Here is a 54,948-nt window from a genome sequence, read left to right as displayed (position 1 = left end):
GTTCGTTTGTCATGATACAAAATTCTCAAAAGTTTTATTAAAATGAAACTATTTTTTTCAATCTGTAACTTTTTTATATTTACTTCGTCTAATAGGGAAAAATCTTAATATAAAATCGCTGGGGTCTGCAAGTGCAAATACTGATGAAGATGATGCGATTCTATATGACCATTAAAAACAAATAAACATCTACATAATATGAAAAAAGTTTGGATTATCGTTTTTGGATTAAGTTGTCTGGGTTTAAGCGCTCAGAAGAAATGGTCCTTAAAAGAATGCGTAAGCTATGCAGTGGAGCATAATCTTCAGGTTATCCAAAATCAATATAACAAACAAACACAGGATGCCAATCTTAAAATTGCTAAAAAAGGATATTTACCTTCAGTTTCTGGAAGTTTGGGAAATACTGTCAGTTTCGGACAAACGTCTTTCGGAACGGGAAGTTTAAGAAATGATAGATTCAGTAACAATGCAAGTATTGGAGCTGATATCTTGGTATATAATAATGGCAGACTGGAGAAAACGGTTAGAAAAACTGAGTTTGATCTGCAGGCCAGTCTGTATGATGTGGAAACGATTAAAAATGATATTTCATTACAGATCGCACAGCAATATTTAACTACACTACTGAATAAAGAGATTGTAAAAATTTCTGAAAGTGCTGTAGAGAATGCTAAGAAACAATATGACAGGGCAAAAATAACAACAACTGTAGGAACCACAGCACAAACCGTTTTAGCAGAAGCAGAAGCCGCATTAGCAAGGGAAAGACAAAACCTGAAAACAGCGGAAGTTAATGTAGGGAGAAGTTTATTTGCTATGGTTCAGCTTTTACAGTTGTCTGATTATAAAGAGTTTGACGTGGAAGATGTTACGGTTTCAGACCAGCTTTCTCCTGAACTTAAATCTGTAGATGAAGTTCTATCTATTGCTTATGAATCTCAGCCTCAGATTAAAGCTGCTGAAAGTAGAATAAATTCTGCAGAAGCTCAGACAGAGGTTTCAAAAACAGCTTATTGGCCTACGATAACTGCAAGTGCGGGAGTAGGGACTTTCTATAATAACCTTTTAAATACTGATAATATCGGTAATGCGCTTGTTTATATTAAGGAAAAAGGTTTTTTCCAGCAGTATAGTGATAACTTCGGACAACAGGCAAGCCTTTCTGTAAATATTCCTATTTTTAATAAAGGAATTACAAAATTGCAGGTAGAGCAGTCTAGAATTAATGAAAGTATTGCTAAAAATACCTTAGAGCAGCAGAAACAAACCGTAAGACAGAATGTGCAAAAGGCACAGTTTGATGCTGACGCCAACTATGAATCTTATATGGCAGCAGTAGAAGCTGAAAAAAGCTCCAAGCTGGCTCTTGATTTTGCTGATAAAAGCTATGCTGCTGGAAAAACAACTATTTACGACGTTAACGTTGCAAGAAATAATTATGCAAATGCACAGGGATCAGTAGCGCAGGCGAAATATAATTATCTTTTCAGCCTTAAATTATTGAATTTCTATGCTGGAATTCCACTAAGTTTGTAAAATGTCTATCCAATCGTTAGAAAAATATTTACCACAAAATACGCTTGATTATTTAAGGATTTGGTTTTCAGATTATTATATTTATATAAAAGTCACTCGAAACAGAAATTCTAAACTGGGAGATTACCGAAAACTTCCGGATAATTCTCATGAAATTACGGTAAACTCTACGCTTACCCCACAACTTTTTTTCTTTGTACTTACCCATGAGTTGGCACATCTGATTGCGTTTGAAAAATACGGAAGAAGAATTTCCCCTCATGGCAATGAATGGAAAGAAACGTTTAAAAAAATGCTGCTTGAAAGCCTTGAAATTTATGATGAAGAGCTGAAACCTATCATCGTAAAGTTTTCAAAATCGCCCAAAGCTAATTTTATGGCCAGCCCTGATCTTGTAAGATATTTTCATACTGAAAAACAGGATGATAGTCTTCATTTTATCGAACAACTTCAAAAAGGTGAATTTTTTATATATCGCAACGAAAAGTATTTATTAGAGGGTCTGATTAAAAAAAACTATCTTTGTAAGAACCTGGCTACTGGAAGGAAGTATTCTTTCAAACCGTTAGCAAGGGTACAAAAATGTAGTTAAGAATGTTAAAATCAGATAGATACTGCGTGATAATGGCTGGGGGAATCGGAAGCAGATTCTGGCCCATGAGCACACAAAAATTTCCAAAACAGTTTCAGGATATTTTAGGAACTGGGCGTACCATGATTCAACAAACTTATGATAGAATCAGTAAGGTAATTCCAAAAGAACATATATTCGTTATTACAAATAAAGAATATGTTGCGCTTTCCCATCAGCAGCTTCCGGAAATTCCTGAAGAGAATATCGTGGGCGAACCTCTGATGAAAAATACAGCAGCCTGTAATCTTTACATGGCGAACAAAATTGCTGAAATCAATCCAAATGCTACTATGATTGTTCTTCCAGCTGATCATTTAATCCTGAAAGAAGATGTATTTCTGGAAAAAGTAATGCTGGCATTTGACCTTGCTTCTAAACATGACTATCTGGTAACATTGGGAATTACCCCTACAAGACCGGATACCGGATATGGATATATTCAGTTCGTGGAAAAGAAAAATTCAGAATATTTCAAGGTAAAAACATTTACGGAAAAACCAATTCTTGAAATCGCTCAAAGCTTTTTGGAGAGTGGAGATTTTCTTTGGAATGCAGGGATCTTTATCTGGAATATGAAAAGCATTCATCATGCTTTTGAGATGTATCTTCCTGAAATGACACAGCATTTTATGGCTTGTGAATATAATTCTGAAAAAGAAAATAGCTGTATAGAAACCATTTATCCGAAAGTTCAGAAAATTTCCATCGATAATGGGATTTTAGAGAAGGCTAAAAATGTATATGTTATTCCATCTGATTTAGGTTGGAGCGACTTGGGAACATGGACTTCCATCTACGAAAATACAGAAAAGGATAAGGATGGAAATGCAATGAAACTAAAGCATTTACTTGCTTATAATTCAAAAGGAAATATTATTCGGGTAAAAAATAATAAGGCTGTTATTATCGATGGCCTTGAAAACTATATTGTGGTAGATACAGACAAGGCTCTTCTTATTTGCCCTAGAGACAACGACCAATTAATTAAAGATTATGTCCTGGATCTGAAAAGTTTCAAGAAAGGAGATAAGTTTATGTAGTATTTGGTATCTTTTATGCTTATTTTTAGGCTATGATTAAATGCACACTCCGATTCACGACTTTAGCACTTTTGCTTTTTACTATCTTGGGATATGCTCAGGAGAAGAAAAAGTTTTCGAGCATCCCTAATGTATTACAAAGAATTGAACCTGATGATAAGGTAGATTCTTGGGTGTTGGTATACAATAGCTATGGAAAAGGAGAGGAAATCAAAACTTCCGGTGGAAAGATGAGTTATACACCTCAGTTTTCCGGGTTTAATCTGTTTCCCAATGAAGATAGCTTTTATTACATAGCTTATTCTTTAGGAGGAAAAATTAATTATATTCTTGATACAGAGGCGTTAAAAACTTTTGTTGGAAAGATAGATAATGCCCAGGAAGCGGCAATAATACTGTCTGCTGATGGCTATATGGTTGATGAGGAATTCAAGGATCTGGCAGGAAATTATCATGAAGATCAAAAGAATTACTATCTGGATCTTGGGAAATTAACATCCAAAGAATGCCCTTATCAGAAAACACATTTCACATTAACGGTTAATAAAACTACCGGGCTTGTAACAAATGTAAAGGATAATGGGACCTATATTGAGCTTTACAATAAAAAATGTGCTAATAACCCAAGACTTTTAAAAGTCGAGAAAAAAGAAGAACCAAAACAAGATGAGCCTAAGAAAACATCCAAGCGCAGATAATACCTATGAAACTGAGCGTTTAATACTTCGTCCAATGTCTGCTGAAGACAGAGATTTTATTTTTGAACTTTATAACAGACCTAAATTTATTCAACATATCGGAAACCGAAATGTGAATACGATTGAAGATGCTGAAAACTATATTCTGAATAGATTTGCTCCACAGATTGAAAGATTAGGATATGGAAACTACCTTCTAGTAACCAAGGATAGTAATGAAAAAATAGGAGCCGTTGGAATCTTTGAAAGAGAAGGTCTTGATGTTGTAGATATCGGATATTCATTATTGGAAGAGTTTGAAGGAAAAGGATATGCTTTTGAAGCCGCTCAAAAGGTGAAATCCATCGGGATGGATGACTTTGGATTGTCTAAAATATCTGCCATTATTTCAAAAGATAATGGTTCTTCTCAAAAACTAATTGAAAAACTAGGGCTGAAGTTTAAAAAATATGTTACGCTTCCCGGTGAAACGGAAGAATTAAATTATTACGAAACAGAATAAAATCAAACATTACAATACAAAAAATCCACAAAGACTATTTGTGGATTTTTTCTTTTTATCAGTACTGAAAATTACCCTTCTAAGATCTGCTCAGCAGCTGTTTTGGACGTTACTTTTTCAATAACTCTGGTACACACTCCGTTTTCATCAAAAATAAATGTGGTTCTTACAATTCCCATATAAGTCTTTCCAAACGTCTTTTTCTCCTGCCAAACTCCAAATTTTTCGATAATATCACGGTTTTCATCCGCAACAAGATCATAAGGGAAGGCAAATTTGCTATGGAAGTTTTTCTGCTTCTTTACAGAATCTCCACTCACTCCCAATAGCTGATATCCTGCTTTTTCAAGTTTAGAATAATTGTCGCTTAGATTGCAGGCTTCCACAGTACATGTTGGAGTGCTGGCCTGAGGATAAAAGAAAACAACAAGTTTCTTTCCGATTAATTTTGATGAAGATATTGCTTCTCCATCCTGATTTGTTCCTTCAAATTGAGGTAATTTATCTCCAACTTTCAGCATAATGATTTATTTTTGTTCAAATTTAAGGGTAAAATGACAAAAAAGCAAAGAGCTGAGCTCGTTCAGATTGAACTGGATAAATTGTATCCTACAACACCTATTCCTCTGGATCACACGGATCCTTATACCTTAATGGTTGCTGTTGCTCTTTCTGCGCAGACAACAGATAAAAAGGTGAATGAAGTTACCCCAAACCTTTTCGAGGTAGCCGGAACTCCACAGAGAATGGCGAAGCTGGAAGAGTTTCAGATTAAGGAATTAATTAAAGAAATAGGATTATCCAATACCAAAGCCAAGAACTTGAAAAGAATGGCTGAACTATTACTGGAAAGACACAATGGTGTTGTTCCACAGACTTATGAAGAATTAGAGGCGCTTCCGGGCGTAGGACACAAGACAGCATCTGTAGTGATGAGCCAAGGGTTTGGATTTCCTGCTTTTCCTGTAGATACCCATATTCATCGTTTGATGACACAGTGGAAGCTTACTTCCGGTAAAAATGTAGTGGAAACAGAGAAAGATGCAAAGAAATTATTCCCTGAAGAAGTATGGAACAAGCTTCATCTTCAGATTATTTTCTATGGCAGAGAGTATTCTCCGGCAAGAGGAAAAGGAGAGAAGGACTTTATTACTAAAATGATGTTTGAGAAGTAAACAATTTATAGATATAAAATAAAATCATTTTCAATGGATTGCCCCCAAAAAGTTAGACACTTTTTAGGGGTATTTTATTATTTCTTCCATTCAACACTACCTCGTAGGTCAAAAAGGATCTTATATAATTTTTGAAGGCCCCGTGTTCCCATCATTCCATAATCGCTAATTTTCTTGGTTTTAAGGTTGTTATAAGTAACTTTTAAGGTTCCTGTAGCAGAGTCAGTGTATCCCACGCTGTAATTCTCATCCAAATTTTCAAAATCAATATAATTAAGAATTTCGGTTAGTTCTTTATATTGTTCTTGAGAAAGGTTAGATTTGTAAGTTCCGGAATAATCATGAAAATTAACGTGGTTATCTCTTTTTGCAAGCCATTCTATATCTCGGTTCGATACAATTTTCAACGTGAATGAAGCACATCTTCCATAACATGGGGATGCATCGAATTCTATTTCCAGAATATTATCCCTTTTGGGATTTCTGTTTTCCTCTATGAACTCACCAAACTTATAGATTAGGTAGTCGGTCTGCAAGCTGCTGAAATATCCGTTTCTGGATAGGAATTTCTCACTTTTATATTCTATTTTACCATCTTTTGCAGTCACGAAAGCACAAGGTTCATAGAGCGTTCCTCTGGTGATTTTCTTGGTGTTAAATTCATTTCCCATATCCAGAATACAGATTGTTTTAGGTCCATCTTTAGTATTTCCGGTGAGGAGAAGATCAGTTAATCCATTTTGATCAAAATCTTCTTTTATCCAAGGTCTGAAATTCAGGCTGTCGCTAATGCTTCTGCATTGGTCACTATACTGAAGCTTGTCAGAAACGGTTATAGTATAATCTATATTTTTTTCTTCAATGAATTTTTGAATGTCTTCTACCGTTTGTAATGAATCTATTCTGTTTGTTTTTTTATGATTTTGCGAAAAAACAGAGACAGATGATAAAAAGAATATGATAAGTAATACTTTTAAGATCATGAAATTCTTGTATACTTCTGGTTTAAATATCTAATAACCTTCTATGGTAGTTAATCTGTCCTAAATGATAATCCAAATGTGTAATAAGGTGAATCAGAAAATAGCCGGTTGTCATGGGTTCCTCAAAAACGATCAATGGATATTCCTTGTCCATTTCACTTTCCGGAAGCTGGCTTAAAACTGAATCTATCATAATTGTCATGGATTCAATTTTTTCAATAAGTTCAGCTCTTGGAATATTTTTTAACGAAAATTCGAGCTCTCTGTGTCTCACATATCCTGTATTTCCAAGATGAGCTCCAATGAAATGATTAAGATTTCCAATAAGGTGTAAACATAGATTTCCTGCGGAATTGGAAATGTTTTTATCTATTTTCCAAAGATTTTCTTCGTTTTGATACGCTTCGATTTCTGCTTTTAATTTGTTGAGGTCTCTATGGTAAAGAGAACGTAGAGGTGCTGTGATCATTGTGATTGAATTTAAATTAAAAAACGGGACATTTCTTAATTGTCCCATTTGTATACTATTTTTGTTTTTCTGCCCAAAGCTCCATCTTTCTGTTCAAAACATCCAATGGAAGACATCCCTGGCTTAATACCTCATCATGGAAACTTGCCAGATTAAACTTATTACCAAGCTCTTTCTGGTACTTTTCTCTCAGTTCACGAATTCTTAAAGATCCGATTTTATATCCTAAAGCCTGTCCCGGCATGGCCATATACCTTTCTACTTCAGCTACTGCAGATCCTTCATCATAAGAAATATTGCTCAGGAAGTATTTAATAGCCTCCTCTCTGCTCATTTTTCCGGTGTGCAAACCTGTATCTACTACTAGTCTTACAGCTCTCAGCATCTGATCGCTTAAATAACCCATTTTTTGGTAAGGATCTGTATAAAGACCAAACTCAGGGCCTAACGTCTCGCAATAGTGTGCCCATCCTTCTCCATAAGCACCAAACCATCCGAATCTCATGAATTTAGGAAGCTTTGTATTTTCCTGCTGAAGGGAAAACTGGTAATGATGTCCTGGAATAGCTTCGTGTAAAAATAAAGACTCCATTCCTGAAGTAACATTGAATTTGGTTGGGTCAGGAAGTGGAACGTAGAAAATTCCTGCTCTTTTTCCATCAGGAGTTCCTGGAATATATTCAGCACTTGCACTGGCTTCTCTGAATTTCTCTGTCTGTCTGATTTCAAACTTTGTTTTTGGAGCTACATTGAACATCGTCTTCAACTTTGGGGTGATCTTTGCCAGAATACTGTTGAATCCATCCAAAACCTCCTTAGAGGTCTTATAAGGCATTGCTTTAGGATCTGTTTTCACATGAGTGATAAATTCCTCCAATGTTCCTGTAAAACCAACCTGCTGTTTTACTTTCTCCATTTCTGTACGAAGCATAGCAACCTGCTGCAATCCGATTTTGTTGATCTCTTCAGGAGACTTTTTTGTTGTCGTCCAGCTTTTTACATAATAACCGTAGATTTCATTTCCGTTAGGAAGGCTGTTGTATCCATCCGTATCTCTGCCTTTTGGTAAATATTCTTTTTCAAGGAATGTTCCCATTTTAGTATAGGCAGGAATGATTTTCTTTGTGATTGCATCCTTATAAAGTGCTGCAAATTTATCTTTTTGTGCTTGTGTAAAGTTCTTTGGGAAGTTTTTAATTGGGCCGTAGAAAATATTCTTTTCCATGTCCTGAGTTGTGATTTCCTCCGCTTTCATTTGAGGAATCATTTTAACAATCAGTTTTTTAGGAAGAACCACTTTATTGGTGATTCCATCACGGAAATTGTCAACTGCTGCATCCATCCATTCCGGGAATTTTTCCATTCTTTTCAGCCAGTCGTTATAGTTTTTTTCCGTTTTGAAAGGCTGGCTCCCCTGTCCGCTTCCGTACAGAGGGAAATTCAAAGGCAAACCTCCGAACTGAGTGAACGGAATATATTCTGGGTGATAAGCATAAGCTTCAATTTTATCTTTTAAAGTATAATCCAATACATCATATACTACTTTATCTTCATCAGAAAGAGCTTTGTAATCTACATTTTCCAGCTGTTTCTGTACAGAATTGTAAAAGGCAACCTCTCCTGAGATGAAATCTTTATCAATATTGATGGGAAGTTGATCATTGTATCTTAGATCTCCCTGAGCGGTAGCATCTAAAGGATAGAGTTTAAGATACTGTTCATAATAATTGGATGCAATAGAATCCAGATTGGTAGGAGTCACCTTCGTAAGGGGTGAATCCGTCTTTTTGCACGAGGCAAGACCGATCATCAAGCCTATTCCCAGAATACTTTTCGATAAAATACTTTTCATTTTCAGAATCTTTATAAAACAAAAGTAAGTATTATTGGTAGATTCAGACCCATTGTATGAATTGATTTTAAAAAATAATATTCAAAATCCTTTTCACATTAAATCAATTTTTTATCTTTGTCTAAAACGTTTAACAATCATATTATTACAGTTCTTTTTTAAGAAAAAATGAAAGGGATTTTAAAAATTTACCATCCGGACGAAACGCTAAAATACAATATTAGAAACACTTATTGTAAAGCAGTTTACAGCAACCAGCAACATTTTTTAGAGGTTGAAATTATTACGGATGACAGTTTGGATCACGTAGATGATGATTCATTACAGTACAACTTTCCGCAGCTTTCACTTGAAGTCTTCGATTTTCCTATCGACTCTGCGGAAATAGAAGGGAAAACATTCAAAATCAATGATTCTGACGAGGACTCCTATACAGAGGTGGATCTTTTCGATGATGAAGATGCTTATGTCTATGACAATGAGCTTCTTTTCGAGAAGAATGAAGAGGATGAGCTTCAGGTGATATGGAAGGGAACCATTGATGATTTCTATACCGGATCCGATACTCCGATTCCTTTTAGACTAAAATGCGAGTTCAAACAGGATGATATAGAAGTAGACGAAGACTAAGCGCTGCTTATCATTCTTTTTAATACCAGATTTCTTTTCAAAATTTCTTTTGGAAAGAAATTTGCTGTTTATAAATCATAACAAAATTTAAGTTGTTTTTAAGCATTTTTTAAGAGAGCAATTCATAATATTCCACTACATTTGTCGTTGAAACTTTAATAAAATTCACATTTAATGCTGTTAACGGAACTTTCTCAGATTTTATTTGCACAAATCACTACCCCTGCAGTTGCCGCAGACAATTTAGAATTTTCATTCTGGAAAATCATGTTCCACGGAGGAGCCTTCGCTAAAATAGTGATGGCAATTGTATTGCTGTTGGGAATATTTTCTTTGTATCTGTTTTTTGAACGGTTTTTCTTTATTAAAAGAGTAACATCTAAAACAGACTCCAACTTCATGAATAATATTGAAGACTTTATTAAGGAAGGAAAAATAGAAGCAGCCGCAGATTATTGCAAAACACAGAACTCTCCGGAAGGAAGAATTCTTGAAAAAGGGATCTCAAGATTAGGACGCCCTGTTTCTGATATCGTAAGTGCTATGGAAGCTCAGGCGCAGGTAGAGGTTGCCAATATGGAGAAAAACCTGAACCTTCTGGCGGTGGTACCGAGTATTGCACCAATGTTAGGTCTTTTGGGAACGGTAATCGGGATGATTATTGCTTTCTTTAATCTATCGCATGCAACCGGATCTTTCTCTCCGAAAACACTTTCGGAGGGTATATATACAGCCCTGGGACAAACGGCAGTTGGTCTTGCGGTGGCAATCCCTGCCAACTTCTGTTACAATATTCTTTTGACAAGAATTGACAAGTTTGTACTGAAGGCTCAGAATATGTCTGGAGAATTTTTAGATCTTATCAATAAACCTTTATAAATCTTTCTTAAGATGAAAATTCAGAGAAGAAATAAAGCAAATCCGGAATTCAGTTTAGCAGCGATGACAGATGTTATCCTGTTGATGCTGATCTTCTTTATGATTACATCCTCTGCAGCCAATCAAAGTGCTATAGAGGTGAATCTGCCGAAAGCCGGAGCAGTTGAAGATAATATTCCCAATCCTGTTATCGTAAGTATCAAGCCGGATGGATCTTATTTTGTAGATGATAATCCTGTAAACAGAGGAGAACTGGAGCAGATCATTGCAGATAAATTAAACGGACAGACTAATAAATCTTTTACGATCAGAGCTGATGAAAATACCATGCATAAAGATGTTGTTTTTGTAATGGAAATCGCTGAAAAACACAAATTTAACATTGCTATTGCAACCGTTAAGGATAAATAAATGCTAAGAGTCATTTTTTAAGATGAGAAGCTACACCGCAAACAAAAACGAAGAAAACCGAGATCGGGTAAAGAGCGCATTGCTTTCTATCCTGATTTGGGCTGCCATTCTGCTTTTTGTTTTTTACTATAAATTAAAGCCCGAACTGGATAAAGAGCCTGAAGTAATAACCACCATGCTGGTAAACTTCGGGGATAATAGAAACGGAAACGGTGTTGAAGAGCCTGCTGAACAGCCTGGAAGTTTGGCTGCTGAAACAGAAGTGGTAACACCGGAACCCGTGGAAGTTCCTGTTCCTGAAACCAAAACAGAAATAAAGCCGGAGCCTGTAGTAAAACCTGAGCCGAAGAAAGCTGATGTGAAGGAAAAAGTTATTACTGGAAATAATTCAAAAAATACGGTTCCTAAAAAAGAGGAATCTAAAAAAGCAGAAAAAAAAGAGGCTACGAGCACAAGTACTGCTAAAAACACTAAAAAATCAGGAGCTGCTAAAGCCAATTCGAAAACCGGAAATGGTGACGGGCAAGGAAATGCAGCCATTGGTAAGTTTCTAGGAGGGAAAGGACAAAAACCAGGCGGACAGGGAGATGGAAATGGCCCCGGAAATGCTGGAGATCCATTAGGTGGAGAAGGAAACGGTGACAGTAAAGTGGGGATTGACAGAAAACTGGTAGGATATATTCCCGGCACTATGGGTAGAGGTGGGGCGCAACCGTCTCACAGCTGTACAGCCAGTGGTTCTATTACAATTGCTTATACCGTAGATAAAGCTGGAAATGTTGTTTCTGCAAGAAGATCCGGAGGTATTTCAGATCCTTGTGTATCGTCTACATCCGTTAGTTGGGTGAAGAAATATGTGAAAGCGGAGAAAGCCAATGTATCTTCCAGCGGAACTTATAAAATTACATTCTAAAAATACAAAAGCACTTTATTCAAGTGCTTTTTTTAATTCATTTATTCTATTGATGATGGGAAGAGCAAAGATTCCGCTGGTCTGTAGATACAGTTCATAGAATGTTTTTGCCTTATCCTGAAAATCTTTATTTTGTGCTTCTCTGCTTTTAAAGTAGAAAAGGTTTCCCAGCATTTCGTAATAATCTTTATGATCTCTTTCCTGTCTTTCATTAACAAGAACAATCATTTCTTCCTTGGTCATAGATGAAACTTCTGTGAAGCTCATTTTGAAGATGTCACGCATCAAAGTATCGAAATCCAGCTCTTTTTGTAATAAACTTTCTTCCGGTTTATCCAGAATCAGTTTTTCTAATGCCTGTGTCAGCTGGCGGATGAGTCTTAGTGTGAATTCTTTATCTGTAATCATAATGGGTAGTTTTGTTGCTAGTTGCTAGTTGCTAGTTGCTAGTTGCTAGTTGCTAGTTGTTTGTTGCTTGTTATTGGTTTATGTACGCCAGCTTAGCTGAACATATTTTATAAAATTATTTATTTTTCCTCCTAATAGTTTATATTGTTCAGATTTGGTTTTAAATTCTTGGCTTAATTCGGGGTAAAGTCTTGTGATTTTTGATAAGTGACATACCGTTTCATCACAACTTGCCTGAGAATAAGTGAGGAATCTGATGAAGTCTCCTTTATAGCTATTTCTTCCATAACCTTCTGCGATATTTGTAACAACTGAGTCTGCTGAGCGTCTTAATTGACTGCCAAGCTCGTATAGTTCATACTTTGGTAGTTGCAGGGACAATTGATGTGTTTCAATAAACAATTCAAAAGCAATGTTGTAAATATCAAGTTTATTATAGCTCATATATCATTTTTAGCAGTAAGAACTAGCAACCGACAAACCAGCAACTAGATTAAGCAAAGAAAAGATACGCTAAAGCAATTGAGGTGATAATACCTACTAAATCGGCCAAAAGCATGGCAATTACGGTATATCTTGTATTCTTTATAGCTACGGCACCAAAGTAGACTGCAATCACGTAAAACGTAGTATCTGAGCTTCCCTGAAGAACGGCTGCTAATTTACCCTGAAAACTGTCTGCTCCAAAAGTGGCCATCGTATCTACCATCATTCCTCTTGCTCCGGAACCGGACAAAGGCTTAATTAATGCGGTTGGAAGTCCATCTACAAATCTTGGATCCAGGTGAGCTACATTGGCTACCCATTTCATTCCATCAATAATAACATCAAAAACTCCTGAAGTTCTTAGTAAGGAAATAGCAATCAGCATTCCAACCAGGTAAGGAATAATCTTGACACAGGTTGAGAATCCTTCTTTGGCACCTTCAATAAAGGCATCAAAAACGTTAATTTTTTTATAAACGGCTCCAAGTACGATAGCAAGGAAAATAAAGAGGATAAGCCCATTACTTAATATCTTACTGAAATCATCAAGCTCATCTTTGCTCAATTGCACGAGATAAACAACCAATAACCCGATAATCGCTGAAATTCCACCCACATAAGCAATAACTACCGGGCGAAGAAGATTGATCTTCTGATATAAAGAAACGATAATCATAGCTGCCAGGGTAGCGGCGAAAGTAGCAATCATACAAGGAAGGAAGATATCAGTCGGAGTTTTGGATCCCATTGAAGCTCTGATAGCAATAATTGATACCGGAATCAGCGTCATTCCACCTGCGTGAAGACACAGGAACATAATCTGGGAATTGCTGGCGGTATCTTTATTAGGATTTAAGGTCTGGAGGCTCTCCATTGCTTTCAATCCGAATGGAGTGGCAGCATTATCTAACCCCAGAAGGTTGGCACTGAAATTCATTAGCATGTGGCCAAATGCGGGGTGGTTTTTAGGAATATCTGGAAATAGTTTAGAAAAGAATGGTTGAATCAATCTACTTAAAAGATTGATTCCGCCTGCTTTTTCTGCAATACTCATGAATCCCATAAAAAGAGTCATAATTCCAATCAATCCAATGCATATTTTTACAGCAGTTTCAGAAGTTCCGATCACTCCATCGGCTTCCTGAACACGGTAAACTTGTACATTTTGTTTTAAAGAATCTGTCTTATAGTGAATTCTGCTGTCTGCAAAATCATTTTTCTTCATCAAGCTGTCCTTTACAACAGGAGAGAGAGCACTCATGGGCTGAGCTGTGATCTTAACTGTATCGCCGCCTTTCCCAACCACCATGTCATTGAAAATGGTTTTGTAATGACTTGACGAAATGTATTTTATACTGGCAATGGCAATGGCAATGATAATGAATGCCGACCAAATTCTGCTGAGAACCATTCGATTGATTTAATTGTTTAAACTTATCAAAAATACTTTAAACTGCAAAAGTCACAAAAGAATTAAACTACTAAGTTTATAGAAAGTTTCAGTCATGTGGTTGAAAAAGCATTTAATCTTTTGAAAATCTGTGATTTCAGCCTTTTGTATGCTGATTTATTTTAACGCTTGTTCGCTAAGATTTTATTTGAAGTAAAAATTTTACGATCGCAGCGGCGTTAGCATTCAGCGGGGTGTATTGATGGAGTCCTTTGCTGAACGAAGTGCCTTTGCGGCTGAAAAATATGCATAAAGCTTTTAACTTCTTTGCGTATTCCTTGCGTTTGAAATAAAAAACTATTCTTCCAGATAAACAAGATGCCCCTCAAAGTCGTCATCTAAGCTCTTTAAGACTTTAGCATCATCCATCTTTTTTACTAATCCTTCTACAAAAAAACTTTTTTCGAAGAATTGGCGGTGGATTCCGGGTAATAATTCCATGAAATAATCCATTCCTAACTTATTGTTATGAAGGTCCATTTTGGTTTCCAACGGTTGGTTGGGAAACAATTCTTCGTGGAGATCTGTCATTCTTTTACAGAAATCCAGTGCTTTTTTAGGAGAAGAAACTTTGCTGCAATACATCATGATAAAACAGCACCAAAGAGCGTGTCTGAAAGCGTTTCCTATGCCATTGTTTGACGCTGTTTCGGGGAATTTTGCCTGAGCGATAGTAAAGGCTTTAACTGTTGCATGAAAGCTGAGTATCGCAAAAAGAGGATGGGGAAGAACAAGGGATAAGAGACGCATAATCTTCTTAAAACTCATACTCCTGATGGTGTTGAAAAATATCTTAAAAGTCCTCATAAATAAAAATCTCTCCCCAATTAGAGAGAGATTGTATTGTTTTTGTTACAGAAACTATGCTTTTGCTGCTAATAAATTAACCGTTTTAGCAACAGTATCCTGAATTTCAGTTCTTTTTACAATGAAGTCAACAAATCCTTTTTCCTGTAGGAATTCAGAGGTCTGGAATCCTTCCGGTAAATCTCTACCGATTGTTTCACGGATTACTCTTGGTCCTGCAAAACCGATTAGTGCTCCAGGTTCAGCCATGATGATGTCAGCGGTCATCGCAAAAGATGCTGTAATTCCCCCAAAAGTTGGGTCGCAAAGGTAAGCGATGTATAAAAGACCCGCTTCTGAAAGCTGAGCCAATTTAGCCTGTACCTTAGCCAATTGCATCAAAGAATAAGTCGCTTCCTGCATTCTTGCACCTCCGGACTGACAAATAATCATATACGGAAGTTTGTGTTCGATACAGTAATCTACAGCTCTTCTGATTTTTTCACCCATTACAGAACCTAAAGATCCCCCAATAAAAGCGAAATCCATACAGGAAACTACCATTTCAGTTCCTTTTACAGTTCCTACAGCGTTTCTGATAGAATCTGTAAGTTTTGTTTTTGCTTTTACTTCTTTTAAACGGTCTTTATAAGGTTTTGTATCCTTGAAGTTTAAGATATCAATACTTTCAACGTTGGCATCCAGTTCGGTAAATTTACCTCCGTCAAAAAGGATGTCAAAAAATTCCGCACTTCCTATTCTTACATGAAACCCGTCTTCAGGAGAAACATAGCTATTTCTCTTTAATTCATCATGTTCCACAACTTTTCCAGATGGAGTCTGATGCCATAGACCTTTGGGAACGTCCTTTTTCTCATCAGTAGAGGTGGTAATGTTTTTTGCTTTTCTTTTAAACCAGTCGAATGCCATTTTTAATTGTATTAATGTATAAATGTAAAATGTATCAATGTAAATACACTCTTCTATGAATGCTTTTTACATTGATACAAATGTACAGTTCTTATTTTAAAGTATTTACGTTATTTAAATCTTCAAATGCTTGTACCAATCTTGTAGAGAAAGTATCCTCACCTTTTCTTACCCAAACTCTTGGGTCATAGAATTTTTTGTTAGGTTTTTCTTCTCCTTCAGGGTTTCCGATTTGAGTTCTTAAATAATCAACATTGTTAACCATATAATCTCTAATGCCTTCTGTATATGCAAACTGAAGGTCAGTATCGATATTCATTTTGATTACTCCATAGTCAATTGCCTCTCTGATTTCTTCCAAAGTAGATCCTGAACCTCCGTGGAATACAAAGTTAATTGGCTTATCAGCGGTTCCGAATTTCTCCTGAACATATTTCTGAGAGTTGTCAAGGATTTTTGGAGTAAGAACCACGTTTCCTGGCTTGTAAACTCCATGTACGTTACCGAATGCTGCAGCAATAGTAAAGTTATCAGAAATAGCTTTTAATTTTTCATAAGTATAAGCTACATCTTCAGGTTGAGTATATAATTTAGAGTTATCAACGTCTGAGTTGTCAACACCATCTTCTTCACCACCAGTTACTCCGATTTCTACTTCAAGAGTCATCTGAAGTTTTGCCATTCTTTCGAAATATTTAGCTGAAGTTTCAAGGTTTTCTTCTAAAGATTCTTCAGAAAGGTCTAGCATGTGAGATGAGTAAAGAGATTTCCCTGTCTGCTTGAAGAATTCTTCGTTAGCGTCCATTAATCCATCAATCCAAGGTAATAATTTTTTTGCACAGTGGTCTGTATGAAGAATTACAGTTGCTCCGTAAGCTTCTGCAAGAGTGTGAATGTGTTTTGCTCCAGCAATAGCTCCTAAGATTGCAGACTTTTGTCCGTCATTGCTTAATCCTTTCCCTGCATTGAAAGCAGCTCCACCATTTGAAAACTGAATAATTACAGGAGAGTTTAATTTCGCTGCAGTTTCCATTGTAGCGTTTACGTTGCTTGATCCAATTACGTTTACTGCAGGCAATGCAAATTTGTTTTCTTTAGCATACTGAAAGATATCAGTAACTAACTGACCTGTGGCAACTCCTGCCGGAAAAATTCTGCTCATGTTTTACTTTTTATTATAAATTTATTAGGTGTTTAATTTCGTGTAAAGGTAATGATTTTTAAGCAATCACTAATTTCTTTTGTCGCGTCCCCAAAGTAGCTTCTGACGGATGGTTTCGTAAAAGCTCAAATTGTTGGGCTGTACCAGAAGAAGCTGAAAGCCTGCTTTCCTGATGATGATTTCCTTATCGGTTTCAATATGAATCAGTCTGGAGTCTAAAGACAATGAATATTGTGGTACTCTGCTTTCTACTCTGAACTTGATTTCCACTTTGTCATTTACTACTAAGGGTCTTACATTCAGATTGTGAGGAGCAATAGGAGTGATGACGAAATTTTCGTTATTCGGAGAAATGATAGGTCCGCCACAACTTAAAGAATAAGCGGTAGATCCGGTAGGAGTGGAGATAATTACCCCGTCACCCCAGAATACATTCAAAAACTCATTATTAATATAAGAGTCTACGGTAATCATGGAAGTTGTTTCCTTTCTTGAAACAGTTACATCGTTTAAGGCATAAGGAAAAAAACCTTCCAGATTGGGGGAAACCACTTCAATCACCGAACGGCGGCTTGTTTTTACATCTCCTTTTAAGATAGAATCCAGTTCTTTAAAAACTTCTTCTTTGGTGAAAAAGGCAAGAAATCCTAATCTTCCGGTATTTACACCTACTACTGGGATTTCAAGATCTTCAATGAAAGTTAGTGAATTTACAATGGTTCCGTCTCCACCGAAAGTGAAGAAAAGATCTACTTCCTTATCTAAAAGGTCCTGTTTGTTGTTGAATGTTTCGAATATTTTCGAAAACTGAAGTGCTTCAGCCATTTCATCGTACAGAACAGATTTTACACCTCTGGTTTCAAGTTCAGAGATAAACTTGCTTAAATATAAAAAAGTATCAAGATCTTTTTTCTGAGAATATATGGCTGCCTTCATGTTATATTTCTATAAATTTTTGGAAAAAACCGAATCGGTCTTTAAACAAATCGGATTTCTCATCAGAATAGTACTTTTCAACGATTCTGTAGTCGTACCGGTCAAAAGTTGAGTCTATCGAGGCTAGATTTTCATTGCTGATCTTGATGGTAATGTGAATTACCTCATCAGACATAAAGCTAATGAACCCACCATAAAATTTCGAATTATTGCTTTCTACAATATTGGCAATTTCCGTCATTGAGTATTTTCTGGCAGGGATTTCTACCGTAAGAATAGCTCCTGATTCTGAAAATAATGGATAACGGGAAAGATCCTGAAAAATATCGTCACAGGTAATATAGCCTAAATACTTTTCATTCTTATTAATCACGGGGATTACATTAGAATTGAATGTATAAAACAGACGGATACTATCCATGATATTATTATCATCCAGAATGGCAAATCGTTCGATCTGATGCTCAAGTTCCTTCAAAGTTCCAGCATCTTCTTCGTACAAAAAGTCCATGGCAAGGGCTCCGTAAAAGTGATGCGATTTTTTGATGAAAATATGAGAATATCCGAAGTCCTCCAATATATTTCTTGCCGACTCTATAGAGTCCGACAAGCTAAAACATGGGAAATCTTTTGAGATATAGTCCTTGATAAACATTGTGCTAATTTATAAAAAATTAAACGAAACTGTTTCTGAAAACACGACTTTTTTTAAGTTAAAACAAAAAAAGTGCCGTTAAAATTTGTTTGTAAAAAAAAAAAAAGTACCTTTGTCGCCTTTCATTTTTACTTTTTATTAGATTTATTTCAAACTGCACTGTCTACTAATGACATATGCAGTTTTTTTATTTTAGGGCCTTTGCAAACTCCCACATCACAATTCCGCCACATACACTTACATTAAGAGAATGCTTGGTTCCGAGCTGTGGAACTTCTAAGAATACATCAATATTAGGCAGTACCTCATCACCGATTCCTTCTACTTCGTTTCCTAAAATTAAAGCATATTTTTTTGACTTATCAATAGTGAAATCAGTAATCATTTGACTGCCAGTAGTCTGTTCAATTCCTATGATTTCATATCCTTTGCTTTTTAGCTCTGAAATAGCATTGTTGGTATCCTCTTCATGGGACCAGTCTACGCTTTCCGTTGCTCCTAATGCCGCTTTATGGATTTCACGGTGAGGCGGTTGTGGGGTAATTCCACAAAGAATTATTTTTTCAATTAAAAAGGCGTCTGCTGTTCGGAAGGCTGCACCTACATTGTGCATACTTCTGATATTATCTAAAATGATGACCAACGGAATTTTTTCAACTTTCTTAAATGTTTCTACATCTATTCTGTTTAGTTCCTCCAGTTTTAGTTTCTGTACCAATTGTATTATTTTGTTGAGATTAATTTTCTGTCTTTACGGTAATGACCTCTATTACCATTCCATTTGTTGCTGACAATTTTTTTCACACTGTAATCTGATGGATATAATACCTTGCTGTTTATCTATCTGTTTTAATAATCACAAGATAATAATAGCAGAAGGAGAAAAATTATTTCTGGCTATTTTATTTCAAAAATAGTAAAATACTTATACTTTAACTCAAAATTTTCGATTAAAAATTAATTCATTTTATTTCTCCTTATTTTTCATTTTTTGCTCATTATCTGATGAACATTCTTCTCAATATTTTGGGCTATGGTTTCCATTGGAATATCATTCTCGTCATTGTTGAAAGGATCTTCAATCTCTTCAGCAATCATTTCAAGACTCATCAGTACATAATACACGAAAACAGTAAGTGGTATCATGAAAAGTCCAATAGTAATAACATAAGCAATAGGAAGAGCAAGTACATAGAGGATAATGAACTTTTTGATAAATGAAGAATAAGAATAGGGAATAGGAGTATTTTTAATTCGTTCACATCCACCACAGACCTCCAAAAATCCTGAAAGTTGAGTATCTAAATACAACATTTCAACCTCTGAAATCTTGCCTTCTTTTTTGAGCTGATTCAGTTTATGACTTAGAAGGATGATAATTTCACTTGGACCGTGATTTTTTAAAGATTTTTCAATTTCTGAATAATCCTCGTCTAAGGCCAGACGGGTAGATTCTTTAGATAGATGTTTGGCTAAGAAGTGAGGGAAATATTTTAAATACCTTGAAATCTGTTCCGAGTCCTGGCGGTTGTCTCCAAGGATGGTATTGATTTTTATGGCGAAGTTTCGGGTGTCATTCACCAGTTTTCCCCATATTTTTCTTCCTTCCCACCATCTGTCATATGCAGTATTGGTTCTGAAAACCAATAGAAGGGAAAGTACAAATCCCAATAAGGAATGGATCATTCCCACATTGCTGATTCCTGATTTTGTGGTAAGATGAAAGTATTCCACTTCTAAATACTGAATTCCCCAGGAGTATAATCCTACCATAATCATACTTGGAAAAAGAATTTTCAGGGTATCACTTTTGTGTAAACTGAAAAGGATCTTAAGGAAATGCTTCGTGTTGTAAACTCTCATAAATTCGCTTAATACTACAAATATAATTTTTTCAGAATAAAGTAGGAAGTCTGAAGCTGGAAGAAGGACGTTATTGATGCCGAAGAGGAAGTTTAGGTTTTCCATAACAACTTTTTATAAAATGACGTATAGAAGTTTACAGACAAATAGTAACCTCCAGCCTCCCTCTTCCTGCTTCCAACTCATTCATCTTAATTTTCGCAGTTTTCAAAAAAACACTATTTTTATTTCACATTAAATACAAAATACATGATCCTCGAAAACGTAGATGTAGTCAATGATATCAGTAAGGAAGATTTTCAGAAGAATTACTTCAAAAAGCAAAAGCCTCTTTTAATCAAGAATTTTGCAAGCCGGTGGGAAGCTTTTGACAAATGGAATCTTGCCTATATCCGTGAAAAGGCGGGTGATCAGGAAGTTCCTTTGTATGATAATAAACCGGCTGATGCAGCTAAGAGCTCTGATGCACCGGTAGCCAACATGAAGATGAAGGATTATATTGATACCATAAAAAGTAAGCCTTCAGATCTTAGAATTTTCTTCTATATTATTACAGACAGGCTTCCTGAATTGCTTAAAAATTTCACTTATCCTGATTTGGGAATGAAGTTTTTCAAAAGGCTTCCTACTTTGTTCTTTGGAGGGAGTGAAGCTCATGTACTAATGCATTATGATGTGGATTTGGGTGACTTTATGCACATTCATTTCGAGGGAAAAAAGAGAATTCTGTTATTCGATCAAAAACAGTCTCCATTTTTGTACAAAGTTCCATTATCCGTTCATACCATCTATAATGTAGATTATGAGAATCCAGATTATGAAAAGTTTCCGGCATTGAAATATGCAAAAGGCTACGAAATCTTTATGGAACATGGGGATGCTCTTTTTATTCCGGGAGCTTTTTGGCACTTCAACAGATATCTAGAACCTGGGTTTTCACTATCATTGAGAACCCTTCCCAATAAACCGGATGTTTTTGCCAATATGTTGTATCATGTCTTTATTATGAGGTATACAGATAAGATTATGCGTAAGCTGTTTAAAGCTAAGTGGGTGGATTACAAACAAAAATGGGCTTATAAAAAAAGTTCAGAGGCTTTGGAGAAGCATTTGGGGAAGAGATAGACGGGAGAAGGAGACGGGAAGATGGAAGTTATTAACGTCCAAAAAGTAAGGTTGAGTCTTTTATAAAGATTACTTACCCAACATTTTATAGAATGCAGGATAGAAGTTTACAGGCCAGTAGTAACTTCCAGCTTCCTTCTTCTGGCTTCCAGTCCTTATTTATTAATCAACCCGAAAATCTTGGCATCCACGAACTTTCCTTTTTCAAAAAAGTAATCCCTAAGCGTTCCTTCTTCCTGAAAAGTTAAAGATGTCAGAAGTTTTTCGGAGGAAATATTAGCAGGATCAATAAAGGCATCCACACGATGTAATCTCATAGTCTCAAAACCAAATGTCAGGATGGGAAGAATAGCTTCTTTCATATAAGATTGTCTCCAGAAAAGAGGATTAAGTTCATATCCAATTTCAGCTTTGAAATGCTCTCTGTACCAGTTATGATAACCGCAAGTACCAATCACTTTACCATCAGATTTCAGTTGTAAAGCCCAACGGAATCCTTTTCCCTTCTCAAATTCACTGTTGAAATGCTGAATAATTTGTTGTGCGTCTTCAATCGATTGGAAGGCTTGAAGATCATAATATTCCATAACTTCTTCCAGAGAAAAATATTCAAACAGATCTTGGGTATCATTAAGGGTAAGCTGGCGCAGAATAAGTCTTTCAGTTTCTAAAACAGGAAATTTCATGAAGGTGATTTTATTGTGAAAATACAATTATTTCCTGATAGGGAAAAGTTATTCGGGGATAACCATGAAACAATTCTGTAACCCTGGATTTATTTTTTTAAATTTGGGGCTCATTTTTTACTATGGCAAAATCGAAGAAGGAAACCCCGTTAATGACTCAATATAATACCATCAAGGGAAAATACCCTGATGCGCTTTTACTTTTCAGGGTAGGGGACTTTTATGAAACTTTTGGGCAGGATGCCGTGAAGACCTCACAGATATTGGGTATTGTTCTTACGAAAAGGAATAACGGAGAAGGAAGTGTAGAATTAGCCGGATTTCCACATCATTCAATAGATTCTTATCTTCCAAAATTGGTAAGAGCCGGAATGAGGGTTGCTATCTGCGATCAGCTGGAAGACCCTAAAATGGTGAAAGGGATTGTAAAAAGAGGCGTTACAGAACTGGTGACCCCCGGGGTAACCTTTAATGATCAGGTTTTAAATTCCAAGAAAAATAACTTCCTGCTTTCTCTGCATAAGGAAAAAGAGAAATATGGAATTGCTTTAGTAGACATTTCTACCGGAGAGTTTTTGGTAAGCGAGGGTAATCTTGAAAAGTTACTGCATATTGTTAATACTTTCGATCCGAGTGAAATCATTTTCCAGAGAAGTGTACAGATTCCGGAGCAGATTAAGAATAAAAATGCCTTTAAACTTGAAGACTGGGCTTTTCAATACAATTTTGCTTACGAAAAATTAACCAGTCATTTTAAAACCAACTCTTTAAAAGGGTTTGGGGTAGAAACCCTTCCGTTAGCGATTACAGCAGCCGGCGCTATTTTTGCCTATCTGGTAGAAGATACTCATCACAACCTGCTTTCTCATATCACAAAACTTCAGATTATTCCTCAGGAAGATTATCTGATGATGGATAATTTTACCTTAAGAAATCTTGAGATTGTTTACCCAAGTAACCCACAAGGGAAATCATTGTTGGATATTATTGATAAAACCTCCACTCCAATGGGAGGTAGATTACTGAGAAGAAGAATTATTCTTCCTTTAAAATCGGTAGATGAAATTTCCAGAAGACTTTCCCTGATTGATTTCTTAAACGAAAACGATCATCTTAAATATGAAATAGGACAACTATTAAAATCAATTTCTGATCTGGACCGATTGATGGGGAAATTGGCTGCAGAGAAAATATCCCCTAAAGAATTGGGCTATCTGCGTCAGAGTCTGATTAATATTCATAAAATCAAAGCTTTATTGCATCCACATGCAGACGTGTTGGCTTGGCTAGAATCGTTATTTGATCTTGAAGAACTGATTAAATTCCTACAAAATCATCTTAATGAAGAGCTTCCCGTAAGTATTGCCAAAGGAAACGTTATTCAGAATGGAGTTTCTGAGGAATTGGACAGGTTGAGAAATCTTCAGAACAAAGGCCGTGGATTCCTGGATGAAATGTGCCAGAGAGAAATCGAAAGGACAGGTATTACGAGCCTTAAAATTGATTTTAATAACGTTTTCGGATACTATATTGAAGTCCGAAATACCCATAAAGATAAAGTTCCGGATGAATGGGTGAGAAAACAGACCCTTGTGAATGCCGAGCGATATATCACAGAAGAATTAAAGGAATATGAAAACCAAATTCTGGGCGCCGAAGAAAAGATAAGTGTTCTGGAAACTCAGCTGTACAGAAATGTATGTGCTGAAACCATGGTGTATATCGATCAGATTCAAGGGAATTCCAATATTATTGCACAGATTGATGTTGCAGCCGGGTTATCTGAACTAGCTGTTTCAGAAAGCTATACCAAACCTATTCTGAATAATGGTTATGCTATTGACCTAAAAGAAGCAAGACATCCGATCATTGAAAATGCTCTTCCACTAGGAGAAAAATATATTCCGAATGATATCTTCCTGGATAAAGACTCCCAGCAGATTATCATGGTGACAGGGCCTAACATGGCCGGTAAATCGGCAATTCTGCGTCAGACGGCTATCGTATGTCTTTTGGCTCAGATCGGAAGTTTTGTACCTGCTAAACATGCGGAGATTGGACTGTTGGACAAAATCTTTACAAGGGTAGGAGCAACGGATAATATTTCTGCAGGAGAATCTACTTTCATGGTGGAAATGAATGAAGCCGCCAATATCCTGAATAATATTTCAGAACGGAGCCTTATCCTTCTGGATGAAATTGGACGTGGTACTTCTACGTATGACGGAGTTTCTATTGCATGGGCTATTGCAGAATATCTTCATCAGCATGCTACACAGGCGAAGACTTTATTTGCCACGCATTATCATGAACTGAATGAAATGACGGTAAATTTTGAGAGAGTAAAAAACTTCCACGTTTCCATTCAGGAAAATAAAGGAAATATTATCTTCATGAGAAAACTGGTTCCTGGTGGCAGTGAGCATAGCTTCGGTATTCATGTGGCCAAACTGGCTGGTATGCCTGCTAAAGTAATTAACAGAGCCAATGAGATCCTTAAAACGCTTGAGGCAAGCAGAACTCAAGATGGAGGAACTTCGGAGAATATTAAAAGGGTAACTGAAGAAAACATGCAGCTTTCCTTTTTCCAGCTGGATGATCCGGTGCTGGAGAATATCAGGGAAGAGCTTACCAAAATAGATATCAATACCTTAACACCCATTGAAGCTTTGATGAAGCTCAACGCCATAAAAAAAATGATTGGAGGATAATCCAATCATTTTTCTTTTTCTAATTTAGAATGCTGATTAACAGCAATATCCGTCTTTACCTCTTGGGCCGATGATAAGGAAATGGCTTACCCCTCTGAGTTTACAGGTTCCTTCTGCACAGTTGGCTGCACCACCGTTGATTTCCTTAAGCTCAGCTTTTGTGAGTTTCTTTTTTTGAATGACTGCTTTTTTCATATCTTTTTAATTGGGTATCAATCTGTAATTAACAACAAGGTCCATCCTGAATTCCATAAACTCCATATAATTCTTCTCCGGTATTTCGGTCTGTACAGTTAATTACCCTCGGGCAGATAGGGCCTGCTCCGTTAATTATTTTCAGTTCACTCTTGGTGAGTTTCTTTTTCTGAATGTTTGATTTTTTCATAATAATTTAGTTTGGTTGTACTCAAATATACAAATTATTCAAATAACTCTATGAGTTGTGAAAAACTGTATCTGTGTAAGCTTATAAAAAAAAGAGAGCCTAAAGCTCTCTCATATATTTTATAAATGGTTGTATTCATACGTACGAACCTCACTGCTGGTTATATTGTTACCTGTCTTGTCATAATAAGTTCTGACATTTCTGGTAGGGTAGTCACTCGTATTATAATCGTAAGTGGATTTAAATATACCCCATCCGGCACCTCCATATACATCATTAAAATTGAGTTTTTGATTATAGTTTAAAACATTATGGACTGATCCATTTTCGTCTTCAGTATCAATAATTTTTAAATATCCTGTTATATTTTTATAAGGAGAATTTTTGGTATCATACACAATGGGTTGTAAGCTGCCTGTTGCAGCATAAAATCCAGTAGTACCAGAAATAGGAACGGATGCCGTTTCTGTCCAACTGTTTAGAGAGCCATCGGAGTTTAATATCGCATTTTTAGTTCCGGTGGTTACTGCAGAAGACATTGTAGAGCTTCTTTTGTAAGTTATTTTTACAGCAGTATTGGAAGTATAAGTATAATTAGCTTCATCTGTTGAGGTATCACCTGATGTTAAGCTATGCTGAATAGTTACTTTTTTAATCAGTCTACCGCTTCCGTCATAAGTATAATTTATTTTGAAAGTTGAACTTCCACCTGTGGCGATTTCTTCCGTAATTAAATCCCCGGTATAGGTATAAGTGGAAACTTCATTGGTATTAATGTTTTTAACCTGAGAGATTTTTGATCCGTTATAGCTAAATACGGAGGTCTCTCCATCTAGGTTTAATTTGGCGATTAAAACAGGGGTATTGGGAGTATTGTTTCCGTTGTTATTCCCATTATTATTAGGTGATGAAGTATCATCATTGCTGCTTGAGCAAGAAGCCAAAAATAAAATTGGCAGAAGCAAATAAGCTTTTTTCATGGTTTTTTTATTAAAAGTCTGTAAAAATATTAAAAAATCTATTGTAACTGAAAACAAAATCAATTTATCAATCAATAAATCTAAAAAAGATAGTTTAAAAGCCTTATTTGTTTTGTAGTAAATTGATTTACATTATTTTATTAAATTTGAATATGAAGAATCTATTAAGAATCCTAGCCATATTTCTATTCAGTATCGTGTGTAAAGCTCAGTATGCAAATGTTCCCGTTTTAAAATACGAAGACCTGGAAGAGAAAATCCAATTGGAGAAAGATAAGTTTCTGGTTGTTAATTTTTGGGCCACTATCTGCGCCCCCTGTGTGAAAGAACTTCCTCACTTTATAGAAATCAGTAATCAATATGCCGATAACTCTAAGTTTAAGATGATTCTGGTTTCATTAGACAGGCTGATGGATAAAGAAAAGGTTTTAAAATTTATTAAAAATAAAAATCTGACGGCTGAAGTTGTTCTTCTAGATGATATTAAAAGAATGAATACCTGGATTCCAAGGTTTGATAAAGAATGGGACGGAAATATTCCGGTAACGATTTTTTATAAAAACGGAGAGAAAGTACATTTCAATGATGGAGAAATGAGCAAGGAAGATTTGGAAAAGACAATTACTGAAAATTTACAATAAATTATTGATTATGAAAAATATAAAAACTTTAATAGCAGCTTTCATTGCTGGACTAGGTTTGTTAAGTTTCACGGCTATGAACCATGATAAAAATGAGCCTCAAAAAGAGACTATTTCAGCAGTAAAAGGCTATGAAGTGGGGGATGAAGCCACAGATTTTAAACTTAAAAACATTGATGGGAAAATGGTTTCTCTAAGTGATTTTAAAACAGCTAAGGGCTTCATTGTAATCTTTACCTGCAACCATTGCCCGTATGCCAAGAAATATGAAGACAGAATCATTGAGCTGGATAAAAAATATAAAAGTCAGGGATATCCGGTGATTGCCATTAATCCAAATGATTCGAATGTGCAGCCGGAAGATGGGTACCAACAGATGATAGAAAGGGCGAAACAGAAAGGGTTTACTTTCCCATATTTGGTAGATGAGGGACAAAAAATTTATCCACAGTACGGAGCGACAAAAACGCCACATGTTTTTGTGCTGCAAAAGGAAAACGGGAAGAATATTGTAAAATATATTGGAGCTATTGATAACAATTATGATAACCCGAACGATGTGTCAGAGTATTATGCTCAGGATGCCGTAAATAACTTGATAAAGGGAGAATCGGTGAAAATGACAAAAACTGTTGCGATTGGATGTACAATCAAAGTCAAGAAATAATATATTTGTCAGATTAAAAATCGGGGTTCTTTAGAATGCCGATTTTTTATGCGTAAACTTTAAAAAACATCAACATGAAATTCCAATTTAGTCTGAAATATCTGCTTGTCTCCATTTTTATTTTCCTTATTGAAGTCCTTATTGCTACGAAATTGAAGGATATTTTCTTTGTAAGAGCTTATTTAGGAGACGTTATTGTTGTTATACTTCTGTATACTTTAGTAAAAAGCTTTTTCAGGGTAAATAGTGAAAAACTTATTTTGGGAATTTTAGTTTTTTCCTGTTTTGTAGAGTTTGCCCAGTATTTCAATATTGCAGAAAAACTAGGCTTCCGTCCTGGAAGCCTGATGTATATTGTGATTGGAAACTCTTTCTCGTGGATTGATATTCTGTGCTATGCTGTAGGTTGTTTATTACTCTATCTGTTTGTAAAGATGACAAAAGATGAAAGTTTAACCTCAACATCCGCTTCCTAACCTCAGCTATCTTCCAAAACTGTCATATTTATCTTCAGCATATTTAATGAATCGGTTCAGTAGGGCTACATTATCCTTTTCCATAGGAGAAAGTTCGTGATCTACATTATTGGAAACCGGAATATACCAGTCTGTTTGCTCGAAAAAATCTCTGTATGTTTCTTTTTTAAAGGAATAACCATGTCTTGCAAATACGGAGTTTTTGATAATCTCAAGATCCAGTTTTCTCAGATTTTTAATGTCTTTTTCGTTGAGTTTTTGTTTGGAGGCATTCAGTTTAAAGACCGCATCAGAAGCAACCCGGTTCTTGGATGTTGTATAGCTTTCGGTTTTTCCATCGCTATCTGTATACTTTTCAACAAAATCTTTAGGATTGTTCCAGTCTACCAGATTTGAATCCGGATCAAGCATAAAGTTGGGGTTGTAGACAAAGTCTTTTTTGATGAGTTTAAGGGATTTCAGAGGGGCTTTTACTGCTTTTTTGTTGAAAGCATTCCATTTTCCTGTTAAACTGTCTCCATTCAGTTTAATCTCAAATCTGCCATCTGTTTTATCGTTTCCGGGTTCATCCAGAACAAAAGATTTTGAGGTTTCATTAAAAACGCCTCTTATGGGACGCTGATTTCCGTTCACAATGCTTTGTCCATAAACACTGTCTTGGGTAATTCTGTTGATTTTTATAGAGATTTTTTTGTAAACATTCTCGTCATATTCAGAGCCGTCTACGTCATCAACTATTTTTTCCATACCTGCAAAATCACCTGTGTAAACGCCATAATATTCTTTATGAACTTCAGGAATCACAACAGAATCTTTTTTTGCGGTTAGGGAATCTTTGTTGGATTCATTTATTTTTCCGTCTTTTTTACAGCTTAGCAGGGAAATTGTAAGCAGTGACATCAGTGTGTAATGTAAAGTTTTCATATCTGTTTTTTTGTAATTAAGTATTCGATGATAAGGATATTGGGAATCCAGCCCAGCCACGCAATGATTTGGTAAACGTCCATGGGATTGGGATGAAATAAATATACAATAATAACTTTCCACATTCGCAATGTGATGGCTGATAATGTAAAAGCAAAACTCCGCCACATCCATTGCTTGTGCTCTTTAAATCTTTTTTGCCTGGCCAGCTGATAAGCTTTGAAAGTGGAAAACCACCATAAAAAGCCCAGCATAACAAATGAAATCTTTGAGAGAAGCCCGCCATTGGCGAAAAATCCCATGTAAATTCCTGAAGGTGCGGCTAAAAGCAAAATGAGAAAAATATATACTTTTCCCATATTTCTGTGGAAGCTTTTCAGCCCGAAGTCTTTCCGGATAATGGCCAGAAACCCTGAAAGAAGCACAAAAATGCTGGTGTACACGTGAGTGTAGAAAAAATAAAGATATTCCGGCCTCTGTTCCACTTCAGTCTGTTTAATCATCAGGAAACTGATGTTGGGGTCCAAGGGAATATACTCCAGTGTTATTTTCAGCATCAGCCAAAAGAAATAGACAAATCCTAGAATAAGAAGGATTTTGAAAAATGTGATATTTCTTTTGGCTGAAAGCATTCTTTTTTAATCAAAATTAATAACGAAAGGGAGATTATACCAGCTTAATACAGGTGTTCCTTTGTATTCTTCCGGTTTCCATTTCTTCCGCATAGAGGTAAGAACTCTTTCTATTTCTTTATTGAAATCCTCATTATCTCCTGTTACAGAGACCTTTTCTATTTCTCCTACAACATTCACCGCAAACCTTGCGTTGGCTTTTATCTTTCCTTTTATACCTTTTATTTTATTTGTCTTTATTTTTCCAGCTGCTTCCTGCATAAATGCGCCTATTCCACCGGGATATTCTGCCGGCTTACGGGCTTCCGGGATAAAATGATCTCTGGAGTGATCCTGAGTTGGAGGAGTTTCTGTTTTATTTACTTGAGAAAAGCATAAGGTAAACCCAAATGAAAATAATAGAAATAGTAATTTTTTCATGTGTTATTGTTTTTATTCTGAATGATTTTTATAGAGTATTCAAATCCTGTGCAATCAGCCAGCCTTCACTCCAGCATGCCTGAAAATTGAAGCCTCCGGTTACTGCATCTATATTTAAAACTTCCCCTGCAATATAAAAATTAGGTAGAATTTTAGATGACATGTTTTTAAAGTTAATTTCCTTTAAATCAATGCCTCCGGCCGTTACAAACTCATCTTTAAATGTAGATTTTCCGGTCACCTGAAACTTTTTCTTACAAAGGGCTTCAAGAATTTTTTGCATTTCTTTTCCTGAAATATTAGCGACCTGTTTATTAAGATCCACTTTTGAAATATCTAAAATTTTCTGCCAGAATCTGTTCGTGATATCAAAGATTTTTGATTGCCCAATGGTCTTTTTAGGGTTGCTTTGTTTGAAATTTTGGAAAATGTCTTCTGCATCATTCATATCGATGGAAACAAAATTAACTTCAATTTCAAAATTGTATTTAAGTTTAGCAAGACTTATGGCTTCCCATGCTGAAATCTTCAGAACAGCAGGTCCGGAAAGTCCCCAGTGGGTAATTAAAAGAGGTCCGCTTTCCTCTGTTTTTAGCTTAGGAATTGAAATCCCTGCATTTTCAAAACTGGTTCCCGGAAGATCTTTTAAAAGGTCATCCTTAATATTAAAAGTAAAAAGAGAAGGAACAAGGTCTATAATCTTATGTCCCAGATTTTCAACAATTTTCAACGATTTTGGAGAACTTCCGGTAGTATACACAATATAATCTGCCTCAAAATCCCCGGAATTGGTTTTTACAAGATATTTTTCATCCTGTTTTTCAATCTCTTTTACACTGCATTTTGTTTGTACCACCACATTTTTCTTTTGAACTTCATTCAAAAAAGTATTGATGATGGTTTGTGAAGAGTTACTCTCAGGAAAAGTTCTGTTGTCATTTTCAATTTTCAATGGAACATTTCGTTGATTGAACCATTCCATAGTATCTCCCGGCTGGAATTTTGAGAATACACTGAGTAATTCCTTATTTCCGCGAGGGTAGAACTGTACCAGTTCTCTTGGATCAAAGCAGGCGTGGGTCACATTACACCGCCCACCTCCGGAAATTTTAACTTTCTGAAGGACATCCGAGTTCTGTTCTAAAATCGTAATCTTATATTTCTTTTCGTCTAGATTAGATGCGCAGAAAAAGCCTGCAGCACCACCTCCGATAATGATGATCTGTTTCATGTATATGTAATCCTATGCTGAAGATTATTTTTTCAAAAGTACAATTTTTATAAACCATCTTATTTGAGTATTTTTGAAGATTATAATTTTTTATTATACCAAAAACGATTTCAGTATGATTTTCTACCATAAATTTGAAGTGCGTTGGAGCGATCTTGATGCCAACAAGCACTTAGCCAATTCATCATATGTACAATATTGTGCGCAAGCCAGAATGGCTTTTATGACCAAGGAAAAAATGGGAGTTACCCAATTAAGCAGATGGGGAATAGGTCCTGTTATTCTGCATGAAAGATATTCTTTCTTTAAAGAGATCTACGCGGATCAGATTGTGATTGTAAGTGTAGAAATTGACGGATGTTCTGATGATTCTTCCATCTACCGTTTCGTTCACAAATTCTATACTCCGGATGGTGTACACTGTGCTACTTCTGAAGCAACAGGAGTTTGGATCGATATGATGCTAAGAAAAATGACCACTCCACCAGATGATGTAGTGGAAGCCATGAATAAATACAAAAGCCCGGAAACAGTAGTGTTATCAAAGGAAGATTTTAAAAAGCTTCCTTTCCATCCTCACAATATTGATCCGGCAGAAATTAATCTATAAATGATGAATGATAATTGATGTTCTGAGTAGCGTTAGAAATATGGTTATCAATTATCACATATCAGTTATCATTGATAAATAAAATTTTATGTTTGAAGATAAATCACAGGAGCTGACGCCCATTTCAAAATTAGGAGAATTCGGTCTTATTAAGCATTTAACAGAACATTTTCCTCTATCCAATGAATCTTCGGAGCTTGGAGTAGGAGATGATGCGGCAGTGATTAATCCTGGCAATAAAAAAGTAGTTCTTACCACAGATGTTCTGGCAGAAGGAGTACACTTTAATCTAGGCTACGTTCCTTTGAAGCATTTAGGCTATAAAGCGGTGGTCGTAAATCTAAGTGATATTGCTGCCATGAATGCTGTTCCTACTCAAATTTTGGTTTCTTTAGCAGTTTCCAACCGTTTTCCTGTAGAAGCTTTGGAAGAAATTTATTCAGGAATTCAAGCAGCATGTACAAGATATAAGATAGACCTGATTGGCGGAGATACCACAAGCTCCAACTCAGGATTAGTGATGAGTATTACTGCTGTCGGAATTGAAGCAGATGAAAATATTGTCAAAAGAAGTGGTGCAAAACCGAATGATCTTCTTGTGGTAACAGGAGACTTGGGAGGAGCATATATGGGGCTACAGATTCTGGAAAGAGAACATGCCGTTTATCTTGCTGATCCGAATATGCAGCCGGAAATGGAAGGCTACGATTATATTCTGGAAAGACAGTTGAAACCTGAAGCAAGAACAGATGTTAAAACGATTTTAGAGGAGCTGGATATTAAGCCAACTTCCATGATTGATATTTCTGATGGTCTGGCTTCTGAAATTCTTCACCTTTCCGATCAATCGAAGGTAGGGTTCAGGTTGTATGAAGAAAAGGTACCTATGGATAACCTTACCATCTCTACTGCGGATGAAATGAATTTAAACCCTGTAATGACAGCATTAAGCGGAGGTGAAGATTATGAATTACTCTTTACAATTTCACCAACCGATTTTGATAAAATTAAAAATCATCCTGACTTTACCATTATAGGACATGCCGTTGAGAAAGAAGAAGGAAACTTTATGGTAGCAAGAGGTTCTAACCAGTTAGTGGCTCTTACTGCTCAGGGATGGGACGCCTTTTTAGGAAGCCAGAACGGATAAGATTTAATTTAATTTTAAATATTGTAGAAAACCGCAGCACTTTTTTTGCTGTGGTTTTTGTTTATTGATAACCCTTTTTAAAATACAGTGATGAATATACCAGAAAAAGAAATCCCGGTTCACCATCTTACTTCTGAAAAATTTCAGATGAGTACTTTGAGTGCCGCTGGTCCGGAGAACTTCCATGATGTGCACCGGCACAATTTTTTTGAAATTATCTGGTTCAGGGAAGTGTATGAATACAGCCGCTTAGAACTGGATTTTGAAAGCTACAAACTAGAAAATAATCAAATCTGTATTATTGCACCGGGACAGGCTTTCAATATGAAAATAGAAGGCGAGGAGGGATATGCAATGGCGATAAGCCGGGAAATTTTCAACGAAGCCTGTGATATAGAATCGGTACTCACGGGAGGAGAACTTCCGTTTTTTTTAGATCCTAAAAATGAAAATACCTGCCGCACCATCCTGTCATTAATTGAGCAGGAATATAAAGCAAAGTCAAGGACTGAGCTCTTAAAGGCTTATCTGAAAGCGTTTTGTATCATTATTGGGGAACAAATTAAACCTCAGGAGCCATTACTGAATGACCGTCAACGAGTTCAGGAATTGGTGGGACTTATTGAGAAGCATTATATAGTACAGAAAGAAACAAGCTTCTACGCTGAAAAGTTAAAGATAAGTACCCATCACCTTAATGATATTGTACGTCTTTTGAGGGGAACAACGGTAAAAAAAATGATTTTACAACGTCTAATTCTGGAAGCCAAAAGAGAACTCAGCTTTGGAGCACTCACGGTAAAGGAGATTGCTTTCAAGCTCGGTTTTAACGATGCTTCATATTTTTCAAGGTTTTTCAAGAAACATACAGGGCAAAACCCTGACAATTTTAAGAATAATGAAAAAAGATAATCTTCAATATTTACAATTAAGATAGATTTAAATTGGCATTTTTTATTTATTTTCTTATTTAAATCTTCAATTTGTCCTATACTTCCTTCAGTTCTTTTATTGTAATCTGATGCTTTTTAAGGCAATTTTGCACCCTGAAAAAAATCGCCTGTGAAGGCTTACAATTTATGAAGAAGTTAAGTATTGTAGTGTTTATTTTAGCGCTCCTCAACACGTTGGAATCTCTAAGTATAGATCTTTATCTTCCTGCTTTTCCAAGCATGGCCGAAATTTTTAAAACCGATATCGGCCATATCCAGATTTCTATCTCAGTTTTCTTTGCCGGATTTGCTTTCGGACAGTTATTGTGGGGACCTTTATCAGACAAAACAGGTCGTAAACCGATGCTGTATTGCGGTCTTCTCCTTTTTATCATAGGAGCTACAGCCATCTATTTTACCTCTGATATTTATGTTTTATGGGCGATGCGTTTCTTACAGGCATTTGGAGGAAGTGCGGGGATTGTCATAGGAAGAGCCATTATTATTGATCTTTATGATAAACAAAAATCTGTAACCATTTTCGCACAGCAATCACAGATCAGTGGTATTGCGCCTATTGTAGCGCCTTTGATGGGAAGTGTATTTCTGAAATATTGGGGTTGGAACAGTTCATTTGCTTTTCTGTGTATTATGGGACTGATTACATTCTTCATGGTGTACAAATACGTTCCGGAAACCAATGCAAGAATCAGTCAGCCTGATACTATACCAATGGATGAGAAAGGATTAAAGGATCAACTGAAAATGATTATTTCCAATAAAGAATTCATCAACAGTACCATGGTTGGAAGTATTGCATTTGCCTCTTTGATTATCTACATTTCAAATGCTCCGTTCTTATTTATGGAAATTCATGGATTTTCCAGTGAGACTTTCAGTTTTATATTTGCATTCAATTCATTAGCCTTGATCACAGCGGCTTATATTACGCCGATACTAATCAAGAGAATAAGCAATTCAGCTCTTTTATTTGCTGCTACTTTAATGCTGTTGATAGTATGTACCCTTCACATTTTTATAGCAGCAGGAAACCTTTCTATGGTATTAGAAATAGGCATGCTATATCTATCATTGCTGTCTATTGGAATTCTGTTTCCTCTTACCTCCGCACATGCTTTATCTCCCTTTAAAGAGGGAAGAGGTACTGCTGCTGCACTATTAGGATTTATGCAATTAATGGTAACTTTTTTAATATCAGGACTATTAGGTTTCTTAGAAGCGGATTCTATTTTACCTATGGTGGTTACCCGTGCAGGAATGGCTTTGGTAGCTGTATGGTTTGGATATCAGATCTTTAAGAGCAGAAAACCTGTAATGCAGGAATCTGTTGCTTAAGTAGTAAAGAAGTTAGAAGCTGGAGGAGGAAAGTAATTGAAAACCGAAAAACTAATTCAGCATTTCTGATTTTTCTGGATTTTAGTATTCTATTTATAGCAACTTTCAGTAATCCAATAGACTCATAGTAACTTCAAGCTTCCCTCTTCGGACTTCCGGCTCATTGAACTTTATCCTTCCATTGTTTCTATTGGTCATACCATTCGGACACTTAATCAAGTAATTTTTGTAAAAAATAGTCAAAAGGTTCTCTTTGCATAAAATTTAGAATATGAAAAGAAACCTTTTGACGGCTTTTTGCTGTCTGTTGCCGTTAGGATATTGGGTAAACGCCCAATCAGGAATCTCTGCTGAGCTTAAAACGGAGTATATTCCGGCCTCTAATTATATCCGTCCGGAAGACAGTACAAAAACCAATTCTAAAAGTGATTTTAAAAGAGTAGACCTTACGCTGAGTATTCCATTATCTGTAAAAAAAGACAAAGAAGGTAAGGTAAAAGCATGGTCTATGCTACTGAGCGGCTCCTATGCAAAAATGTCGCACAAAAATTATGAAACTCCGTTATTCCCGGATCAGATGCTGAATGCTCAGGTTGGATTGCAGCATGTAAGACCTTTAGGGAAGAAATGGAGTATGATGATGATGGCCTCCGTTGGAGTATATACTGACATGGAAAAGGTAAGCTTTGATGATGTTCTGGGACAAGGAGGAGTTGTATTTATCAGGCATTTTAACCCTAATCTCGCTTTGGGGATCGGGCCGGTACTTACAACAGCGTTTGGAACTCCAATGGTTCTGCCATGGATCTATTTCGATTGGAAAACCAAAGGAAAGGTTAAGTTCAGAATTAATTTCCCGGAAGGTGCAGAAGCCGGATATCAGTTCTCAGATGCTTTTACTTTAAAAGCTGTGGTTAACCTTAGTGGAATGACCGTAGAAAGAAACAAGGATGGGAAATCTATCATGTTTGGTTATCAGCAGATCACAGCGGGCCTTAAGCCGGAAATAAAGATCAGTGATAAGCTGAGCGTAGGAATCACGGGAGGATCAACCCTGATGAGAAGCTTCACAGAAAGTGAGCGAAAGATCAAAAGCATTTTTAAGGAGAAAAAAATTGCAGATCCTAAGTTTTCCAGTACATTTTATGCTGCTGTATCCTTACGCTGGAATCTACCCTAAAATATGAGAAAAGAGGCCGGAATATATTTATTTGATCTATTTTTTAACTTGAATAATTCCCCCAACACCTTCCGGCTTCTTTCTTTTATTTACTAATTAACTTCTTATAAACTACCTGAGTAAGCAATTCTTCTTTTCGGGTACGGGAAATAGGGAGCTCGGTTTTATTGATAAACAGTCTTCCGCCAGAAATCATATCAATATGGATAATATTGATTAGAAATGATTTATGGATCCTGAAAAAATGCTCGGAAGGCAACGATTCTTCAATCGCTTTCATAGTCTGATGAATAACCAGCGATTTATCCTTAAAATGCAGCTTGGTATAGTTCTGCATACTTTCAATATATAAAATATCTACCCAGGAAACCTTGATGAAGGAATCGGATTGTCTTACATACAGAAAAGGATCATCCAGAGGGGTGTTTTTCTTTAATTTTTCATTGATGATAAACTGTTGTTGCGCTTTATTTACCGCCTGATAAAAACGGTTAAAAGCAATAGGTTTTAAAAGATAGTCCACAATCTGAAGACGGAACCCTTCCAGCGCATATTCAGAATAGGCGGTGGTAAAAATGCATAATGGCGGATTTTCAAGCTGTTCCAGAAAATCAATACCATTCAGGTAAGGCATATTGATATCAAGAAAAATAAGATCTATTTCGCTTTCCTTTACCTTGGTGTCAGCTTCCAGAGCAGTAGCACAGGTTCCTACCACAGATACAAAATCAATCTGATCTGCCAGTTCTTTAAGGTGGAATCTTGCCAGAGGTTCATCATCTACAATCAGGCATTTCATTTTGGGAATATTATTGCTCATTTTCAGATAGTTTTAAGGTTAAAGTTACTTTATAGACAAGATTATCAGACTCAATTTTAAGATCATAAGCATCAGGATACTGTAATTTCAGACGTTTCTTTACATTTGGAAGGCCAATTCCTCCATCTTTCTTTTTTTGGACAGCTATTTCTGAATATGAATTTTCAACATAAAAGAAGAGATTATTGTTTTCTTCCTTACAGAAAATCTTTACATATCCAGTTTGCCCGGGAAGTCTGCACACATATTTAAAAGCGTTTTCAATAAAAGGAACCAATAAAAGGGGAGCAATGAAAGCCTTTGTATTATTGATTTTTAAACTTGCATCTACATTGAGCTCATTTCCCCATCTTAGTTTTTCTACCTCAACCAGATTTTGGAGATATTCAATTTCTTTGCCAAGGGGGACGAGGTTTTGATTGCAATGATAGAGCTGGTACCGTAAAATATCTGAAAATTTCATTAATAAAAAATCAGCAAGTTCTGTATCTGTTTTCATGAGAATATGAATGTGATTCAGAATATTAAATACTACATGTGGATTAATCTGGTCCTGAAGCAGTTTGAGCTGGTTTTCCAGATGGGCCTGCTGAAGGAGGATATGATCCCGTTCTATTCTTTTATGTTCCAGATAGAACTTAATACCACAGGCAGCTCCGCTTATCATAAAAGCTGCAGGAAGAGCCATATAAAACCCCTGCCATAAAATGGGTAAATGATCGTAAACCTTGGTAGGTAAGTTAACTTTTGGGGCCACCTGAAGATAGGTGAAAATAAAAGAATAAATAATACTCAGAATTAAAACGTTCACTGTGGCCTGTATCAGGAAGGTCTTCATTCTTTTTGTCCTTAAAGCCTTGGGAAGAAGATTATGGGTGAGGTGATATGTAAAAATAACAGAACTTATTACAATGGCTACGGTCTGAAGCAGAGCAATAAACCGATCTGTATTGGCTTGAAAATTAATCCATATGGCAACAGCAAAAACACACCAGAAGATGAGAGAGAATATGTATTCTTTTAAAACAAAGGGTTTCGTCATAGGAGAAATCTCAAGAGAGTTTACAAAAAATTAGAAACTGCAGATTTACAGTTTCTAATCAGTCAAAGATAATTCAAGTTTTTAGAATAAGAAATAACCGATTCCAAGACTAAAGCTGTGAGGTTTCGATTTAAACTCCTTACTGATGTTGGATAACCCGTGTTCATACCTAAGATCTACTGTGAAGTTTTTATAATCTAATCCTATTCCTCCGGTAACTCCGATATTGGATTTATCAAACTTATTAAAACCTTCCTGCAGTGATTCGGGAATTGATAACTTGTTATTAAAAGCATAGCTGTACACGCCGCCAGCAAATGCTCTTACATTGAAATCATCGGTTTTAATGAATTTATATCCTATCACTACAGGAATATCAATTGCATTCCATGTTAGTTTTGCAGAATTCCCTCCATTGGCTTCGTAGGATGTTTTTCTTTTGTTGAATAGTGTTTCTCCTTGTACATAAAGGCTTCCAATATCCAGCCTTGCCATTACCCCTGCCTGATAGCCGAAGCCGTATTTTCCTTCCAAGGAAGAAGACTCCGTTGAGGTTTTTGTAAAATTTGCCCCCCCTTTGATTCCAAAGTGCAAAGCTGGTGTTTGCTGAGCCTGTGTCTCCATAGAGCATGTCATGCATAGTAATAATGAGCAGAATGCTAAAAATTGTTGTTTCATAAATTGATTACTGTTATAAATTTGATGCAAAGCAAAGAATCTTGAAGGATGAAGGGAATTTTATTTGATGAGTGGCAGAGATGCTTTGACGAGAATACCGTTTTGGATGAAAAAACGGAAGCCATTATGGCTTCCGATAAATTGTTTTTTGATTTAAGTTTAATAAGGCTGTTCTGTACAGTCGTTCGGAGGAATACATCCACCACCAGTACCGCCGCCACCTCCACCGCCAACAGCAATGCATTGTCCAGGACTTCCGTCTTCATACATTTCGCAGGCTTTTCCCCAGGCGCACTGGCAGTCATTCTGGCAATTATAAGAATCTCCTCCCATATGACAGTTGTCTGTTCCGTTACCAAGAATCGTTGAAAGATCCTTTCTCAAAAGTTTTTTAATTTGTTTCATAGTTTAATCTGGTATTTAATGTTATCGTTTAGGATTGTACATCCTTTGTAAATATAATAAAATAGTCTTAAATGGTTGTAAGTGAGTTATATGTGGAATATTTCTATGGGAAAAGATAAAAAATAATAACTTTAAGCCTTAAAAACAACAATATGAAAGAAAAGAAAAATTTCCTAAGTACCTTTATTGTAATAGCATTGATTATTTCAGGTTATCTAGGATTAAAAGTCTTTCAGAAATATAGTTTTAATAAGGAATATGAGTGCACATATAATGGAATTGTCACTAAACAGAAGCAAGGGTCCAGAGGATTTTATGATTTATATTTATCTAATAAGAGTGTTGTCTATTTAGCTTTCTATGATGGATGGGAGAGAGAAGGATCATTAGTAGGTGATTCATTAAGCAAGGATAAAAACTCGAGAGAGATAAGAGTATATAAAAAAGATAAAAGTGCTCAATATCAATATTATAAATCTATGGATATGATTTCTGATTGAAAGATAAGTCTACTTTTTTCACATTGAGTTTATTTTCCATAAGATCATGTTCAAGAGTTAATTTTCAGTATTGTTTGTGTTTTGTTTCTTGATTCATCCTTGAAATTCAGGAAATGAGAAAAATAAAACCCGCTATTACAGCGGGTTTATCATATTATTTTTTAAATGTTAAAACTAAAGGAACTGATACCGTGGACGATACCGGTTTTCCGTTAGCTTCTGCAGGTTTCCACTTTCCTTTTTCTCTTATCCGATAAAAAGCAGCTTCAATAAATGCATTTACATCTTCATTATTTCCTTTGGCCTGAGCATCAAGAGCATTTCCTTTAGAGTCTATTACAAAGCTTAAGGTTGCTTTATAAGAATCCGAAGCATAGTTTAAGAAAATAAGATCAACAGCATCATACAATGACTTTTGAAAAGCTGTTTTTCCAGCTTCATATTCCGCTTCTTTCGTCAATTTAGTTTTTACAGGCGGATCATTGGTTAATATTTTCTTATCGTCTTCAGAAATTTTCTCAAGCGCATTTTTATAAGATGTTATTTTGTCTTCCGTAAGAAGCCACTCTAGCTTAGTTCGCAGATCGTTAGGCTTAGGGTATTTGTTGTACAATGCCGTTTTCTTTCTTTCATATTTGGAATCAGCCTTCTGAAATGCAGATACCTGAGCACTTCCGAAAGCAAATGATGATATGAAGGCTAATGCTAAGAGTCTTTTCATCTTATTAAGCTTTTACAATATTAATAATCACTTCTGTAGCTTTTTCCATACTTTCCAGCGCTACATATTCGTAAGGGCCGTGGAAGTTGATTCCTCCGGCAAAGATATTAGGACAAGGAAGTCCCATATAAGAAAGCTGAGCACCATCTGTACCCCCTCTGATAGCTTTGATCTTAGGTTCAATACCCGCTTCAGTCATTGCTTTTGCTGCAAGATCTACGATGTGCATTTTGCCTTCAAACTGCTGCTTCATATTTCTGTATTGCTCCTTAATCTCTACTTCAGCAGTTCCTTCACCATGTTTTTGGTTAAATTCAACTACTTTTTCTTCCATGAATTTCTTTCTTGCTTCAAATTTATCAGCATCGTGATCACGGATGATGTATTGAAGTTTTGCTTCAGAAATATCAGCTGTAATGTCCATTAAATGATAGAATCCTTCAAAACCTTTGGTGGTTGCAGGAGTTTCATTAGCAGGTAAGATTTGAGCGAACTCAGCAGCCAGTAAAGCAGCGTTAATCATTTTACCATAAGCATATCCAGGGTGTACACTTAACCCGTGGATTTTTACAACAGCACCGGCAGCGTTAAAATTCTCATATTCAAGTTCTCCAACTTCTCCGCCATCCATTGTATAAGCCCATTCAGCACCGAATTTAGACACATCAAACTTGTGTGCACCTCTTCCGATTTCCTCATCAGGAGTAAATCCTACAGCAATTCTTCCGTGTTTAATTTCTGGGTGAGCCATAAGATATTCAGCAGCCGTTACAATTTCTGCACAACCTGCTTTATCATCAGCTCCAAGAAGGGTAGTTCCGTCTGTAGTAATTAGGGTCTGACCGATATATTTTTTTAAACTTTCAAATCTTGAAGGAGATAAAGTGAATCCTGTAGTCTGGTTCAATAGAAGATCATTTCCGTCATAATTTTCCCAAACCAGAGGTTTTACATTCTCTCCGCTGAAATCAGGTGATGTATCGTAGTGTGAAATGAACCCAATCGTAGGTCTGTCATCATTTTCAAGGTTAGAAGGAATATAGCCCATAATATAACCGTGTTCATCAATTGAAACATCTTCTAAACCGATTGTTTTCAGTTCTTCCGTAATATAATTGGCAATGTCCCACTGGCGCTCAGTAGAAGGAGTTGTTTCACTCTCTGCATCACTCGTTGAATATATTTTTACATAACTCAGAAAACGGTTCAGTAATTTCTCTTTCCATAAAGGATTGAATTCTATTGTACTCATCAGATTTATCATAAATTTTAACAAAGTTAGCAAATTTGATGCTCAGAATACATTATTTGCGGGTGAATATAAGATATTGAAATTATAAATGGAATATAAAACTTTGAAAATCAAAATAATGTTAGATTTGTACGTACAGTATACTAAGTAGTTTAGTTTTATTATATTTGAGAAAATCAAAAAGTAAAAATGTTTCTTACCGAATGTCCTAGAGATGCAATGCAGGGATGGGGAGAGTTTATCCCTACTGATAAAAAGATAGATTATATCAACTCCTTAATGGATGTTGGTTTTGATGTGCTGGATTGCCTGAGTTTTGTCTCTCCAAAAGCAATTCCACAAATGGCCGACTCTGATGTGGTGGCTGAGAATATCGATAAATCCCGGTCCAAGACCAGGGTTTCTGCTATTATCGGAAATTATAGAGGTGCTGAAAAAGCATTAAAACATCAGTCTGTGGACATTCTGGGATTCCCTTTCTCTCTTTCTGAAACATTTCAGCATAGAAATACCAATAAAAGCCAGGAAGAAGCTTTTAATGAGATCATTAAAATGCTTAACCTGGTAAAAAGTGAAGGAAAAAAACTGAATATTTATTTCTCCATGGCCTTTGGAAATCCGTATGGCGAAATGTGGAAGTGGGAAGATGTAGACCAATGGGCACAAAGATTTTCGGATATTGGGGTGAAAGATATTCTTCTTTCTGATACAACGGGAGTCGCAACGCCGGAAACTATTGCCCTTTTATTTGAGAAAATTCCATCAAAATATCCTGAAATTAATTTCGGAGGACATTTTCATAACCGTTATGAAGATTCCTATTCAAAACTGAAAGCAGCTTATGACAAAGGATGCAGAAGATTTGATAGCGCTATCAAAGGAATTGGTGGATGTCCTATGGCTAAAGATGATCTGGTAGGAAATATGCCTACGGAGCAGGTTATCAACTTTATGAGTGTTGAAAAAGCAGATCACAAGCTGAATCTTTTAAATTTTGAAAGCTCTTATAATAAAGCAAAGGATATTTTTCATTTTTAAAGCAAAGAAAATCATTTAAATTATATAGAATCGCTGTCCGGACTGGATGGTGATTCTTCATTTTCATAACGGGGACTTTTCAGATCATCCAGCTCTTCTTTAGTATATTGATGAAACTCTTCAAAATTTGAGGTTTTTGAAACGTACAGAATAACACTTTTACGATATTTAAATTGGACGATAAGTCCATCTTCAGGAGCTGGCTGTAGCTGCTCGGTATCCATGAAGATCTTGCTTTCCTTTTTAAACGAATTGATAACCGGAAGTTCCCCATCATATCTTTTTTTGTACAGAACATCTCCATTGCTGGAAATGATGAATAAAATAGAGCTGCTGGAGTCTTCATTTTCTACCAAAAAGGCAAGGTCTTCTTGGTCATTTTCACTTTTCCCTGTAAAATTACCAAACGCAAATACCTTGGGTGCTCTGTCCTTGATATTGGTCAGATGGAATCTTTCAGAGCGGTCTTCAGCATCATAAAATTTATTGTTGATAAAGGTCTGTACGATTCCTTTTCTATATTCCTTGGGAATCTCATTATATTCATGTATTTTGAAAGTGATGCTTTCCAGATAATCAAAATTCTCAATAACAATGGCTGGACTGCCATAATCCGCTTGTGGAGCATCTTCCGGAGCAAAATAACGCTGCCAGTTATATAAAAATGAAAAAGCAATTAAGAGAAGAGCTCCGATTACAGATAGTATGATCCATTTTTTATTTGATTTTTTAGGAAGCTCCGGGTTAGAATTCATATTTGTCTTTTTTAATTGTTTAAATTTATACAAAAATAATTCTCAGGGAAACAATTTTTAACCTGAAGTATAACTTAACTACTCATTATGAAAACCCATCCAATTACGAAGAATATTGATGTTTCACAGAATGCGATTGTTTTAGATGCCAGAACAGGGAAAGATGCAAAGCAAAACTACCTAGAAAAGCATATTAAAGGAGCAAGATTTATTGATCTGGATAAAGATTTAGCTGAAATAGGGGGAGATGCTGCCTTTGGAGGAAGACACCCGCTTCCAGCTCCTGAAAAATTTGCCGAAACGCTTTCCAACCTTGGGATCGCTGAAAATTCCCATATAGTTGTTTATGACGATAAGAATGGCTCAAATGCTGCGGCCAGAGCATGGTGGATGTTAAGATCTTTTGGGTTTGAAAACGTGCAGGTTCTTGATGGCGGAGTACAGGCTGCAGAAAAGAATAATATGGTGTTTTCATCAGGAGAAGAGGTATTTGAAAAAGCCCCGTTAATTAAAAAAGAAAACTGGGATCTACCTGTTTCAAATCTGGAAGAGGTTGAAAATGAATTGAAAAGCAATTCTTCTACAGTCATTGATGTAAGAGATGCTTATCGATATAGAGGAGAATCTGAACCTATTGATCTGGTTGCCGGGCATATTCCAGGGGCCATCAATATTCCTTTTTCTCAAAACCTGGATGAAAACGGATTATTCCTGAGCCCTGAAATTTTAAAAGAAAAATACACCCAATTACTACAAAATAAACCTGAAAACCTGATTATTCATTGTGGTTCTGGGGTTACGGCATGTCATTCCATTTTAGCATTAGCTCATGCAGGCTTTAATATCCCAAATCTCTATGTAGGTTCGTGGAGTGAATGGAGCAGAAGAGAAGGAAAAGAAGTTGCGAAAGAATTGTAAAAATAACCTTAGAATGAGGTTTCAATGATAGAAAAAGGATGTCATATGGTGACATCCTTTTATATTTTCAATTCTATATTACTTTTTACTGAGTTGCGGCAATGATATAATTATAAATCCTATTCCGGTTATAAACGGAGGTTGAGCCTGCATTTTAGACCCTAAATAAAGCATATATATTCCTAAGAAAGCAAGGAGTATTGCTCCTGTCTTTTTTATCATGATTACTAAGTAAAAGTGGTAATATTAATTTTATCTGTATAGAAAATGCTTAAGACCTATAGCATTCCCAATTCAAATTTTGCTTCTTCGCTCATCATGTCCTTATTCCAGCTCGGTTCAAAGGTAAGTTCTAGGTCAACACTATTTACATGTTCTACTTCTGCTACTTTATCCTTTACTTCCTGAGGCAGTGTTTCTGCTACCGGGCAGTTGGGAGTGGTAAGGGTCATTATAATTTTTACGTCAGCATCATCGGAGATCTGTACATCATAAATTAGCCCTAATTCGTAAATATCTACCGGAATTTCGGGGTCGTATACGGTTTTTAGCACGCTGATGATTTCTTCACCAATGTCTGCAATTTGATCGTCTGTAAATTTCATTTTTTAATCTAAATTGATATTCCTTTTCAACAAATCTTCCTGGCGCATACGCCGGAAAATATTTGCCAAAGTTAAGACATCTTTTTCACAATAGTCAACAATTCGCTGCAAGTCTTTCTCTATGTAGTAAATTGATGAAACCATTGAGCCGTCGATATCATCCTTTGGAGTGGGAATACCAAAGACATGAGCCAATAATTCCAATGAGACAAAACTTTTATAATCCCCGAATTTCCAAAGTTCCATTGTATCTATGTGAGGAATCTCCCAGGGCTTTTTCCCAAACATCTGGAATGGGGCAGGAGGCTGCATACCGTTGATGAGATATCTTCGCGCAATCCATGGGAAATCAAACTCTTTTCCGTTGTGGGCGCAGAGAATCACATTATAAAGCCTAGGACTGTTGAAAATCTCTCCAAATTCCTGAAGCATCTTCTTTTCATCATGCCCGGAGAAGCTTTTGATCTTTAAGGTCTCATTCTTCTCCACCATTCCGATGGTGATGCAGATGATCTTTCCGAATTCAGCCATAATTCCGGCTCTGTCATAAAACTCAGCAGCAGAAACATCGTCCTTTCTCTGGAATCTTGTTTTCTTGTCCCATAGATGTTGATCGGTTTCTGACAAATCGTCCCAGGAGCCTGCCTGCGGAACGGTTTCAATATCAAGGAATAAGATCTTTTCTAATGGTATATTCTGTATCATCGTGTTTTTTTATTTGCTATCCTACCTGCATTCCGTTTTTGGTGGGTAATGAAGGAGCTAAAAGAGTTACATCATTTTTGTCTTCTCCATATAATCCTAAGACCAAACATTCACTGAAGAAGTTGGCAATCTGTTTTTTAGGGAAATTGACAACAGCTAAAATCTGTTTTCCTACCAGTTCTTCTTTCTGATAAAGCGAAGTAATTTGTGCAGATGATTTTCTGATTCCTAGGTCGCCAAAGTCTATTTCCAATTGATAGGAAGGGTTTCTTGCCTTTTCAAAATCATTTACTGAAATAATTGTTCCGCATCTGATGTCTATTTTTTCAAAATCTGCCCAGGTTATGTCTGGTTTTACGTTCATGGTAATGTATTAATTAAATGTTCTACTTCTGTTTTCTGTTCTGCATATTTTTGTTGTAATTCTGAACCTTCACCCATTCTTTTATAATATTCCAGAGCTTTTCCGCCGAAGAATTTTTTATGAAAGTCTGAAACTTCAGGAACCTGTGGGAAAACCTTATGAAAAAGCATTTCATAGTAAGCCTGAAATTCTCTTTCATTTTTGTCTTCTATCACTTGTCCTGGAGCCTTTTGCCTTACATGAAGCATTTCGTGAGCTACCATATTCAGGACAAGGTTCAGATCAAAATCAAATAAATTTCTGGGAATCATCACGGTTTGCGGCCCACCCAATTCTCCTTCAGCAGTAAGAAGCATTGAAGTAGGAGAAACCTCTTGCCTGAATCCAAATCCTGCAAAATTTTCATGTTCCAGATCAAAAGAATGGATCAGATATTTGGCAGCATCCAGGATCTGATCATGTTCTTTATAGGCTTCAAGGTGTAGATTAACCTGCTCGAAATTCATTTGAAGTATGTTTTATAACAAATGTATTAAAATAATGAGAATTAGAAAGTATGTTTTGAAGAGCAACCTTGTTGAAACCATTTTTCTGGTTGTAACTGGACCTTTTAAGGCATCATAATGAACAGCCCAACAGATATAAAACAAATAATTTTAATGATTCTGGTGAAATTAGATATTCAGACTCTATATTATCAAACCTCTGAAGCTTATAACTTTTTGATTGTTGTTGTAAAAATAAAGTATCATTATTGATATAATTTTTTATACGTCAAGTTTTGTCGTAGCCTATATGGATATTTGTAATAACAAAACAAAATAAAAAAATATGAATACAATAGAACAAAATGATCCATTTACAGGTGAATGGACAGTGTTTTTAGAATCCTTAGTTACTTATAATGGAGTTCCCATTACTCTTGCGATGTGTGATAATATTATTTATAAGAGCATAAACAATGTATTTTATAGGAGAGTTTTAATCAAAGACACCGTAAATGTAAAATGGTTTGGTGCTGTAGGAGATTCTGTAACTAATGACACACAATCATTTCAGAAAGCTGTAGATTTTTTAAGTAGTATAGGCGGTGGTAAATTATTAATACCAAGTGGAAGCTATGCAGTTGAACATATTGATTTTAAGACTAAAGCTTACTCAAATATTGAGATTATAGGAAATAACTCGACAATAAAAGGATTAACAAAAAGTAGAAATAGTGCAGCAGATGGAATTTTTGCTTTTGAAGCTTGTGTATCTAATCAGTCAGACGACTCAAACTCAATAAAAAATATTAAAATTAGTGGGCTCAATTTTTTCACATTGAATGTTAAACCCCAAAAACCAGAACCAGTACCAGGACAAGAACCAGAACCAGAACCAAAAGTTGATGAGCTTTCTCATCACATTGCGGCACACGGGGTAAGTGATTTTACTGTTGAAAACTGTACATTTACAGGTTTTTTTGGAGATGGAATTGCTATATGTAGAGGCTTGTTTCAAGAAGGATATCGGAATGCCTATAATAAAAATGTTAGTATAAAAAACTGTAAATTCGATGGGGTAAACCAGTATAATCGACAAGCTATTTCAATTTACCATTGCGATAGATTTATAATCGATAACTGTGATTTCTATAGAACGACCGGAAATGGAATGCCTGGTGCAATAGATATAGAATCTGACGACCCCAATTTAACGGTTACCACTAATGGATTAATAACTAACTGTTATTTTAATGATATAGGAGGTATGGGAGCAATTTGCATTTTTTCAAAAGACAGGTCAATTATTGATTTTCAACAGAAAGAAAGATTAAATTATCAAAGTTTTAAAATTGATAATTGTAAATTTGAAGACGTTCATACCCCATTAACAGTGTATGGTAATTATAATCCATTAACAAATGATGATAAGGATGATAATGGAGTGTATAGTATAGTATTTGAAAACTCAAATGTTTTAAAGGCCAAAAGAGCTATATATTTTAATAGTGCTAGCAGAGTAAAGGTTTCCAACGTTATTTTTAAAAACATTCATAATGATTCTCTTTCAGTCTGTGATGGCGGAGCATATAAAGTTTTATTTGAACAATGTGAATTTGATACTGTTAATAATCCTGCAGGTCTTTCTTTTATTGGTGATGGAAAATATATAGATTTTATAAAATGCATTTTTAAAAATTTTACTACTAATATCTTAACTTTTAATAAGCCAAAACCAATTGGTACAATAAAGTGTAATCAGTTCTATAATTCAGCTAATCCTGGTATGTGTCTTTTAACTAATCCAAGTGCTGATAATCTAAGAAACGCAAGAATTGAAGAAAATGAATATTTGGGTAATATTCCTAAAATTGATTTCTATTCAATTATGAATCAGGGCTATTCATATAATTATGATAGTGCTATTATGATACCATCAAATATTTTGTATCACAAAAGTGAATTTGAAAGTGAAGGCGTTTTTCCAGAGGCTTATCTTGGAAATACAAAAGGATTAGTTAGAAATGAAAGGTTGGAAGATTATAATAATAAGCCTGTTGTTTATCAGACCTTTTTACCATACGATCAGTTAGGTGTAAAGTGGGCAAGGTATGCACTTAATGATAATACATGGGCGAATTGGAAAAAATTAGAAAATTAAAAATTTAAATTATTTTTTAATGTAAGATATCATAGCGAAGAATAAATATTTCTTCGCTATTTTGTTTTATTGTAATCAGAAAGAAAAGGGCTGTATTATAAAACGATCTCTTAATTGTATCCCTCCAAATAAAAAAATCTGTACCTACACATATCCACTCATTCTTCGCAACTTTACTATAAGATAAAATCATAATAACAGAACATGAAAATCACAGTAGTAGGCTATAAAAAAGAAGCGAGACTTTCACAGGGAGTGGCGAATGATGAAGATACAGAACTCATCAGCTTTTTAAAAGATAAAGGGCTGGATGTTGTTCCCAGTATTTGGAATGATGAAAATGTAGATTGGAGCAACTTTGATGTGGCCATTATCAAGTCTCCTTGGGATTATCATAACCATCTTAATGAATTCCTGAACTGGCTGGATCATCTTGAACAACTAGGTATCAAAGTTTTAAATCCTGTAGAAATTATCAAATGGAATTCCGATAAGCATTACCTGAAAGATATTGCAGATAGACAGCTTCCGGTGATTGCATCAGAATATCTGGAAAAAGGATCTTGCTTTGATAACAATTTCTTTGACCTTTTGAATGCAGATAAATTAGTTGTAAAACCATGCGTAAGTGCCGGGGCTCAAAATACCGTAACCATCAGCAGAAATAATGTTAACGAACATTCTAAAGAGATAAATGAGCTTCTGAAAGACCAGGACTATATGGTACAGCCTTTTGTAGAAGAAATCAAAAATGGGGAATGGTCATTCCTGTTTTTCAACGGAAAATACAGTCACTGTTCATTAAAGAAGCCTAAAGAAGGAGATTTCAGAGTACAGCATTATCATGGTGGAAGCATAAGCTATCCAACACCAGATCCTTTGCATATAGAACAGGCAGGTGCTTATCTGAAAAGCTTACCTCAATCCACATTATATGCAAGAGTAGATGGAGTACTTATTGATAATGCATTTAATCTTATGGAACTGGAACTGATAGAACCCTATTTGTTCCTGAACGGAGATAATACCTTATTGGAAAATTATTACCAGGCTTTAACCGAAATGATCCCTTAAACTCTTGTTATCTATAAAACCCGTTTCAGAAGTGAGACGGGTTTTATTGTAAGATTTTTAAATCAAGCTTCAGCTTTTATTCTCTCTTTTTCTATCTGGGCCTCACCCCATTGTTTCAGATAATCAATAAAAGGAATCAGTTCAAGGCCTGTTTCGGTTAAAGAATATTCCACTTTTGGAGGAACCTCGTGATAAACTTCTCGGTGTACAAGTCCGTCATCTTCCAGTTCCCGTACTGTTTGGGTAAGCATTTTTGGGGTGATGTCTGATAAAACTTTTCTTAGTTCACCATAACGCATCACACTTTGGGTATGAAGGTACCATAAAATCCGACCTTTATACTTTCCGCCAATACGTTTGAAGGCATAATCAACAGGGCAGGATGGCTCATTGGTCACTTTTTTTATTTTTAACATTTTTTTAATGTGTTGATAGTCAATAATAGTATGTTTTAAGTATGTAAATTACAAAAAAGTACATACTTGCCATAAAGATACGATCAGATTACATTTGTCTCATCATTAAAAAATAAAATTATGAAAGCAGTTATTATAAACGAAGCAGGAAGTGTAGAAAATCTTCAGTTCACAGAAGTAGAAAAACCAACAATAGGTGATGATGAGGTTCTGGTAAAAGTGATATCGATAGCCATTAATCCGGTTGATGTTAAAGCAAGAGCCTACGAGGGGGTTTTAAACTGGATCTTTGAAGACAAACGACCTGTTATTTTAGGGTGGGATATTTCAGGAGAAGTTGTAGAAACGGGAAAGAATGTAATAGATTTCAAAGCAGGTGATGAAGTATTTGGAATGATCAACTTCTTTGGAAACGGAAATGCCTATGCAGAATATGTTGCCGCTCCGGAGTCTCATTTGGCATTAAAGCCTCAAAATATCACCCATCCACAGGCTGCGGCAGCCTCAATGGCAGCAATTACCGCATATCAGGCATTGGTAGATGTTGCCCACCTTAAAAAAGGAGATAAAGTGGTTATTCATGCTGCTTCAGGAGGAGTAGGGCATTTTGCCGTTCAGATTGCCAAACATTTCGGGGCTTATGTGATAGGCGTTTCTTCAGCTAAAAACAAGGATTTTGTCCTTTCATTAGGCGCTGATGAACATATTGATTATACTACCGAAAACGTTAAAGATAAAGTACAGGGTGTTAATGTCGTGATAGATACCATTCAGGGTGAAACTTTACTGAACTCTGTAGAAATTGTACATCAGAATGGAATCATTATAACCCTTCCATCTCCGGAAATTCCTGAAGAAGTAAAAGATATGGCTAACCAGAAAGGAATTGGTATCGAGTTTATGATGGTTGAATCCAAGACTGAAACCATAAAAGCAATTGCAGATTTATTGAATGCAGGAAGTCTAAAACCTGCTGTTTATAAAACATTCCCGTTTGAAGATATCAGCAAAGCACATCTTGAAATGGAAACCAATCGTGTAGTTGGAAAAGTGGTGGTAACTCTATAAAAAAACAGGACCGGAGAGTAATTTCCGGCCCTGTTAAACAAGATTAAGTGTAAAATTTAACCCTTAAAAAGGCAAAAAAGGATAATTCAAATGTGTGATTTTTATTGATTGAGTCTTAATCTATGTTTAGGGGGATTGATAGTAATGGAACTTTATTTTTATAAGCCATAATAGCTGTTTTGCTTCGGTGAAAAAGAGATTCCACAAGATTATATCGGTAAGGAACCATCGTCAGCAGGTCTGCATTGGTCAGTTTTACTTCCTCTTCAATAGCTTTGATGATTTCAATAGACTGGATCATCTTAAAGCTGTATTTAATATCATCAAGATCATAGCCGGAATTCAGATCAATATCATGAATGACTTCCTCAAAATCCTCTGCACTTTCTCCTACATTGAATACTTCAATTTCCGCATTAAACTCATTAATGAAAGAATAAATGTCATTCATCGCACACCAGGTGATGGATTTATGGGTATCATAGGCAAAGAGCATTTTTCGGATTCCTGTGTATTCTATATGTCCGGGAATAATTAATATCGGTTTTTTAATTCTGTGAATAGCGTTGATTACATTATTTCCCAAAAATCGCTGTTCAAGAGTCTTTTCTGCCATTCCCATAACAATAAGATCACTGTTTGTGGCTTGTATACAGTTGTTCAGTTCCTCAATAAAACTTCCTGAAGCCAGATGATACTCTGTTTTTACAGCATATAGACGGTTTATTTCAATAGATTTATCAGTGAGTTTTTGTTGGGTTTTAAGTGTCTGCTCATAAAAAAAATCAGCAGAAACCTGAGCGTTCAGAGCATGGATAGAAACGCTTTGCAAGTTGAACAGAATAATATTATAATGGTTTTCCGTAGCCATAGAAGCTGCATAATGAATTGCATTTTCAGCTGCTTGGGAAAAATCTGTGCAGACAATTATTGTTTTCATTGTACCGATTTTGATACTGCAAAACTAGGATAGGGGAAGGATGTATTTTATTAAAAATAGGGTGATGTTGCATAAAATGATGATGAAATGTATTTTTTAGGTGATGAAACGTTCACTTTCATTTGAACTCGTCTATTTTACGTTTCAGGGGTACTTTTAGTCGTCTCGTTGAAAGTAGCGGAGACTCTTCTGAAATCTATTTCTATATTTACATTCACAAAGTCCCGGATATGAATAGGATTTCTACCATTAGGAAAAATTTAATACGAAGCAAAAAGATCCTTTCTGCAATGAAAAGGAGGCTGGTAATCTGGGCGGTAGCAGTAATTACCTTCTGTGGGTTTTCTTATCTCATTGATCCCTTTGATCCTGTTTGGCAGAGCTATTGGGAAACCCCATTGAAGATGTTCATCGAAGATGCTTTATGGATATTCTTTTTTTCAATCATCATTTCAGAGGTGAGTATTTTTATTGATTCTACTCTCAATAAGTTACTTCCATGGAAAGACAGAACAGTCAAACGATTGCTTATTCAGGGATTTCTTCAGATTGTAGGAAGTGTTTTAATTGTGATGATTATCAATGCTATTGTGGACTGCACTTCAGACAATTTGCCGGAAATGGATTCCCGAAAAGAATATACTTTACTGGGACAGTGGGTTGCCACCAACATTGTAATATCCCTTATTATAAGCGGTTTTAATACCGTAGATTATTTACTTCAAAACTGGAAAAGAACCGCTGTGGAAGCAGCTCAGCATAAAATAAGAGCCTCCAAGCATAAACAGGCAGCCATGGTAGCTGAACTTCAGGCTCTCAAATTACAGATAGATCCTCATTTTATCTTTAATAACCTGAGCGTTCTTTCTGAACTTATTCTGGAAGATCAGCAGCTGGGATATGAATACTCCGAAAAATTTGCACGGGTATATAGATATCTGCTTGTTAACTCCAAGAAAGACATTATTGCCGTAGAAGAAGAACTGAAATTCTTAGACTCGTATATTTTCCTGATTGAAAAAAGAATTGGAGAAGGCGTGGTATTTAAAATTGATATTCAGGAAGAATACAGATCTATGTACACGCTTCCGTTATCCCTGCAGTTATTAGTGGAAAATGCAATAAAGCATAACCAGACCTCAAAAGCCAATCCATTGGAAATTTACGTCTATACAAATTCTGAAGGGGAATTGGTGGTTTCCAATACCTTTTTACCTTTGATTAATAAACCCGATTCTTCAGGGGTTGGGCTTACCAATATCATTGCGAGATATGAAATTCTGGGATATACAAAACCCATTATAGAAAAAACTGAAGATAAATTTATTGTAAAACTTCCATTGATATGAAGATTAATAAAATTTTAATAGTTGAGGATGAAAGACCCAATGCAGACAGGCTGAAAAGATTGTTGCAAAAGCTCAGACCTCACATTGAAATCCTTTCCGTAGAAGATTCAATAACTTCCACGGTCAGCTGGCTGGAAAACAATGTCGTTCCGGATATCATTATGATGGATGTTCGTCTGGCAGATGGATTAAGCTTTGAAATTTTTAATAAACATGAAATTAAAAGTGCTGTAATTTTTACAACAGCCTATGATGAATATGCCGTACAGGCCTTTAAATACAACAGTATAGACTATCTTTTAAAACCAATAGAAGAAGATGAGTTAGACGCTGCTCTGAAGCGCTATGAAACCTTTATGGAGGCTGTTCCGGTTGTTGGGTCAGCTATTGAAGGATTACTTAACTATATCCAGCCTAAAGACTACAGAAAACGTTTCCTGATTGCTCATCGTGACGGATATAAAACAGTGCTGGCAGAAGATATTTTATATTTTTATACAGAACTGGGAATCAGTAAAGCAGTACTGAATACTGGTATTGTAGAAAATATTCCCCAAACCCTGGAAGAGCTGGAAAAACAATTGGATCCGAAATTCTTCTTCCGTGCCAACAGACAATTTATTATTCATATAGATTCTGTAAAACAGATCTTTAATCATTTTAATGGAAAACTCAAATTAGAATTGAGGAAACAACCTGAAATGGAGGTGATTGTAAGTCGGGAAAAGGCCTCTATCTTTAAATCCTGGATGGATTATTAATGAAAGGAAGCTGGAGTCTGGAAGAGGGAAGTTATTGAAGACGCAAGGTAAATAAAATCATTTTTATTGATTTAATCAGTCGTTTCTATAAAGATCAGTAGTTCTTTGGGCACCAGTAACTTCCATCCTCCCTCTTCCAGCTTCCAACCCTATACATACCAAAAACCCCTCACAAATTACTTATGAAGGGATCTATATAAAGAAAAAGCTATGATTTAAGATTATAAAGGAATAGCATATCCCAGAGAGATGGCAAACCCTCTATTTTTTACATCTAAACCTTTTTCATCAGAGATATTATTTAAACCTAAATTATATCTTCCATCTACAATTACTTTTCCCGGTCCTGCGGGAATGGCAACACCTGCTCCCATTTGCAGTCCA

General features: G+C 35.9%; 65 protein-coding genes (2 of these 65 running past the window's edge). 28 read left to right on the top strand and 37 right to left on the bottom strand.

Annotation, left to right across the window (positions count from 1 at the left end; all coding sequences use genetic code 11):
* Window positions 1-13: the start of a bifunctional folylpolyglutamate synthase/dihydrofolate synthase gene (locus tag CHSO_RS02615; RefSeq protein WP_045492070.1), read on the bottom strand. 1,232 nt of this gene lie to the left of the window's left edge; the window shows 13 of its 1,245 coding nt (coding positions 1-13); it begins with the start codon at window positions 11-13; the stop codon falls past the left edge of the window.
* Between the two features lie 185 nt (window positions 14-198).
* On the opposite strand from CHSO_RS02615, the gene CHSO_RS02610 reads away from it, so the two are divergent.
* The 5 genes from CHSO_RS02610 to CHSO_RS02590 are packed head-to-tail and all read left to right on the top strand — an operon-like array spanning window position 199 to window position 4,413.
* The gene (locus CHSO_RS02610) at window positions 199-1,539 is read left to right on the top strand and encodes a TolC family protein (protein WP_045492068.1); all 1,341 of its coding nucleotides are present in this window, start codon (window positions 199-201) and stop codon (window positions 1,537-1,539) included.
* Window position 1,540: 1 nt separating this feature from the next.
* Window positions 1,541-2,131 carry a SprT-like domain-containing protein gene (locus tag CHSO_RS02605; RefSeq protein WP_045492065.1) on the top strand — a complete coding sequence of 197 codons (591 nt, stop codon included), beginning with the start codon at window positions 1,541-1,543 and terminating at the stop codon, window positions 2,129-2,131.
* A gap of 2 nt (window positions 2,132-2,133) precedes the next feature.
* Window positions 2,134-3,213, top strand: a complete 1,080-nt coding sequence (locus CHSO_RS02600; RefSeq protein ID WP_232509142.1) for a mannose-1-phosphate guanylyltransferase — start codon at window positions 2,134-2,136, stop codon at window positions 3,211-3,213.
* A gap of 32 nt (window positions 3,214-3,245) precedes the next feature.
* Window positions 3,246-3,911, top strand: a complete 666-nt coding sequence (locus CHSO_RS02595; protein WP_045492063.1) for a hypothetical protein — start codon at window positions 3,246-3,248, stop codon at window positions 3,909-3,911.
* Window positions 3,880-4,413 carry a GNAT family N-acetyltransferase gene (locus CHSO_RS02590; RefSeq protein WP_045492061.1) on the top strand — a complete coding sequence of 178 codons (534 nt, stop codon included), beginning with the start codon at window positions 3,880-3,882 and terminating at the stop codon, window positions 4,411-4,413. The genes CHSO_RS02595 and CHSO_RS02590 overlap by 32 nt, the downstream gene beginning before the upstream one ends.
* A 71-nt stretch (window positions 4,414-4,484) precedes the next feature.
* Here CHSO_RS02590 and bcp read toward each other — a convergent pair whose 3' ends face one another.
* Window positions 4,485-4,934, bottom strand: coding sequence for a thioredoxin-dependent thiol peroxidase (gene bcp, locus CHSO_RS02585; protein ID WP_045492059.1), 450 nt, complete (start codon window positions 4,932-4,934; stop codon window positions 4,485-4,487).
* Window positions 4,935-4,967: 33 nt separating this feature from the next.
* Between bcp and CHSO_RS02580 the strand changes: the two genes are divergently transcribed.
* Window positions 4,968-5,588, top strand: coding sequence for an endonuclease III domain-containing protein (locus tag CHSO_RS02580; protein ID WP_045492057.1), 621 nt, complete (start codon window positions 4,968-4,970; stop codon window positions 5,586-5,588).
* Between the two features lie 77 nt (window positions 5,589-5,665).
* Here CHSO_RS02580 and CHSO_RS02575 read toward each other — a convergent pair whose 3' ends face one another.
* From CHSO_RS02575 to CHSO_RS02565, 3 genes are read right to left on the bottom strand one after another with little or no spacing between them, the layout of a single operon-like run.
* Window positions 5,666-6,571 carry a DUF6438 domain-containing protein gene (locus tag CHSO_RS02575; protein ID WP_045492055.1) on the bottom strand — a complete coding sequence of 302 codons (906 nt, stop codon included), beginning with the start codon at window positions 6,569-6,571 and terminating at the stop codon, window positions 5,666-5,668.
* A 22-nt stretch (window positions 6,572-6,593) separates the two neighbouring features.
* Window positions 6,594-7,040 carry a DinB family protein gene (locus tag CHSO_RS02570; RefSeq protein WP_045492053.1) on the bottom strand — a complete coding sequence of 149 codons (447 nt, stop codon included), beginning with the start codon at window positions 7,038-7,040 and terminating at the stop codon, window positions 6,594-6,596.
* 55 nt (window positions 7,041-7,095) lie between these two features.
* Window positions 7,096-8,892: a DUF885 domain-containing protein gene (locus CHSO_RS02565; RefSeq protein WP_045492051.1), complete on the bottom strand. Its 1,797-nt coding sequence runs from the start codon at window positions 8,890-8,892 to the stop codon at window positions 7,096-7,098.
* 168 nt (window positions 8,893-9,060) lie between these two features.
* Here CHSO_RS02565 and CHSO_RS02560 point away from each other — a divergent pair, with 168 nt between their 5' ends.
* The 4 genes from CHSO_RS02560 (at window position 9,061) to CHSO_RS02545 (ending at window position 11,725) form a co-directional block, all read left to right on the top strand.
* Complete coding sequence (locus tag CHSO_RS02560; protein WP_045492049.1) at window positions 9,061-9,522, top strand: hypothetical protein; 462 nt, start codon at window positions 9,061-9,063, stop codon at window positions 9,520-9,522.
* A gap of 174 nt (window positions 9,523-9,696) precedes the next feature.
* Entirely contained in the window at window positions 9,697-10,401 is a 705-nt protein-coding gene (locus CHSO_RS02555; protein WP_045492047.1) for a MotA/TolQ/ExbB proton channel family protein, read from the top strand.
* Window positions 10,402-10,413: 12 nt separating this feature from the next.
* Entirely contained in the window at window positions 10,414-10,812 is a 399-nt protein-coding gene (locus tag CHSO_RS02550) for an ExbD/TolR family protein (protein WP_045492045.1), read from the top strand.
* Window positions 10,813-10,834: 22 nt separating this feature from the next.
* Window positions 10,835-11,725, top strand: a complete 891-nt coding sequence (locus CHSO_RS02545) for a hypothetical protein (RefSeq protein ID WP_045492043.1) — start codon at window positions 10,835-10,837, stop codon at window positions 11,723-11,725.
* A 15-nt stretch (window positions 11,726-11,740) separates the two neighbouring features.
* Here the strand turns inward: CHSO_RS02545 and CHSO_RS02540 are convergent, their stop codons facing one another.
* The 10 genes from CHSO_RS02540 to CHSO_RS02495 form a co-directional block, all read right to left on the bottom strand.
* Window positions 11,741-12,133, bottom strand: coding sequence for a hypothetical protein (locus tag CHSO_RS02540; RefSeq protein ID WP_045492041.1), 393 nt, complete (start codon window positions 12,131-12,133; stop codon window positions 11,741-11,743).
* 78 nt (window positions 12,134-12,211) lie between these two features.
* Window positions 12,212-12,577 carry a four helix bundle protein gene (locus CHSO_RS02535; RefSeq protein ID WP_045492039.1) on the bottom strand — a complete coding sequence of 122 codons (366 nt, stop codon included), beginning with the start codon at window positions 12,575-12,577 and terminating at the stop codon, window positions 12,212-12,214.
* Between the two features lie 49 nt (window positions 12,578-12,626).
* Window positions 12,627-14,030: a nucleoside recognition domain-containing protein gene (locus CHSO_RS02530; protein ID WP_045492037.1), complete on the bottom strand. Its 1,404-nt coding sequence runs from the start codon at window positions 14,028-14,030 to the stop codon at window positions 12,627-12,629.
* Window positions 14,031-14,366: 336 nt separating this feature from the next.
* Entirely contained in the window at window positions 14,367-14,876 is a 510-nt protein-coding gene (locus CHSO_RS02525) for a DUF6973 domain-containing protein (protein WP_045492035.1), read from the bottom strand.
* A 54-nt stretch (window positions 14,877-14,930) separates the two neighbouring features.
* Window positions 14,931-15,785 (bottom strand): acetyl-CoA carboxylase, carboxyltransferase subunit beta, encoded by an 855-nt coding sequence (accD, locus tag CHSO_RS02520; protein WP_045492033.1) that lies wholly within the window; start codon window positions 15,783-15,785, stop codon window positions 14,931-14,933.
* Between the two features lie 91 nt (window positions 15,786-15,876).
* Window positions 15,877-16,947: a class II fructose-bisphosphate aldolase gene (gene fbaA / locus CHSO_RS02515; protein ID WP_045492031.1), complete on the bottom strand. Its 1,071-nt coding sequence runs from the start codon at window positions 16,945-16,947 to the stop codon at window positions 15,877-15,879.
* Window positions 16,948-17,016: 69 nt separating this feature from the next.
* Entirely contained in the window at window positions 17,017-17,883 is an 867-nt protein-coding gene (locus CHSO_RS02510; protein WP_045492029.1) for an NAD kinase, read from the bottom strand.
* 1 nt (window position 17,884) lies between these two features.
* Window positions 17,885-18,538 (bottom strand): CBS domain-containing protein, encoded by a 654-nt coding sequence (locus CHSO_RS02505; protein ID WP_045492027.1) that lies wholly within the window; start codon window positions 18,536-18,538, stop codon window positions 17,885-17,887.
* A 187-nt stretch (window positions 18,539-18,725) separates the two neighbouring features.
* Window positions 18,726-19,256: an RNA methyltransferase gene (locus CHSO_RS02500; RefSeq protein WP_045492025.1), complete on the bottom strand. Its 531-nt coding sequence runs from the start codon at window positions 19,254-19,256 to the stop codon at window positions 18,726-18,728.
* 266 nt (window positions 19,257-19,522) lie between these two features.
* Window positions 19,523-20,506: a bestrophin family protein gene (locus CHSO_RS02495; RefSeq protein WP_232509141.1), complete on the bottom strand. Its 984-nt coding sequence runs from the start codon at window positions 20,504-20,506 to the stop codon at window positions 19,523-19,525.
* 144 nt (window positions 20,507-20,650) lie between these two features.
* Between CHSO_RS02495 and CHSO_RS02490 the strand changes: the two genes are divergently transcribed.
* Window positions 20,651-21,526 (top strand): cupin-like domain-containing protein, encoded by an 876-nt coding sequence (locus CHSO_RS02490; protein ID WP_045492023.1) that lies wholly within the window; start codon window positions 20,651-20,653, stop codon window positions 21,524-21,526.
* A gap of 155 nt (window positions 21,527-21,681) precedes the next feature.
* On the opposite strand, the gene CHSO_RS02485 is transcribed toward CHSO_RS02490, so the two are convergent.
* The gene (locus tag CHSO_RS02485; protein WP_045492021.1) at window positions 21,682-22,212 is read right to left on the bottom strand and encodes a GNAT family N-acetyltransferase; all 531 of its coding nucleotides are present in this window, start codon (window positions 22,210-22,212) and stop codon (window positions 21,682-21,684) included.
* A gap of 122 nt (window positions 22,213-22,334) precedes the next feature.
* Here CHSO_RS02485 and mutS point away from each other — a divergent pair, with 122 nt between their 5' ends.
* Complete coding sequence (gene mutS / locus CHSO_RS02480) at window positions 22,335-24,923, top strand: DNA mismatch repair protein MutS (RefSeq protein WP_045492019.1); 2,589 nt, start codon at window positions 22,335-22,337, stop codon at window positions 24,921-24,923.
* 36 nt (window positions 24,924-24,959) lie between these two features.
* On the opposite strand, the gene CHSO_RS25535 is transcribed toward mutS, so the two are convergent.
* The 3 genes from CHSO_RS25535 to CHSO_RS02475 all read right to left on the bottom strand — a co-directional run bounded on the left by CHSO_RS25535 (window position 24,960) and on the right by CHSO_RS02475 (window position 26,288).
* Window positions 24,960-25,118 carry a class IIb bacteriocin, lactobin A/cerein 7B family gene (locus CHSO_RS25535; protein ID WP_144428840.1) on the bottom strand — a complete coding sequence of 53 codons (159 nt, stop codon included), beginning with the start codon at window positions 25,116-25,118 and terminating at the stop codon, window positions 24,960-24,962.
* Window positions 25,119-25,146: 28 nt separating this feature from the next.
* A complete protein-coding gene (locus CHSO_RS25785; RefSeq protein ID WP_171817587.1) occupies window positions 25,147-25,308 on the bottom strand; it encodes a hypothetical protein in 162 nt (53 codons plus the stop codon).
* A 119-nt stretch (window positions 25,309-25,427) separates the two neighbouring features.
* Complete coding sequence (locus CHSO_RS02475) at window positions 25,428-26,288, bottom strand: hypothetical protein (protein WP_045492017.1); 861 nt, start codon at window positions 26,286-26,288, stop codon at window positions 25,428-25,430.
* 152 nt (window positions 26,289-26,440) lie between these two features.
* On the opposite strand from CHSO_RS02475, the gene CHSO_RS02470 reads away from it, so the two are divergent.
* From CHSO_RS02470 to CHSO_RS02460, 3 genes are all read left to right on the top strand, one after another.
* On the top strand, window positions 26,441-26,929 hold the full coding sequence (locus CHSO_RS02470) for a TlpA family protein disulfide reductase (protein ID WP_045492015.1): 489 nt from the start codon (window positions 26,441-26,443) through the stop codon (window positions 26,927-26,929).
* A gap of 10 nt (window positions 26,930-26,939) precedes the next feature.
* A complete protein-coding gene (locus CHSO_RS02465) occupies window positions 26,940-27,596 on the top strand; it encodes a thioredoxin family protein (protein WP_045492012.1) in 657 nt (218 codons plus the stop codon).
* Window positions 27,597-27,670: 74 nt separating this feature from the next.
* Window positions 27,671-28,072, top strand: a complete 402-nt coding sequence (locus CHSO_RS02460; RefSeq protein ID WP_045492010.1) for a DUF2809 domain-containing protein — start codon at window positions 27,671-27,673, stop codon at window positions 28,070-28,072.
* A gap of 6 nt (window positions 28,073-28,078) precedes the next feature.
* Here the strand turns inward: CHSO_RS02460 and CHSO_RS02455 are convergent, their stop codons facing one another.
* Genes CHSO_RS02455 through CHSO_RS02440 form a run of 4 tightly spaced genes read right to left on the bottom strand, consistent with a single transcriptional unit; the run spans window position 28,079 to window position 31,279 of the window.
* Window positions 28,079-28,996 (bottom strand): YARHG domain-containing protein, encoded by a 918-nt coding sequence (locus CHSO_RS02455; protein ID WP_045492007.1) that lies wholly within the window; start codon window positions 28,994-28,996, stop codon window positions 28,079-28,081.
* On the bottom strand, window positions 28,993-29,628 hold the full coding sequence (locus tag CHSO_RS02450) for a DUF2306 domain-containing protein (protein WP_045492005.1): 636 nt from the start codon (window positions 29,626-29,628) through the stop codon (window positions 28,993-28,995). Before CHSO_RS02450 ends, CHSO_RS02455 begins: the two co-directional genes overlap by 4 nt.
* A gap of 6 nt (window positions 29,629-29,634) precedes the next feature.
* Window positions 29,635-30,048, bottom strand: coding sequence for a hypothetical protein (locus CHSO_RS02445; RefSeq protein WP_045492003.1), 414 nt, complete (start codon window positions 30,046-30,048; stop codon window positions 29,635-29,637).
* A gap of 28 nt (window positions 30,049-30,076) precedes the next feature.
* A complete protein-coding gene (locus tag CHSO_RS02440) occupies window positions 30,077-31,279 on the bottom strand; it encodes an NAD(P)/FAD-dependent oxidoreductase (protein WP_045492001.1) in 1,203 nt (400 codons plus the stop codon).
* A 115-nt stretch (window positions 31,280-31,394) separates the two neighbouring features.
* Here CHSO_RS02440 and CHSO_RS02435 point away from each other — a divergent pair, with 115 nt between their 5' ends.
* The 5 genes from CHSO_RS02435 (at window position 31,395) to CHSO_RS02415 (ending at window position 36,507) form a co-directional block, all read left to right on the top strand.
* Entirely contained in the window at window positions 31,395-31,889 is a 495-nt protein-coding gene (locus CHSO_RS02435) for an acyl-CoA thioesterase (RefSeq protein WP_045491999.1), read from the top strand.
* An 88-nt stretch (window positions 31,890-31,977) separates the two neighbouring features.
* On the top strand, window positions 31,978-33,039 hold the full coding sequence (gene thiL / locus CHSO_RS02430; RefSeq protein ID WP_045491997.1) for a thiamine-phosphate kinase: 1,062 nt from the start codon (window positions 31,978-31,980) through the stop codon (window positions 33,037-33,039).
* Window positions 33,040-33,129: 90 nt separating this feature from the next.
* The gene (locus tag CHSO_RS02425) at window positions 33,130-33,951 is read left to right on the top strand and encodes a helix-turn-helix domain-containing protein (RefSeq protein ID WP_045491995.1); all 822 of its coding nucleotides are present in this window, start codon (window positions 33,130-33,132) and stop codon (window positions 33,949-33,951) included.
* A 167-nt stretch (window positions 33,952-34,118) separates the two neighbouring features.
* Window positions 34,119-35,327, top strand: a complete 1,209-nt coding sequence (locus CHSO_RS02420) for a multidrug effflux MFS transporter (protein WP_084220915.1) — start codon at window positions 34,119-34,121, stop codon at window positions 35,325-35,327.
* A 271-nt stretch (window positions 35,328-35,598) separates the two neighbouring features.
* Complete coding sequence (locus CHSO_RS02415) at window positions 35,599-36,507, top strand: DUF6268 family outer membrane beta-barrel protein (RefSeq protein WP_045491991.1); 909 nt, start codon at window positions 35,599-35,601, stop codon at window positions 36,505-36,507.
* 85 nt (window positions 36,508-36,592) lie between these two features.
* Here the strand turns inward: CHSO_RS02415 and CHSO_RS02410 are convergent, their stop codons facing one another.
* The 4 genes from CHSO_RS02410 to CHSO_RS02395 all read right to left on the bottom strand — a co-directional run bounded on the left by CHSO_RS02410 (window position 36,593) and on the right by CHSO_RS02395 (window position 39,452).
* Complete coding sequence (locus CHSO_RS02410) at window positions 36,593-37,327, bottom strand: LytR/AlgR family response regulator transcription factor (protein WP_045491989.1); 735 nt, start codon at window positions 37,325-37,327, stop codon at window positions 36,593-36,595.
* Window positions 37,317-38,369, bottom strand: a complete 1,053-nt coding sequence (locus CHSO_RS02405; RefSeq protein WP_045491986.1) for a sensor histidine kinase — start codon at window positions 38,367-38,369, stop codon at window positions 37,317-37,319. Before CHSO_RS02405 ends, CHSO_RS02410 begins: the two co-directional genes overlap by 11 nt.
* An 81-nt stretch (window positions 38,370-38,450) precedes the next feature.
* Window positions 38,451-39,047: a porin family protein gene (locus CHSO_RS02400; protein ID WP_045491982.1), complete on the bottom strand. Its 597-nt coding sequence runs from the start codon at window positions 39,045-39,047 to the stop codon at window positions 38,451-38,453.
* A 159-nt stretch (window positions 39,048-39,206) separates the two neighbouring features.
* The gene (locus tag CHSO_RS02395) at window positions 39,207-39,452 is read right to left on the bottom strand and encodes a hypothetical protein (RefSeq protein ID WP_045491980.1); all 246 of its coding nucleotides are present in this window, start codon (window positions 39,450-39,452) and stop codon (window positions 39,207-39,209) included.
* Between the two features lie 152 nt (window positions 39,453-39,604).
* Here CHSO_RS02395 and CHSO_RS02390 point away from each other — a divergent pair, with 152 nt between their 5' ends.
* The gene (locus CHSO_RS02390; RefSeq protein ID WP_045491977.1) at window positions 39,605-39,952 is read left to right on the top strand and encodes a hypothetical protein; all 348 of its coding nucleotides are present in this window, start codon (window positions 39,605-39,607) and stop codon (window positions 39,950-39,952) included.
* Between the two features lie 154 nt (window positions 39,953-40,106).
* On the opposite strand, the gene CHSO_RS02385 is transcribed toward CHSO_RS02390, so the two are convergent.
* Window positions 40,107-40,673: a hypothetical protein gene (locus CHSO_RS02385; protein WP_045491975.1), complete on the bottom strand. Its 567-nt coding sequence runs from the start codon at window positions 40,671-40,673 to the stop codon at window positions 40,107-40,109.
* Window positions 40,674-40,677: 4 nt separating this feature from the next.
* A complete protein-coding gene (gene pepT / locus CHSO_RS02380) occupies window positions 40,678-41,925 on the bottom strand; it encodes a peptidase T (protein WP_045501743.1) in 1,248 nt (415 codons plus the stop codon).
* 189 nt (window positions 41,926-42,114) lie between these two features.
* On the opposite strand from pepT, the gene CHSO_RS02375 reads away from it, so the two are divergent.
* On the top strand, window positions 42,115-42,963 hold the full coding sequence (locus CHSO_RS02375) for a hydroxymethylglutaryl-CoA lyase (RefSeq protein ID WP_045491972.1): 849 nt from the start codon (window positions 42,115-42,117) through the stop codon (window positions 42,961-42,963).
* A 20-nt stretch (window positions 42,964-42,983) separates the two neighbouring features.
* Here CHSO_RS02375 and CHSO_RS02370 read toward each other — a convergent pair whose 3' ends face one another.
* Window positions 42,984-43,718, bottom strand: a complete 735-nt coding sequence (locus CHSO_RS02370; protein WP_052480469.1) for a hypothetical protein — start codon at window positions 43,716-43,718, stop codon at window positions 42,984-42,986.
* An 87-nt stretch (window positions 43,719-43,805) separates the two neighbouring features.
* Here CHSO_RS02370 and CHSO_RS02365 point away from each other — a divergent pair, with 87 nt between their 5' ends.
* Window positions 43,806-44,636 carry a sulfurtransferase gene (locus CHSO_RS02365; protein WP_045491970.1) on the top strand — a complete coding sequence of 277 codons (831 nt, stop codon included), beginning with the start codon at window positions 43,806-43,808 and terminating at the stop codon, window positions 44,634-44,636.
* Between the two features lie 278 nt (window positions 44,637-44,914).
* Here the strand turns inward: CHSO_RS02365 and CHSO_RS02360 are convergent, their stop codons facing one another.
* Genes CHSO_RS02360 through CHSO_RS02345 form a run of 4 tightly spaced genes read right to left on the bottom strand, consistent with a single transcriptional unit; the run spans window position 44,915 to window position 46,816 of the window.
* Complete coding sequence (locus tag CHSO_RS02360) at window positions 44,915-45,241, bottom strand: SUF system Fe-S cluster assembly protein (protein WP_045491968.1); 327 nt, start codon at window positions 45,239-45,241, stop codon at window positions 44,915-44,917.
* Window positions 45,242-45,244: 3 nt separating this feature from the next.
* On the bottom strand, window positions 45,245-45,946 hold the full coding sequence (locus CHSO_RS02355; protein ID WP_045491966.1) for a 3'-5' exonuclease: 702 nt from the start codon (window positions 45,944-45,946) through the stop codon (window positions 45,245-45,247).
* 16 nt (window positions 45,947-45,962) lie between these two features.
* Window positions 45,963-46,310 carry a tRNA-binding protein gene (locus tag CHSO_RS02350; protein ID WP_045491964.1) on the bottom strand — a complete coding sequence of 116 codons (348 nt, stop codon included), beginning with the start codon at window positions 46,308-46,310 and terminating at the stop codon, window positions 45,963-45,965.
* A complete protein-coding gene (locus tag CHSO_RS02345) occupies window positions 46,307-46,816 on the bottom strand; it encodes a hypothetical protein (RefSeq protein WP_045491962.1) in 510 nt (169 codons plus the stop codon). Before CHSO_RS02345 ends, CHSO_RS02350 begins: the two co-directional genes overlap by 4 nt.
* A 325-nt stretch (window positions 46,817-47,141) precedes the next feature.
* Here CHSO_RS02345 and CHSO_RS02340 point away from each other — a divergent pair, with 325 nt between their 5' ends.
* The gene (locus tag CHSO_RS02340; protein ID WP_045491960.1) at window positions 47,142-48,956 is read left to right on the top strand and encodes a right-handed parallel beta-helix repeat-containing protein; all 1,815 of its coding nucleotides are present in this window, start codon (window positions 47,142-47,144) and stop codon (window positions 48,954-48,956) included.
* Between the two features lie 204 nt (window positions 48,957-49,160).
* Window positions 49,161-50,030 carry a RimK family alpha-L-glutamate ligase gene (locus tag CHSO_RS02335; protein ID WP_045491958.1) on the top strand — a complete coding sequence of 290 codons (870 nt, stop codon included), beginning with the start codon at window positions 49,161-49,163 and terminating at the stop codon, window positions 50,028-50,030.
* A 62-nt stretch (window positions 50,031-50,092) separates the two neighbouring features.
* Here the strand turns inward: CHSO_RS02335 and CHSO_RS02330 are convergent, their stop codons facing one another.
* On the bottom strand, window positions 50,093-50,446 hold the full coding sequence (locus CHSO_RS02330) for a winged helix-turn-helix transcriptional regulator (protein WP_045491955.1): 354 nt from the start codon (window positions 50,444-50,446) through the stop codon (window positions 50,093-50,095).
* A 120-nt stretch (window positions 50,447-50,566) separates the two neighbouring features.
* Here CHSO_RS02330 and CHSO_RS02325 point away from each other — a divergent pair, with 120 nt between their 5' ends.
* Window positions 50,567-51,514 (top strand): NADP-dependent oxidoreductase, encoded by a 948-nt coding sequence (locus CHSO_RS02325; protein ID WP_045491953.1) that lies wholly within the window; start codon window positions 50,567-50,569, stop codon window positions 51,512-51,514.
* Between the two features lie 115 nt (window positions 51,515-51,629).
* Here the strand turns inward: CHSO_RS02325 and CHSO_RS02320 are convergent, their stop codons facing one another.
* Window positions 51,630-52,454, bottom strand: a complete 825-nt coding sequence (locus CHSO_RS02320; protein ID WP_045491950.1) for a universal stress protein — start codon at window positions 52,452-52,454, stop codon at window positions 51,630-51,632.
* 230 nt (window positions 52,455-52,684) lie between these two features.
* Between CHSO_RS02320 and CHSO_RS02315 the strand changes: the two genes are divergently transcribed.
* Both CHSO_RS02315 and CHSO_RS02310 read left to right on the top strand, forming a co-directional pair.
* Window positions 52,685-53,803, top strand: a complete 1,119-nt coding sequence (locus tag CHSO_RS02315) for a sensor histidine kinase (protein ID WP_045491948.1) — start codon at window positions 52,685-52,687, stop codon at window positions 53,801-53,803.
* Window positions 53,800-54,564 carry a LytR/AlgR family response regulator transcription factor gene (locus tag CHSO_RS02310; RefSeq protein ID WP_045491946.1) on the top strand — a complete coding sequence of 255 codons (765 nt, stop codon included), beginning with the start codon at window positions 53,800-53,802 and terminating at the stop codon, window positions 54,562-54,564. Before CHSO_RS02315 ends, CHSO_RS02310 begins: the two co-directional genes overlap by 4 nt.
* Window positions 54,565-54,785: 221 nt before the next feature.
* On the opposite strand, the gene CHSO_RS02305 is transcribed toward CHSO_RS02310, so the two are convergent.
* A protein-coding gene (locus CHSO_RS02305) for a porin family protein (protein WP_045491944.1) crosses the window boundary here: on the bottom strand, window positions 54,786-54,948 show its end. Its footprint extends 428 nt past the window's final position; only the last 163 of its 591 coding nucleotides appear in the window; its start codon lies off the right edge, out of view; it ends in the stop codon at window positions 54,786-54,788.

This window comes from Chryseobacterium sp. StRB126 (assembly GCF_000829375.1).
In the GTDB taxonomy this organism is placed as follows: Bacteria; Bacteroidota; Bacteroidia; order Flavobacteriales; family Weeksellaceae; genus Chryseobacterium.
The sequence above is the reverse complement of the archived record's forward strand: the minus strand, read 5'-3'. Positions and strand labels throughout refer to the sequence as shown.

Bases quoted from the DNA above. Each gene is read 5' to 3' on its own strand.
- CHSO_RS02610 (WP_045492068.1), top strand. From the start codon at position 199: ATGAAAAAAGTTTGGATTATCGTTTTTGGATTAAGTTGTCTGGGTTTA.
- CHSO_RS02605 (WP_045492065.1), top strand. From the start codon at position 1,541: ATGTCTATCCAATCGTTAGAAAAATATTTACCACAAAATACGCTTGAT.
- CHSO_RS02600 (WP_232509142.1), top strand. From the start codon at position 2,134: ATGTTAAAATCAGATAGATACTGCGTGATAATGGCTGGGGGAATCGGA.
- CHSO_RS02595 (WP_045492063.1), top strand. From the start codon at position 3,246: ATGATTAAATGCACACTCCGATTCACGACTTTAGCACTTTTGCTTTTT.
- CHSO_RS02590 (WP_045492061.1), top strand. From the start codon at position 3,880: ATGAGCCTAAGAAAACATCCAAGCGCAGATAATACCTATGAAACTGAG.
- bcp (WP_045492059.1), bottom strand. From the start codon at position 4,934: ATGCTGAAAGTTGGAGATAAATTACCTCAATTTGAAGGAACAAATCAG.
- CHSO_RS02580 (WP_045492057.1), top strand. From the start codon at position 4,968: ATGACAAAAAAGCAAAGAGCTGAGCTCGTTCAGATTGAACTGGATAAA.
- CHSO_RS02575 (WP_045492055.1), bottom strand. From the start codon at position 6,571: ATGATCTTAAAAGTATTACTTATCATATTCTTTTTATCATCTGTCTCT.
- CHSO_RS02570 (WP_045492053.1), bottom strand. From the start codon at position 7,040: ATGATCACAGCACCTCTACGTTCTCTTTACCATAGAGACCTCAACAAA.
- CHSO_RS02565 (WP_045492051.1), bottom strand. From the start codon at position 8,892: ATGAAAAGTATTTTATCGAAAAGTATTCTGGGAATAGGCTTGATGATC.
- CHSO_RS02560 (WP_045492049.1), top strand. From the start codon at position 9,061: ATGAAAGGGATTTTAAAAATTTACCATCCGGACGAAACGCTAAAATAC.
- CHSO_RS02555 (WP_045492047.1), top strand. From the start codon at position 9,697: ATGCTGTTAACGGAACTTTCTCAGATTTTATTTGCACAAATCACTACC.
- CHSO_RS02550 (WP_045492045.1), top strand. From the start codon at position 10,414: ATGAAAATTCAGAGAAGAAATAAAGCAAATCCGGAATTCAGTTTAGCA.
- CHSO_RS02545 (WP_045492043.1), top strand. From the start codon at position 10,835: ATGAGAAGCTACACCGCAAACAAAAACGAAGAAAACCGAGATCGGGTA.
- CHSO_RS02540 (WP_045492041.1), bottom strand. From the start codon at position 12,133: ATGATTACAGATAAAGAATTCACACTAAGACTCATCCGCCAGCTGACA.
- CHSO_RS02535 (WP_045492039.1), bottom strand. From the start codon at position 12,577: ATGAGCTATAATAAACTTGATATTTACAACATTGCTTTTGAATTGTTT.
- CHSO_RS02530 (WP_045492037.1), bottom strand. From the start codon at position 14,030: ATGGTTCTCAGCAGAATTTGGTCGGCATTCATTATCATTGCCATTGCC.
- CHSO_RS02525 (WP_045492035.1), bottom strand. From the start codon at position 14,876: ATGAGGACTTTTAAGATATTTTTCAACACCATCAGGAGTATGAGTTTT.
- accD (WP_045492033.1), bottom strand. From the start codon at position 15,785: ATGGCATTCGACTGGTTTAAAAGAAAAGCAAAAAACATTACCACCTCT.
- fbaA (WP_045492031.1), bottom strand. From the start codon at position 16,947: ATGAGCAGAATTTTTCCGGCAGGAGTTGCCACAGGTCAGTTAGTTACT.
- CHSO_RS02510 (WP_045492029.1), bottom strand. From the start codon at position 17,883: ATGAAGGCAGCCATATATTCTCAGAAAAAAGATCTTGATACTTTTTTA.
- CHSO_RS02505 (WP_045492027.1), bottom strand. From the start codon at position 18,538: ATGTTTATCAAGGACTATATCTCAAAAGATTTCCCATGTTTTAGCTTG.
- CHSO_RS02495 (WP_232509141.1), bottom strand. From the start codon at position 20,506: ATGGAAAACCTAAACTTCCTCTTCGGCATCAATAACGTCCTTCTTCCA.
- CHSO_RS02490 (WP_045492023.1), top strand. From the start codon at position 20,651: ATGATCCTCGAAAACGTAGATGTAGTCAATGATATCAGTAAGGAAGAT.
- CHSO_RS02485 (WP_045492021.1), bottom strand. From the start codon at position 22,212: ATGAAATTTCCTGTTTTAGAAACTGAAAGACTTATTCTGCGCCAGCTT.
- mutS (WP_045492019.1), top strand. From the start codon at position 22,335: ATGGCAAAATCGAAGAAGGAAACCCCGTTAATGACTCAATATAATACC.
- CHSO_RS25535 (WP_144428840.1), bottom strand. From the start codon at position 25,118: ATGAAAAAAGCAGTCATTCAAAAAAAGAAACTCACAAAAGCTGAGCTT.
- CHSO_RS25785 (WP_171817587.1), bottom strand. From the start codon at position 25,308: ATGAAAAAATCAAACATTCAGAAAAAGAAACTCACCAAGAGTGAACTG.
- CHSO_RS02475 (WP_045492017.1), bottom strand. From the start codon at position 26,288: ATGAAAAAAGCTTATTTGCTTCTGCCAATTTTATTTTTGGCTTCTTGC.
- CHSO_RS02470 (WP_045492015.1), top strand. From the start codon at position 26,441: ATGAAGAATCTATTAAGAATCCTAGCCATATTTCTATTCAGTATCGTG.
- CHSO_RS02465 (WP_045492012.1), top strand. From the start codon at position 26,940: ATGAAAAATATAAAAACTTTAATAGCAGCTTTCATTGCTGGACTAGGT.
- CHSO_RS02460 (WP_045492010.1), top strand. From the start codon at position 27,671: ATGAAATTCCAATTTAGTCTGAAATATCTGCTTGTCTCCATTTTTATT.
- CHSO_RS02455 (WP_045492007.1), bottom strand. From the start codon at position 28,996: ATGAAAACTTTACATTACACACTGATGTCACTGCTTACAATTTCCCTG.
- CHSO_RS02450 (WP_045492005.1), bottom strand. From the start codon at position 29,628: ATGCTTTCAGCCAAAAGAAATATCACATTTTTCAAAATCCTTCTTATT.
- CHSO_RS02445 (WP_045492003.1), bottom strand. From the start codon at position 30,048: ATGAAAAAATTACTATTTCTATTATTTTCATTTGGGTTTACCTTATGC.
- CHSO_RS02440 (WP_045492001.1), bottom strand. From the start codon at position 31,279: ATGAAACAGATCATCATTATCGGAGGTGGTGCTGCAGGCTTTTTCTGC.
- CHSO_RS02435 (WP_045491999.1), top strand. From the start codon at position 31,395: ATGATTTTCTACCATAAATTTGAAGTGCGTTGGAGCGATCTTGATGCC.
- thiL (WP_045491997.1), top strand. From the start codon at position 31,978: ATGTTTGAAGATAAATCACAGGAGCTGACGCCCATTTCAAAATTAGGA.
- CHSO_RS02425 (WP_045491995.1), top strand. From the start codon at position 33,130: ATGAATATACCAGAAAAAGAAATCCCGGTTCACCATCTTACTTCTGAA.
- CHSO_RS02420 (WP_084220915.1), top strand. From the start codon at position 34,119: ATGAAGAAGTTAAGTATTGTAGTGTTTATTTTAGCGCTCCTCAACACG.
- CHSO_RS02415 (WP_045491991.1), top strand. From the start codon at position 35,599: ATGAAAAGAAACCTTTTGACGGCTTTTTGCTGTCTGTTGCCGTTAGGA.
- CHSO_RS02410 (WP_045491989.1), bottom strand. From the start codon at position 37,327: ATGAGCAATAATATTCCCAAAATGAAATGCCTGATTGTAGATGATGAA.
- CHSO_RS02405 (WP_045491986.1), bottom strand. From the start codon at position 38,369: ATGACGAAACCCTTTGTTTTAAAAGAATACATATTCTCTCTCATCTTC.
- CHSO_RS02400 (WP_045491982.1), bottom strand. From the start codon at position 39,047: ATGAAACAACAATTTTTAGCATTCTGCTCATTATTACTATGCATGACA.
- CHSO_RS02395 (WP_045491980.1), bottom strand. From the start codon at position 39,452: ATGAAACAAATTAAAAAACTTTTGAGAAAGGATCTTTCAACGATTCTT.
- CHSO_RS02390 (WP_045491977.1), top strand. From the start codon at position 39,605: ATGAAAGAAAAGAAAAATTTCCTAAGTACCTTTATTGTAATAGCATTG.
- CHSO_RS02385 (WP_045491975.1), bottom strand. From the start codon at position 40,673: ATGAAAAGACTCTTAGCATTAGCCTTCATATCATCATTTGCTTTCGGA.
- pepT (WP_045501743.1), bottom strand. From the start codon at position 41,925: ATGAGTACAATAGAATTCAATCCTTTATGGAAAGAGAAATTACTGAAC.
- CHSO_RS02375 (WP_045491972.1), top strand. From the start codon at position 42,115: ATGTTTCTTACCGAATGTCCTAGAGATGCAATGCAGGGATGGGGAGAG.
- CHSO_RS02370 (WP_052480469.1), bottom strand. From the start codon at position 43,718: ATGAATTCTAACCCGGAGCTTCCTAAAAAATCAAATAAAAAATGGATC.
- CHSO_RS02365 (WP_045491970.1), top strand. From the start codon at position 43,806: ATGAAAACCCATCCAATTACGAAGAATATTGATGTTTCACAGAATGCG.
- CHSO_RS02360 (WP_045491968.1), bottom strand. From the start codon at position 45,241: ATGAAATTTACAGACGATCAAATTGCAGACATTGGTGAAGAAATCATC.
- CHSO_RS02355 (WP_045491966.1), bottom strand. From the start codon at position 45,946: ATGATACAGAATATACCATTAGAAAAGATCTTATTCCTTGATATTGAA.
- CHSO_RS02350 (WP_045491964.1), bottom strand. From the start codon at position 46,310: ATGAACGTAAAACCAGACATAACCTGGGCAGATTTTGAAAAAATAGAC.
- CHSO_RS02345 (WP_045491962.1), bottom strand. From the start codon at position 46,816: ATGAATTTCGAGCAGGTTAATCTACACCTTGAAGCCTATAAAGAACAT.
- CHSO_RS02340 (WP_045491960.1), top strand. From the start codon at position 47,142: ATGAATACAATAGAACAAAATGATCCATTTACAGGTGAATGGACAGTG.
- CHSO_RS02335 (WP_045491958.1), top strand. From the start codon at position 49,161: ATGAAAATCACAGTAGTAGGCTATAAAAAAGAAGCGAGACTTTCACAG.
- CHSO_RS02330 (WP_045491955.1), bottom strand. From the start codon at position 50,446: ATGTTAAAAATAAAAAAAGTGACCAATGAGCCATCCTGCCCTGTTGAT.
- CHSO_RS02325 (WP_045491953.1), top strand. From the start codon at position 50,567: ATGAAAGCAGTTATTATAAACGAAGCAGGAAGTGTAGAAAATCTTCAG.
- CHSO_RS02320 (WP_045491950.1), bottom strand. From the start codon at position 52,454: ATGAAAACAATAATTGTCTGCACAGATTTTTCCCAAGCAGCTGAAAAT.
- CHSO_RS02315 (WP_045491948.1), top strand. From the start codon at position 52,685: ATGAATAGGATTTCTACCATTAGGAAAAATTTAATACGAAGCAAAAAG.
- CHSO_RS02310 (WP_045491946.1), top strand. From the start codon at position 53,800: ATGAAGATTAATAAAATTTTAATAGTTGAGGATGAAAGACCCAATGCA.